General features: G+C 58.8%; 54 protein-coding genes and 1 riboswitch (2 of these 55 cut by a window edge). Of the genes, 24 read left to right on the plus strand and 30 right to left on the minus strand.

What is annotated here, in order from left to right:
- The 5 genes in view from RAC79_RS05885 to RAC79_RS05905 are tightly spaced (at most 2 nt apart) and all read right to left on the minus strand, a layout consistent with a single transcriptional unit that may run on beyond the window.
- On the minus strand, positions 1–531 hold the 5' portion of the coding sequence (locus RAC79_RS05885; RefSeq protein ID WP_142779903.1) for a precorrin-8X methylmutase. It extends 102 nt beyond the left edge of the window; the window shows 531 of its 633 coding nt (coding positions 1–531); it begins with the start codon at positions 529–531; its stop codon lies off the left edge, out of view.
- Entirely contained in the window at positions 528–1,883 is a 1,356-nt protein-coding gene (gene cobG, locus RAC79_RS05890; protein WP_374996946.1) for a precorrin-3B synthase, read from the minus strand. The genes RAC79_RS05885 and cobG overlap by 4 nt, the downstream gene beginning before the upstream one ends.
- Positions 1,883–5,233 (minus strand): cobaltochelatase subunit CobN, encoded by a 3,351-nt coding sequence (gene cobN / locus RAC79_RS05895; RefSeq protein ID WP_374996947.1) that lies wholly within the window; start codon positions 5,231–5,233, stop codon positions 1,883–1,885. The genes cobG and cobN overlap by 1 nt, the downstream gene beginning before the upstream one ends.
- Before the next feature lie 2 nt (positions 5,234–5,235).
- On the minus strand, positions 5,236–6,273 hold the full coding sequence (gene cobW, locus RAC79_RS05900; RefSeq protein ID WP_142844442.1) for a cobalamin biosynthesis protein CobW: 1,038 nt from the start codon (positions 6,271–6,273) through the stop codon (positions 5,236–5,238).
- Entirely contained in the window at positions 6,270–6,695 is a 426-nt protein-coding gene (locus RAC79_RS05905; protein WP_142844443.1) for a DUF1636 family protein, read from the minus strand. Before RAC79_RS05905 ends, cobW begins: the two co-directional genes overlap by 4 nt.
- Before the next feature lie 119 nt (positions 6,696–6,814).
- Positions 6,815–7,030: riboswitch (cobalamin riboswitch) on the minus strand.
- Positions 7,031–7,164: 134 nt separating this feature from the next.
- On the opposite strand from RAC79_RS05905, the gene cobO reads away from it, so the two are divergent.
- Together cobO and RAC79_RS05915 are read left to right on the plus strand one after the other, a co-directional pair.
- The gene (gene cobO / locus RAC79_RS05910; RefSeq protein ID WP_059760031.1) at positions 7,165–7,782 is read left to right on the plus strand and encodes a cob(I)yrinic acid a,c-diamide adenosyltransferase; all 618 of its coding nucleotides are present in this window, start codon (positions 7,165–7,167) and stop codon (positions 7,780–7,782) included.
- A gap of 1 nt (position 7,783) precedes the next feature.
- Complete coding sequence (locus RAC79_RS05915; protein ID WP_142844444.1) at positions 7,784–9,241, plus strand: cobyric acid synthase; 1,458 nt, start codon at positions 7,784–7,786, stop codon at positions 9,239–9,241.
- On the opposite strand, the gene cbiB is transcribed toward RAC79_RS05915, so the two are convergent.
- Positions 9,228–10,193, minus strand: coding sequence for an adenosylcobinamide-phosphate synthase CbiB (cbiB, locus tag RAC79_RS05920; RefSeq protein ID WP_142844445.1), 966 nt, complete (start codon positions 10,191–10,193; stop codon positions 9,228–9,230). The genes RAC79_RS05915 and cbiB overlap by 14 nt on opposite strands.
- Between cbiB and cobD the strand changes: the two genes are divergently transcribed.
- Positions 10,192–11,238: a threonine-phosphate decarboxylase CobD gene (gene cobD, locus RAC79_RS05925; protein ID WP_174039752.1), complete on the plus strand. Its 1,047-nt coding sequence runs from the start codon at positions 10,192–10,194 to the stop codon at positions 11,236–11,238. The two genes, cbiB and cobD, sit on opposite strands and share 2 nt — an antisense overlap.
- Here cobD and RAC79_RS05930 read toward each other — a convergent pair.
- From RAC79_RS05930 to RAC79_RS05970, 9 genes are all read right to left on the minus strand, one after another.
- Positions 11,220–12,497 carry an L-fuconate dehydratase gene (locus RAC79_RS05930; protein ID WP_174039753.1) on the minus strand — a complete coding sequence of 426 codons (1,278 nt, stop codon included), beginning with the start codon at positions 12,495–12,497 and terminating at the stop codon, positions 11,220–11,222. The two genes, cobD and RAC79_RS05930, sit on opposite strands and share 19 nt — an antisense overlap.
- Positions 12,498–12,533: 36 nt before the next feature.
- A complete protein-coding gene (locus RAC79_RS05935) occupies positions 12,534–12,863 on the minus strand; it encodes an L-rhamnose mutarotase (RefSeq protein WP_080856896.1) in 330 nt (109 codons plus the stop codon).
- 11 nt (positions 12,864–12,874) lie between these two features.
- Entirely contained in the window at positions 12,875–14,008 is a 1,134-nt protein-coding gene (locus tag RAC79_RS05940; RefSeq protein ID WP_174036624.1) for a mannitol dehydrogenase family protein, read from the minus strand.
- Entirely contained in the window at positions 14,005–15,015 is a 1,011-nt protein-coding gene (locus tag RAC79_RS05945) for a zinc-binding alcohol dehydrogenase family protein (protein ID WP_174036625.1), read from the minus strand. The genes RAC79_RS05940 and RAC79_RS05945 overlap by 4 nt, the downstream gene beginning before the upstream one ends.
- 3 nt (positions 15,016–15,018) lie before the next feature.
- Complete coding sequence (locus RAC79_RS05950; RefSeq protein ID WP_174039754.1) at positions 15,019–15,840, minus strand: amidohydrolase; 822 nt, start codon at positions 15,838–15,840, stop codon at positions 15,019–15,021.
- 4 nt (positions 15,841–15,844) lie between these two features.
- Complete coding sequence (locus RAC79_RS05955) at positions 15,845–16,858, minus strand: aldo/keto reductase (protein ID WP_174036627.1); 1,014 nt, start codon at positions 16,856–16,858, stop codon at positions 15,845–15,847.
- 65 nt (positions 16,859–16,923) lie between these two features.
- Positions 16,924–17,865, minus strand: coding sequence for an ABC transporter substrate-binding protein (locus RAC79_RS05960; RefSeq protein ID WP_003520222.1), 942 nt, complete (start codon positions 17,863–17,865; stop codon positions 16,924–16,926).
- A 76-nt stretch (positions 17,866–17,941) separates the two neighbouring features.
- Positions 17,942–18,964: an ABC transporter permease gene (locus RAC79_RS05965; protein WP_065656837.1), complete on the minus strand. Its 1,023-nt coding sequence runs from the start codon at positions 18,962–18,964 to the stop codon at positions 17,942–17,944.
- An 8-nt stretch (positions 18,965–18,972) separates the two neighbouring features.
- On the minus strand, positions 18,973–20,538 hold the full coding sequence (locus RAC79_RS05970) for a sugar ABC transporter ATP-binding protein (protein WP_161987780.1): 1,566 nt from the start codon (positions 20,536–20,538) through the stop codon (positions 18,973–18,975).
- Between the two features lie 254 nt (positions 20,539–20,792).
- Here RAC79_RS05970 and RAC79_RS05975 point away from each other — a divergent pair, with 254 nt between their 5' ends.
- Positions 20,793–21,485 (plus strand): FadR/GntR family transcriptional regulator, encoded by a 693-nt coding sequence (locus RAC79_RS05975; RefSeq protein WP_174039755.1) that lies wholly within the window; start codon positions 20,793–20,795, stop codon positions 21,483–21,485.
- A gap of 42 nt (positions 21,486–21,527) precedes the next feature.
- Complete coding sequence (locus RAC79_RS05980; RefSeq protein ID WP_065656835.1) at positions 21,528–23,060, plus strand: UxaA family hydrolase; 1,533 nt, start codon at positions 21,528–21,530, stop codon at positions 23,058–23,060.
- 83 nt (positions 23,061–23,143) lie between these two features.
- Here the strand turns inward: RAC79_RS05980 and purH are convergent, their stop codons facing one another.
- From purH to htpX, 4 genes are all read right to left on the minus strand, one after another.
- Entirely contained in the window at positions 23,144–24,760 is a 1,617-nt protein-coding gene (purH, locus tag RAC79_RS05985) for a bifunctional phosphoribosylaminoimidazolecarboxamide formyltransferase/IMP cyclohydrolase (RefSeq protein WP_078052276.1), read from the minus strand.
- 152 nt (positions 24,761–24,912) lie between these two features.
- Positions 24,913–26,580, minus strand: a complete 1,668-nt coding sequence (locus tag RAC79_RS05990; protein ID WP_198939124.1) for a heparinase II/III family protein — start codon at positions 26,578–26,580, stop codon at positions 24,913–24,915.
- Between the two features lie 125 nt (positions 26,581–26,705).
- Positions 26,706–28,091: an RsmB/NOP family class I SAM-dependent RNA methyltransferase gene (locus tag RAC79_RS05995; protein WP_078052275.1), complete on the minus strand. Its 1,386-nt coding sequence runs from the start codon at positions 28,089–28,091 to the stop codon at positions 26,706–26,708.
- Positions 28,088–29,053 carry a zinc metalloprotease HtpX gene (gene htpX, locus RAC79_RS06000; protein WP_078052274.1) on the minus strand — a complete coding sequence of 322 codons (966 nt, stop codon included), beginning with the start codon at positions 29,051–29,053 and terminating at the stop codon, positions 28,088–28,090. The genes RAC79_RS05995 and htpX overlap by 4 nt, the downstream gene beginning before the upstream one ends.
- A 116-nt stretch (positions 29,054–29,169) precedes the next feature.
- Between htpX and RAC79_RS06005 the strand changes: the two genes are divergently transcribed.
- Complete coding sequence (locus RAC79_RS06005) at positions 29,170–29,382, plus strand: DUF1674 domain-containing protein (RefSeq protein WP_003520210.1); 213 nt, start codon at positions 29,170–29,172, stop codon at positions 29,380–29,382.
- A gap of 61 nt (positions 29,383–29,443) precedes the next feature.
- On the opposite strand, the gene RAC79_RS06010 is transcribed toward RAC79_RS06005, so the two are convergent.
- From RAC79_RS06010 to hemE, 8 genes are all read right to left on the minus strand, one after another.
- Positions 29,444–30,325 (minus strand): ParB/RepB/Spo0J family partition protein, encoded by an 882-nt coding sequence (locus tag RAC79_RS06010; RefSeq protein WP_078052273.1) that lies wholly within the window; start codon positions 30,323–30,325, stop codon positions 29,444–29,446.
- Positions 30,326–30,355: 30 nt separating this feature from the next.
- On the minus strand, positions 30,356–31,150 hold the full coding sequence (locus RAC79_RS06015; protein WP_003521142.1) for a ParA family protein: 795 nt from the start codon (positions 31,148–31,150) through the stop codon (positions 30,356–30,358).
- 19 nt (positions 31,151–31,169) lie between these two features.
- Positions 31,170–31,787 carry a 16S rRNA (guanine(527)-N(7))-methyltransferase RsmG gene (gene rsmG, locus RAC79_RS06020; protein ID WP_374996948.1) on the minus strand — a complete coding sequence of 206 codons (618 nt, stop codon included), beginning with the start codon at positions 31,785–31,787 and terminating at the stop codon, positions 31,170–31,172.
- Between the two features lie 11 nt (positions 31,788–31,798).
- On the minus strand, positions 31,799–33,682 hold the full coding sequence (gene mnmG / locus RAC79_RS06025) for a tRNA uridine-5-carboxymethylaminomethyl(34) synthesis enzyme MnmG (RefSeq protein ID WP_080856907.1): 1,884 nt from the start codon (positions 33,680–33,682) through the stop codon (positions 31,799–31,801).
- A 62-nt stretch (positions 33,683–33,744) separates the two neighbouring features.
- Positions 33,745–35,076 carry a tRNA uridine-5-carboxymethylaminomethyl(34) synthesis GTPase MnmE gene (gene mnmE, locus RAC79_RS06030; protein WP_174039760.1) on the minus strand — a complete coding sequence of 444 codons (1,332 nt, stop codon included), beginning with the start codon at positions 35,074–35,076 and terminating at the stop codon, positions 33,745–33,747.
- Between the two features lie 86 nt (positions 35,077–35,162).
- A complete protein-coding gene (gene rho, locus RAC79_RS06035) occupies positions 35,163–36,428 on the minus strand; it encodes a transcription termination factor Rho (RefSeq protein WP_004444236.1) in 1,266 nt (421 codons plus the stop codon).
- Positions 36,429–36,614: 186 nt separating this feature from the next.
- Complete coding sequence (gene hemJ / locus RAC79_RS06040; RefSeq protein ID WP_161987784.1) at positions 36,615–37,160, minus strand: protoporphyrinogen oxidase HemJ; 546 nt, start codon at positions 37,158–37,160, stop codon at positions 36,615–36,617.
- Complete coding sequence (gene hemE / locus RAC79_RS06045) at positions 37,157–38,191, minus strand: uroporphyrinogen decarboxylase (protein WP_078052270.1); 1,035 nt, start codon at positions 38,189–38,191, stop codon at positions 37,157–37,159. Before hemE ends, hemJ begins: the two co-directional genes overlap by 4 nt.
- 408 nt (positions 38,192–38,599) lie before the next feature.
- On the opposite strand from hemE, the gene RAC79_RS06050 reads away from it, so the two are divergent.
- From RAC79_RS06050 to dnaQ, 5 genes are read left to right on the plus strand one after another with little or no spacing between them, the layout of a single operon-like run.
- Positions 38,600–39,421, plus strand: a complete 822-nt coding sequence (locus tag RAC79_RS06050; protein WP_003521149.1) for a pyruvate, water dikinase regulatory protein — start codon at positions 38,600–38,602, stop codon at positions 39,419–39,421.
- Positions 39,422–39,452: 31 nt separating this feature from the next.
- Positions 39,453–40,052 carry a Maf-like protein gene (locus RAC79_RS06055; protein WP_078052269.1) on the plus strand — a complete coding sequence of 200 codons (600 nt, stop codon included), beginning with the start codon at positions 39,453–39,455 and terminating at the stop codon, positions 40,050–40,052.
- Positions 40,045–40,905 (plus strand): shikimate dehydrogenase, encoded by an 861-nt coding sequence (locus RAC79_RS06060; protein WP_078052268.1) that lies wholly within the window; start codon positions 40,045–40,047, stop codon positions 40,903–40,905. Before RAC79_RS06055 ends, RAC79_RS06060 begins: the two co-directional genes overlap by 8 nt.
- Positions 40,905–41,513, plus strand: coding sequence for a dephospho-CoA kinase (gene coaE, locus RAC79_RS06065; protein WP_078052267.1), 609 nt, complete (start codon positions 40,905–40,907; stop codon positions 41,511–41,513). Before RAC79_RS06060 ends, coaE begins: the two co-directional genes overlap by 1 nt.
- Positions 41,506–42,204, plus strand: coding sequence for a DNA polymerase III subunit epsilon (dnaQ, locus tag RAC79_RS06070; protein ID WP_065656821.1), 699 nt, complete (start codon positions 41,506–41,508; stop codon positions 42,202–42,204). The genes coaE and dnaQ overlap by 8 nt, the downstream gene beginning before the upstream one ends.
- Positions 42,205–42,306: 102 nt before the next feature.
- On the opposite strand, the gene secB is transcribed toward dnaQ, so the two are convergent.
- Positions 42,307–42,789: a protein-export chaperone SecB gene (gene secB / locus RAC79_RS06075; protein ID WP_003521154.1), complete on the minus strand. Its 483-nt coding sequence runs from the start codon at positions 42,787–42,789 to the stop codon at positions 42,307–42,309.
- Between the two features lie 102 nt (positions 42,790–42,891).
- Positions 42,892–43,440 (minus strand): FxsA family protein, encoded by a 549-nt coding sequence (locus RAC79_RS06080; protein WP_065656820.1) that lies wholly within the window; start codon positions 43,438–43,440, stop codon positions 42,892–42,894.
- Positions 43,441–43,580: 140 nt separating this feature from the next.
- Here RAC79_RS06080 and RAC79_RS06085 point away from each other — a divergent pair, with 140 nt between their 5' ends.
- From RAC79_RS06085 to gyrB, 5 genes are all read left to right on the plus strand, one after another.
- Positions 43,581–44,279 (plus strand): Tim44/TimA family putative adaptor protein, encoded by a 699-nt coding sequence (locus RAC79_RS06085; protein WP_174039761.1) that lies wholly within the window; start codon positions 43,581–43,583, stop codon positions 44,277–44,279.
- On the plus strand, positions 44,276–45,388 hold the full coding sequence (locus RAC79_RS06090) for a murein transglycosylase A (RefSeq protein WP_174039762.1): 1,113 nt from the start codon (positions 44,276–44,278) through the stop codon (positions 45,386–45,388). Before RAC79_RS06085 ends, RAC79_RS06090 begins: the two co-directional genes overlap by 4 nt.
- The gene (locus RAC79_RS06095; RefSeq protein WP_080856908.1) at positions 45,385–45,954 is read left to right on the plus strand and encodes a Smr/MutS family protein; all 570 of its coding nucleotides are present in this window, start codon (positions 45,385–45,387) and stop codon (positions 45,952–45,954) included. The genes RAC79_RS06090 and RAC79_RS06095 overlap by 4 nt, the downstream gene beginning before the upstream one ends.
- Positions 45,951–46,316: a helix-turn-helix domain-containing protein gene (locus tag RAC79_RS06100; RefSeq protein WP_003521160.1), complete on the plus strand. Its 366-nt coding sequence runs from the start codon at positions 45,951–45,953 to the stop codon at positions 46,314–46,316. Before RAC79_RS06095 ends, RAC79_RS06100 begins: the two co-directional genes overlap by 4 nt.
- A 157-nt stretch (positions 46,317–46,473) precedes the next feature.
- Positions 46,474–48,909, plus strand: a complete 2,436-nt coding sequence (gyrB, locus tag RAC79_RS06105) for a DNA topoisomerase (ATP-hydrolyzing) subunit B (RefSeq protein ID WP_174039763.1) — start codon at positions 46,474–46,476, stop codon at positions 48,907–48,909.
- 98 nt (positions 48,910–49,007) lie between these two features.
- Here gyrB and RAC79_RS06110 read toward each other — a convergent pair whose 3' ends face one another.
- Entirely contained in the window at positions 49,008–49,610 is a 603-nt protein-coding gene (locus RAC79_RS06110) for a nitroreductase family protein (RefSeq protein WP_142844464.1), read from the minus strand.
- Between the two features lie 128 nt (positions 49,611–49,738).
- Between RAC79_RS06110 and RAC79_RS06115 the strand changes: the two genes are divergently transcribed.
- The 8 genes from RAC79_RS06115 to RAC79_RS06150 form a co-directional block, all read left to right on the plus strand.
- Positions 49,739–50,581, plus strand: coding sequence for a fumarylacetoacetate hydrolase family protein (locus RAC79_RS06115; RefSeq protein WP_003521165.1), 843 nt, complete (start codon positions 49,739–49,741; stop codon positions 50,579–50,581).
- Positions 50,582–50,706: 125 nt separating this feature from the next.
- Complete coding sequence (locus RAC79_RS06120) at positions 50,707–51,939, plus strand: polyhydroxyalkanoate depolymerase (protein ID WP_142844465.1); 1,233 nt, start codon at positions 50,707–50,709, stop codon at positions 51,937–51,939.
- Between the two features lie 69 nt (positions 51,940–52,008).
- Complete coding sequence (locus RAC79_RS06125; protein ID WP_142844466.1) at positions 52,009–52,776, plus strand: M48 family metallopeptidase; 768 nt, start codon at positions 52,009–52,011, stop codon at positions 52,774–52,776.
- 102 nt (positions 52,777–52,878) lie between these two features.
- Positions 52,879–53,541, plus strand: a complete 663-nt coding sequence (locus RAC79_RS06130) for a phosphoribosylanthranilate isomerase (protein WP_065656811.1) — start codon at positions 52,879–52,881, stop codon at positions 53,539–53,541.
- A 1-nt stretch (position 53,542) separates the two neighbouring features.
- Positions 53,543–54,763, plus strand: a complete 1,221-nt coding sequence (gene trpB, locus RAC79_RS06135; RefSeq protein WP_065656810.1) for a tryptophan synthase subunit beta — start codon at positions 53,543–53,545, stop codon at positions 54,761–54,763.
- A gap of 4 nt (positions 54,764–54,767) precedes the next feature.
- A complete protein-coding gene (trpA, locus tag RAC79_RS06140) occupies positions 54,768–55,607 on the plus strand; it encodes a tryptophan synthase subunit alpha (RefSeq protein WP_080853285.1) in 840 nt (279 codons plus the stop codon).
- A 27-nt stretch (positions 55,608–55,634) separates the two neighbouring features.
- Positions 55,635–56,531 carry an acetyl-CoA carboxylase, carboxyltransferase subunit beta gene (gene accD / locus RAC79_RS06145; protein WP_142844467.1) on the plus strand — a complete coding sequence of 299 codons (897 nt, stop codon included), beginning with the start codon at positions 55,635–55,637 and terminating at the stop codon, positions 56,529–56,531.
- 86 nt (positions 56,532–56,617) lie between these two features.
- Positions 56,618–57,671 carry the 5' portion of a folylpolyglutamate synthase/dihydrofolate synthase family protein gene (locus RAC79_RS06150; RefSeq protein WP_174039765.1) on the plus strand. 326 nt of this gene lie beyond the right edge of the window, so only the first 1,054 of its 1,380 coding nucleotides appear in the window; the start codon lies at positions 56,618–56,620; its stop codon lies beyond the right edge, outside the window.

The raw sequence follows: 57,671 nt of genomic DNA on the forward strand, positions 1-57,671 counted from the left end.
CTCCAGCGCGTCTTTCGATTCTGCCGCACCGACAAAGCCGACCGGCATGCCGATGATGGCGGCCGGGCGCGGGGCGCCTTTTTCCAGCATCTCGAGCAGATAGAACAGTGCAGTCGGCGCATTGCCAATGGCAACGAGAGCGCCGTCCAGCTTCTCTGCCCAAAGATCAAGCGCGGCGGCGGAGCGGGTGTTGCCGATCTTTTTCGCCAGTTCCGGCGTGCGGGGATCGCGAAGGGTGCAGACCACATCATTGTCAGCCGGAAGGCGCGCGCGCGTCACGCCATGGGCAACCATTTCCGCATCGCAGAGAACAGGCTTGCCGGCTCGTAGAGCACCACGTGCCGCGGCAACAAAATCCGGCGAAAAGCGGAAATGGCTGGCTGCCTCCACCTGCCCGCAGGCGTGGATCATGCGAATCGCGATATCCGCCTGCTCTTCGGTAAAGGCGGATAAGTCCGCTTCCTCACGAATGATGGCGAAGGAGCGCTCATAGATCGCATTGCCGTCGCGAATATAGTCATAGTCGGTCATCGGTCATCCTGTCGAAGCGCCGCACCGATCGCCTGTTTGCCCAGCCGGGCAAACAGGGTGGCGGCGTTTTCACCGGGCTTATGTTCTTTTTCGTAAAGACGGGCAAGCCGCGAAAGCGCCGTCCTCTGATGCTGAAAAGGTAAAATGCCATCCGGCAGGTCACCGGCGCGGCCCGAAATCGAAAAGGCCAGACCATCGGCGGTGCCGGAAAAAGTGAGAAGCGACGGCGCGGGGTGCGCGCAACCTTTGCCGCAGCCGGAAATATGCAGCGTGAAGGAGCCATCCAGCAACGAGGCGCATTCCTCAGACGCAAAGGCGGCCAACTCATGGGTGGGAAGAAAAGCCGAAGCGCAGCCCGGCGCGCCGGGACAGGCGGCAATGGAAGAGCGCGCGTCACCTGCCGTCGTGATGAAACCGGCCGCCCTTGCAATCTCAAGCAATCCGCCGCAGGCAGATGACGATCCAAAGAATAGCAGGCTATGGTTTGGCGCTGGCCGCAGGGCCTTGATGCCGAGGGTACCGGCCGCTTCGCAGAGATGCGACAAATCGCAGCCCCGGATTTGCCCGAAAGCAGGCGCGACGGCAATTGCGAAGCGATCCTTTCCCGTCATCATCAGCCCCAGAGGCGCAGAAGCCGCTCTGGCGTTATCAACAATCACCCGATCCAGCAGGCGATCACCGCAGATTTCTTTTATCGTCGAATGGTCCAGATCGCGGCCACGGGCAAACGGCCCTTCGCCGGCCAGATAGACGAGCAGCGACAGGACGACACCCGCCGCTATGTCCGTCTCGACCAAGCCGGCATTCAGCGCCCTGCTTTCCGCTCCACCCACGAGCAATCGCCATACGGCCCGCCCATCAAGCGACACGGCTTTCAGGCGAATATCGGCCAGCAAATCTTCCATGGAGAGGCGCCCGCCGCCATCAATGACGACAGACATTTTAGCGGCAAGCTTTTCATGGAGAGCGAGCCTGTCGGCCTCTTTTCGAATTTCCTTGGCGAGAGGACCACCATCGGCAATCTCCGCGTCATCCCGACCGGCGAGAGGCGACGTCTCGACCGCGAGCCCCGCACGCAGCGGCAAATCCAGTGCCAGCACATCTTTTTCCAGAGCGCAGGCGCTTTCCGGTGTCAGGCCGCGAAATTGCAGGCTGCCGCGGGCGGTAATGTCGATCAATCCTTTGCCATGCCGCTCGGCAAGCTGACAAAGCACCACCATGTCGCGCGGGTCGATATCCGCCTCGAAAGCGATCCGCGACAAAAAACCGTCGCCGGTGCGCATGGGAGCGGACAGGGCCGGGCAGAGGCCACGGCGGCCGAATGGCTGAATGGGATCGGCAGCGGCCATCATCACGCCTCCGCCCTTTGGGGGCGCGGAAGGACCAGCATTTCAAGTTCCGTATCCACCGCGTTGCGGCGGCTGTGCCACAGTCCGCGACGACGGGCGGATAAAAAGCGTTTGGCCATCACCTGCGCCGCCTTCGGGTTTTCCCGCAGAATGAAATCGCGCACCTCCTCATTGCCGAAATAGGCATCGTAAAGCGCCTCGATCAACGAGGAGGACACCGCATGGGTGGTTTCGGCAAAGCCGATCAACCGGTCCACCGTCTCGAGGAATTCCGCCGCCCCGCGCGGACCGTGCCGCATCTGACCGGCAATGAAACGGGGATTGATGGCACGCGCGCGCACCACCCGCGTCAGCGCCTGCGTCATCGACCTTGCACGCGGGCGTGCCGGATCTGTCGTATCCAGCGCAACAATATCGGCGACGCCGCCAAGCACAGCCTTCGCGGCGGAAAAACCGCCGATGAAGGCGACATCCGAAGAACCGTCCAGAAGATCACGGCCCGGATCGTCCCCGGTATGAACCAGAAGATCGGCGCGCCTGACCAGCTCCACAAAACCGGTATCTTCGAAAATCTCCAGCCCGTCCGCACCGCCGAAAGCGTGGCTCGCCGCATCGAGATAGGCCTGCCCCAACTCCTCGCGTTCGTCCCATTTCCCGCTGGCCAGCTTTTCTTCGATACCGGCACCATAGGTGCCGGGCGCGGAGCCGAAAATGCGCGCCGGAATATGCCCGAGCGTGGCGGCCTCTTCCGCAAGCGGATTGTCGCCGGGCGCTTCCTCCCGCCGCGCGACGGCCTTGGCGGCGGCGTCGAGAAGCGCGATCAGCGCAGGGAACATGTCGCGGAACAGGCCGGAAATGCGAAAGGTGACGTCGACACGCGGCCGCCCCAGGCTCGCCGGCGGCAGCACCTCGATGCCGGTGACCCGGCCGGTGGCGGGGTCGTGGATCGGTCTCGCCCCCATCAGATGCAGCGCCTGCGCCACATCCTCACCGCCATTGCGCAGGCTGGCGCTGCCCCACAGATCGAAAACCAGATGTTTCGGCCAGTCGCCATGGGACTGAAGATGATGGCGCAGCACCTCTTCGCCCGCCATGCGACCCAGCTCGAACGCCGTTGGCGTCGGCATGGTGCGCGGATCGGCGGCATAGAGATTGCGGCCCGTGGGCAGCACATCGAGCCGCCCGCGCGCAGGTGCGCCGGAAGGGCCGGGGACGATATGTCGGCCATCGAGCGCGGCCAGCAGCGCAGCTTTTTCCGATTTGGCGCTTTCAAGCCTCAGAAGGTCGGCATCCCCCTCGGCACTGCGGCCAAAAACATGCTGGCCGTCCTTGATGGCGAAATCCTTGAGGTCGCAGAGAAAGGCGTCGATGCGTGAGAGGGCCGCATCGGCATCATCCTTCGCAGCCACGCCCGCTTCCGCCGCGAGCCCGGTCTCCAGCGCCTTTTCGACGATCAGTTTCGCCAGCCGGTCACGCCGGCGACGATCCAGACCATCCGCCTGCGCATATTCATCGACCAGCTGCTCCAGCGCCGACTGTTCAGGCGAAAGACCGGCATTGACCAGCACCGGCGGGACATGGCCGATGGTCACGGCCGCGATCCGCCGCTTGGCGACCGCCGCCTCGCCCGGATTGGAAACGATAAACGGATAGACCACCGGCAGCGAGCCGGTGACGATTTCGGGAAAACAATTGCGGGAAAGCGCCACCGTCTTGCCCGGCAGCCATTCCAGCGTGCCGTGCGCGCCAACATGCACGATGGCATGCGCACCCGCAATGCGCTGCATCCATGCACCGAAGGCAACAAGCGCGTGGCGCGGCGGCAGGGTAGGGTCGTGGTAGTCCACCCGGCGATCCTCATTGCGGCCCCTGTCCGGCGCAAGCGTCACGAACACTTCGCCGAAACGGGCGGCGCGGAACCGGAATGCGCCGTCAATGAGTGCATCGTCATCGGTTGCCACGCCCCATGTCGCGTTTACGGATGCGGTGGATGCCGGCGGCAGGGCGGAGAAAAAAGCCTCGTAGGTGGAAAGATCAATTGCCGCTTCCTGCTGTTCGACACAGTCGAGCAGCGCCCGCGCGGTCTTAGGAATATCCTTGACCGTATAACCGGCCCCGGCAAGATCGTGCAGCATTTCGAGAACGCTTTGCGGCACATCGAGACCGACGGCATAACCGGTTCGCCCGGGTGCCGCACCGGGATAATCGGGCATCAGAATGACGATGCGGCGATCCCGTGGAAGGGCATTCCTCAGCCGCAGGAAAGCGGCGATGCGATTTGCCACCTGCTCGACGCGATCAGCCTCGGGTACATTGAGCAAACTCGCGCCGCCATCCACGCGCGCCTGTTTGAAAGAAATCGCACCGGCGAGAATCCGGCCATCCAGTTCCGGCAGGACGACATGCATGGCAAGATCGGAAGGATTGAGACCCCGCGCGTTTTCCGCCCATCCGTCCCGCCGCGTCGTCGCCATCACCACCTGAAACACCGGCACGCCGAGACGGTCGAACAGCGTTGTGTCATTGTCATCCGTCTGGCTGGCGAAGGCGGTGGCGGCAATGATGGCGGCGGGCTTCAGATCGGGAAGAACCGTTTCGAGAAAACGGATCGCCTCGCCATCCTTCAGACCACTGACAAAAATCGGCAAGGGTGCAAAACCGCGCTGCGAGAGCGCCTCGAAAAGCGCATCCACCGGTGCTGCATCTGCCGCCAGAAGCATGGAACGATAAAACAGAATGGGCAGAACGGGCGCACCGTCGGGAAAACCCGGGCACGCTAGCGCCCTATCCACAACGCCCCTGCCGGGCCGGTAAAAACCGGCTTTCGGCAGCGGTTCGGCTTCAATATCCGGCCATGCCTCGCCCCTTGCAAGAGCGGCGAGACCAAGGGCAAGCCGATCCATATTCTCCTGCCCGCCCTCACGGAAGAAGGAGAGGACCGAGGCCAAAATCCGCCGATCGACGGTCGAGGCCGCTTCCAGTTTCTCGTCCCTTTCGCTGCACTCACCCGGCAAAAGCAGAAGCTTGATGCCGCGCCTGCGCGCAAGAATGGAAAGCTGATCGACACCGTAACGCCAGCGTTCCGCACCACCGAGAATCCGGATAAGAATAACCCTGGCATGTTCTGCCGTCTTTTCGATCCAGAGATCGACCGACATGGGATGTCGAAGCTCGGAGAGGTTGGCGGCTGACACGGAGGGGAGCGCAACCTGTGTTCGCCGCCAGGCCTGTTCCAAGCCGGCCAGATCGCTTGCCGAAAAAGACAGCACCACCACATCCGACCGGGGCTGGTTGAGATCAACCGGCTCGATCAGGTCGTCCAGAGACGAGGATGTGGTGGCGAGGATGTGCATCGTCAGGCGGCCAGCATCTGTTCGATCTTTTCGCGGTTGATGCCCTTTTCCCCGATGACGACGAGGCGGCTGCGGCGTTCCTCACCCGCGGCCCAGGGCCGGTCGTAATAATGGTTGACGCGGCTGCCGACAGCTTGCACCTGCAGGCGCATCGGCTTTGCGGAAACCTCGATGAAGCCCTTGATGCGCAGGACATTTTCCGCAGCCGCCGTCTCGGCGATACGGGCTGCCAGCGCGTCCGGATCGGTCACGGCCGGCAGATCGATGACGAAGCTGTCGAAATCGTCATGCTCGTGGTCGAGTTCACCGTCATGGTGGGTACGGCGGTTTTCGATGTCCTCTTCTACCGCAAGGCCAAGGCCGATCAGCACGGCGGGTTCGATGGCGCCATTGGAGGCCACGACGATCTTTGCCGCCTTCGGCAGATGTTCGAGAACATGCGCCTTGGCCTTGTTGAGGCCGGCATCGTCAAGAAGGTCGGCCTTTGTCAGCACGATAAGATCGGCGCAGGCGACCTGATCTTCGAAAACCTCTTCGACCGGGTCATCGTGATCGAGCGCCTCGTCATTGGCCCGTTGGGCGGCAAGAGCTTCCATGTCGTGCGCCACCTGCCCTTCAGCAAGGGCGGCGCCATCCACCACGGCCACGACGGCATCCACCGTCACGCGGCTCTTGATCGCCGGCCATTGGAAGGCCTGCACCAGCGGCTTCGGCAGGGCGAGACCCGAGGTTTCGATGAGGATATGCTCCACCTTCGGCTGGCGGCTCAGAATCTGTTCGATGGCGGGCTGGAAATCATCCGCCACCGTGCAGCAGATGCAGCCATTGGCCAGTTCGACGATGTTTTCTTCCGGGCAGCTTTCAATACCGCAACCTTTGAGAATCTCGCCATCGATGCCGATATCGCCGAACTCGTTGACGATGATCGCCAGCCGCTTGCCGTCCAGCTTTTCGAGAAGGCCGCGCAGCAGCGTGGTCTTGCCAGCCCCCAGAAAGCCGGTGACGATGGTGCAGGGAACGCGGTCCAGAAGGGTGCTCATGATCTCTCCTCGGTAAAATCGAATGGGGGAATGCGCGCCACCATGCCGCGCTTTAAGGGTTCGGGGCGGCCGCGCCAGGGCATCAGGCCGTCGGGGGCGGCAGCCAGCAGCCGTGCGCCGGTCAGCAAATCTTCCGCGTCACCGGTCGTCAGCCCGCCGAAGACATAGGACCAGCCATTGGCGCTGCGCAGCACGGCACTAAGCCCGCGCTTGCAATTGGCGAGGCAGTTGACGGAACGAACGGTGACGCCCGTTTCCTCCGCCTTTGCGAGGACGGCATCGGCGAAACGCGAACCGGGGCGCGGTTCGGCATTGGGATCGGCTTCATCGCGACAGCTTCTGCAAACGAAGACGGTCACCCCGGACGCCGTTTCGTCCTGCGTGTTTCCGCCTGCACATGAACATGTTGCTGAAATATCCAAACCGTATCGCTTCCCACGCCTTGCAAAAAATCTCGGGGGTGCGGATGTCGAATACGGTATGCGGACAGGCGCAAACCGGATGTTCGATCTAACCGACTGACCGGAGCACCCCGCCCGGCAGACGTTTTTCCTGAAACGGCAGGTCTCCTGGCTCGCGGCTTTACACCCTGACACCGCCTTCCCGAACCCGTTGAGGTGTCCAGTGGCTTTACGGTGCGGGCTTACCGCTTACAGTTGCGGGGGCAGCCACGGAATGACCCGGTAGTCGGGCTGGAACCGTGTTCCCTCTTAGCTTTTCCCGTTGCCGGGAAAAGACCGTCAGTTCGTTACCCTTAGGCTGAACGGGCGTGGGGGTCAATGCCGCGGCCCTGTGGCCCGCACATTGCCGGGTGCGGCAAATTGGGTATAGTCGCCGCTCCAAATGGCGGGGGCACCGGGTCCCGCGCCGCTGGATGAAAAGGAAAACGCGATGACACGCGACATCAGCGACAGCGAAGCCGAACGTCACCGGCAGAAAATGGTCAATCGCAAGACGGTGCAGGACGCGGAGGTTGCGGAAAAGACCATCGAAAAAGGTCTGCTGATGATCAATACCGGTCCCGGCAAGGGCAAATCCACCGCCGCTTTCGGCCTTGCCCTGCGCATGCTCGGCACCGGGCGGCGGGTTGGCGTCGTTCAATTCATCAAGGGCGCATGGTCGACGGGAGAACAGCAGGCGCTGACTTTGTTCGGCGACAGGGTCGTGTGGCGCACCATGGGCGAGGGGTTCACCTGGGACACGCAGGATTTGAAACGCGATGTCGCAGCGGCGGCAAAGGCTTGGGAAGAAGCCAAGGTCCTGATGGCCGACGAGACCATCGGCCTGCTGATCCTCGATGAGCTGAACATCGCACTCCGTTACGATTACCTGCCGCTGGAGGAGGTGGTCGAAACGCTTTCCAGCCGCAGGCCCGATCTGCATGTCATCGTCACCGGCCGCAATGCCAAGCAACCGCTCATCGACGCGGCCGATATGGTGACGGAAATGACCCTCGTGAAACATCACTTCAAGGCGGGCGTAAAGGCGCAGGCAGGGATAGAATTCTGATATGGCTGCACGCGTGCTGATGTTTCAGGGAACCGGCTCGGATGTCGGCAAATCGCTGATGGTGGCCGGCCTTGCCCGCGCCTTCGTCAGGCGCGGCCTGTCCGTCATGCCGTTCAAACCGCAGAACATGTCGAACAATGCGGCGGTCACCGCCGATGGCGGCGAGATTGGCCGCGCGCAGGCGCTGCAGGCTCGCGCAGCGGGCGTGCCGCTTTCCGTGCATATGAACCCGGTGCTCCTGAAGCCACAGAGCGAGACCGGCGCCCAGGTGGTGGTGCAGGGCAAGATTGCCGGCAATGCCAAAGCGGCCGATTATCAGCACATGAAGGCCGGGCTGATGCCGCGTGTGCTGGAAAGCTTCGAGCGCCTGAAACAACAGGCCGATCTGGTGTTGGTGGAAGGCGCGGGCAGCGCATCCGAAATCAACCTGCGTGCCAATGACATCGCCAATATGGGTTTTGCGAGAGCTGCGGACGCGCCTGTGATACTGATCGGCGATATCGACCGGGGCGGCGTCATCGCCAGCCTCGTCGGCACCAAAGCCGTACTCGAAGCTGAAGACGCGGCGATGATCGAAGGTTTTATCGTCAATCGCTTTCGCGGCGATCCGGCCCTGTTTTCAGACGGCATGCGAATAATTGCGGAAAAAACCGGCTGGGCCTCTATCGGGCTCCTGCCGCATTTTTCCGATGCCGCGAAGCTGCCGGCTGAAGATGCTCTCGGGCTTTCCGGCCCGGCTGAACGAAAACCTGGCGCGAAGATCCGCATCGCCGTACCGATCCTGCCGCATATTTCCAATTTCGATGATCTCGATCCGCTGGACATGGAACCGGATGTCGAACTGATCCGCGTGCGGCCGGGCGAAACCATTCCCGCCGATTGCCGGCTGGTGCTGCTTTGCGGCTCGAAAGCCACCATCGCCGATCTTGCCGTGCTGAAAAATACGGGGCTCGACATTGATATCAAGGCGCATGTGAGACGCGGCGGCCATGTTCTGGGCCTCTGCGGCGGCTACCAGATGCTTGGGAAAACCGTTGCCGATCCCGAAGGCATCGAAGGACCGCCGGCAACAGTCGACGGGCTCGGCCTGCTGGATGTCGACACTGTTCTGACGGGGGACAAAAGGCTTGTTTCCGTTACAGGGAAAAGTTTCGACGGAATTGATTTATCCGGCTATGAAATGCATGTCGGTGAAACCACGAGCGGAACCGACAGCCTGCCGTTTTCGAAAATTGATGGGCATGAAGACGGCGCTGTGTCGCCTGACGGCCGCATCTTCGGCACTTATATTCACGGCCTGTTTTCAGATGACCGCCAACGCGGCGCGTGGCTTGAGCGGCTTGGCGGACAGAACACGGAACTGAACTACGATGCGCAGGTGGACGCCGTTCTTGATCGCCTCGCAGCGCATATGGAACAGCACCTCGATCTCGACCGTCTGCTTGCTATAGCGCGATAAGGATCGCCAGAAGTCCCAGCAGGCCGATCAACAACAGGTCGGCAACCCGCGCAAGCCGCAGCGCCGCGCGAATATCGCCGGCGACAAGTGCGGCCCTGCCGCCTTCGCCCATGAAACGCGCCTCGATCATCTGCCCGCCATAGGAGCGCGGCCCTGCGAGCGCAAAGCCGAGAGCGCCGGCCAGCGCCGCCTCCGGCCAGCCGGCATTGGGGGAACGGTGATGATGGGCATCGCGACGTATCGCGGCAATGGCCCCGCCGGGTGATGCACCCTTAACAAAAAACGCGGCAACTACGAAAAGACCGCCGCTCAGCCGTGAGGCCGGCAGATTGACCAGATCGTCCAGCCGGGCGGAGGCCCAGCCGAAGGCCTCATGGCGGGGCGAGCGATGGCCGATCATGCTGTCGGCCGTATTGATCGCCTTGTAGGCCGCGCCGCCCGGCAGGCCCAGGAGACCGAGCCAGAAGGCGGGCGCGACGATGCCGTCGGAAAAATTCTCAGCCAGACTTTCGATCGCCGCCCGGCAAATTGCCGCCTCGTCCAGCTTTTGCGGATCGCGCCCGACGATCATCGATACCGCCTTGCGGCCGCCTTCCACACCCTCGCGTTCCAGCGCAGTGGCGACAGCCTCCACATGCTGCTCGAGACTTTTCTGCGCCGGAAGCGAAGCGCCAAGCACAGCGACCGGCAAAAGGCCGAAAGGCAGGAAGAGGAGAACGGATTGCACTAACCATGCACCAAGCAGCGTCAGCCCGACGAAAACAACGAGCGCCGCCACGCCTGCCCCCTTGCGCTGTGAAAATGACGCGCTCTCCCGGTTCCATTTTTTGTCCAGCAGCGCGATAAGCGAACCGATCCAGGTGACGGGATGGCCGATGCGTTTGAACAGCCAGTCCGGATAGCCGGTCAGGCGTTCGATGACGAGCGACAGGAAAGCGAGAGCAAAGAACATGGGCGAGACAGTACCAGAAAAGGCGAAAGCTGCGATCCGTCACGGCGGCAATCTCGGTAGGGCGCGTCTTATGTTTCCTGAAGCGCCGGAACCATGGATCGACCTTTCGACCGGGATCAATCCGCACTCCTATCCGCATTCGCCGATCCTTGCCAGCGCATTCGCGCGCCTGCCGGAACCGGACGCCGCCGAAGAATTGAAACATCTGGCCGCAACCCATTTCGGTGCGCCCTCCGCCCGGCTTGTGGCGCTTTCTCCCGGCACCCAGATGCTGATGCCATTGCTGGCCCAGATCGCTATCACCCGCGGAGCCAAGAGCGGCGCAGTACTTTCACCCGCCTACGCGGAACATGCCCGGACCGCACGCATGGCCGGGCTGGCTGTGACTGAGGTGGAAAACATTGACGCGATGTCGGCTCACGACTATGCCGTGGTGGTCAATCCCAATAATCCCGATGGTCGCATCACGGATCGCGCCACATTGTTGTCGCTGGCCGACGCCATGCGCCGCAAGGGCGGACTGCTCGTCGTGGACGAAGCCTTCATAGAGACGGGACTTGCCGAAAGCCTCGCAGATGCCGCCGGTCAGGAGGCGCTGGTGGTCCTGCGCTCCTTCGGCAAATTTTACGGCATGGCGGGTGTTCGGCTGGGTTTCGCGATTGCGCAGCCCGATATCGCTGCCGACCTGGAGGCAAGGCTCGGCCCCTGGGCGGTTTCGGGCCCGGCGCTGCATATCGCGATGCAGGCTCTGGCGGATGGGAAATGGCAATCATCCATGCGTCTGCACCTTGCCGAAGACGCCCGGCGCATGAACGCCATGCTGGAGAAAGCGGGGCTGGCAATTGCCGGTGGCACCTCGCTGTTTACTCTGGTGCGGGATACCCGCACCGCAGACCTGTTCAGCCATCTTGGCCGACACGGCATTCTGGTCCGCATTTTTGATGAAAGGCCGAACGACATGCGTTTCGGCCTTCCCGGTAGCGAAACGGAGTGGCAGCGGCTCGAGGAGGCGCTGTCATCCTTTGACTATTCCTCGAAGGTGTAGGTCTCAATCGACTCCGGCTTCATTTCGATGGAGAAGCCCGGCAATTTCGGCGGCATGTAAGCGGCGTTTCTGATATCGCAGGGTTCGATGAAGTGCTCGTGCAGGTGGTCGACATATTCGATCACGCGGCCTTCCTTCGTGCCTGATACGACCAGATAGTCGATCATCGACAGATGCTGCACATATTCGCAAAGGCCGACGCCGCCGGCATGCGGCCACACCGGCAGGCCGTATTTCGCGGCGATCAGCAGCACCGCCAGCACCTCGTTCAGCCCACCCATGCGGCAGCTGTCGATCTGCACCACATCGATGGCGCCCTCGGCGATGAACTGCTTGAACATGATGCGGTTCTGGCACATTTCACCGGTCGCCACCTTAACGGACCCGATGGCCGCACGGATCTTGCGATGACCGGCAATGTCGTCCGGGCTGGTCGGCTCCTCGATGAAGAATGGCTTGGCGAAGGCGAGCTTCTTCACCCAGTCGATTGCCTGATCCACTTCCCATACCTGGTTGGCGTCGATCATCAGGTAACGGTCAGGACCGATCACCTCGCGGGCAATCGTGAGACGGCGAATGTCGTCTTCCAGATCGCGGCCGACCTTCATCTTTACATGGTTGAATCCGGCGTCGATGGCTTCCTGGCAAAGGCGGCGCAGCTTGGCGTCGTCATAACCGAGCCAGCCGGCAGAGGTCGTGTAGCAGGCGTAACCTTCGCTCTTCAGCGTCTCGATACGTTCCTTCTTGCCGCTTTCGGCTTTTTTGAGGATCGCAAGCGCCTCGTCACGGGTCAGCACATCGGTCAGATAACGATAGTCGACGATATCGGCGATTTCTTCCGGGCTCATATCGGCAACGAGCTGCCAGACCGGCTTGCCCGCCTTCTTGGCCAACAAATCCCATACGGCATTGACGACGGCGCCGGTGGCGAGATGCATCGCACCCTTGTCCGGCCCGATCCAGCGCAGCTGGCTGTCGCTTGTCAGATGCCGCCAATATTTGCCGGGGTTCTCGGTGACGGTGGCAAGATCGGTGCCAACGACCAGATGACGCATCGCTTCGATGGCCATGCAGCAAATGTCGTTACCGCGGCCGATGGTGAAGGTCAGCCCGTGGCCTTTGAGACCAGGCTCATCGGTATCGAGAATGACATAAGCCGCCGAGTAATCCGGGTCGGGGTTCATCGCATCCGAACCGTCGAGGCTCTGGGAGGTCGGAAAACGCAGGTCGAAAACACGCAGATCAGTAATTTGGGTCATGGCCGTTCACTCGCGGTCAGTGTCAAAGGAAATCGTTCAATCGTGGTGGAAGGTTTCTTCCATCATTGCCCACCACTCGCCTTCCTTCCGGCTTTCGAGCGGTTGCTGGCAGGGAATGGTGAAAGACCACCATTCCTGGTTCTTGGGGCTCGCGGCCATCTTCGCCATGTCGGCGCTGATATCGCTGCCGTGATATTCCCAGTAGCCGAAGAGCAGATTTTCCGGCTCGCGCAGGAAGATCGTGTAGTTGCGGATATTGCAGTCGCTGATAAGCGCCAGAATTTCAGGCCACACAGCCGCATGCAGCCTTTTATACTCCGCGATCATCTCCGGTTTGACGCCTATGACCATGCCCATGCGCTGCATGAAAAACTCCGTTATTGCTTGATGGTGGCGAGCGCAGCGCGCAGCTTCGACTGTGGCAGGCTCAATCCCAGCCGTTCCGCTGCGGCAATGATCGGGGCGAAGCGGCGACGCTTCTTTTCATCGTGGTTGCCGGCGATATCGGAGAGCCGATGCGCCAGAAAGGGGTTGCGCAAACGCTCCCGCAGCACGCCAATATAGGCCTGCGCATCATCTCCCATGCCTTCAGCGGCAAAGACCGGCAAAACCTCGTCCCGCCAAAGCGTCTCCAGACCCGCAACGAGAGCATCGTCGGCCATTGCCTGACGCACCGTCTCGTCCTTCGCACGCGCATCCTGCAACCAGCGTTCCGCCAGATAGGAATGGCCGAGATTGAGCAGGAAAAGCTTCAGCTTTTCATAGTGATCGAGATCGTCCGTCAGCACCACGGCAGGGTGCGTGCAGGGAAGGACAAGCCCGTCCTGCTTCTCGATTGCCCATAGCGCATAGGGTTCCGCCACCGCACCCACCGGGTCGATAGGCTCGGAGACGATGCGATCCACCAGACTATTGGCAAAACGGCACTTCTCATTCAGATAAAAGGCAAAACCCGCCGGCAATTGCCACTCATCGGCAAGCCGGCGAATGACCTGTTTCAGCTTTTCGCCATTGCGCGGCACGAGTTCGCAGGGGAAGACGGACACAGGTGCTTCCGGATTGCGCTGAAAACGCTCCAGCAGCAACATGCAGAGTTTCGCCGGAAAGCTTTTCGGTACGACCGTGAAATCGCCAGCAAGCCCGGCATTATCCGCCGAATCCAGCTCATAACCGCGATCGCCCGTATTGGACAGAATGACCGCGGCCTCGCAGGCAAGGCGGCGCACCTCGGCCCAGTCGGTCGCAGCCGTCAGCGCCCGCGCGACAGCCCCGCCCTGAATTTCCTCATCCACTTCCTGCCCACCGCGGATGCCGCGAATACGCACGGGGTAGGGTGCCCCGCCGTTCAGCGCCGCAACTCGCTTCAGGCTCTCCGCATTGCCGGTTGTCTGGACAATCGCGATACGCCCGAGAGCCTCGCCCTTGTCCAGCGCCTGCGACACAAAGAAATCCGCATGCGCCAGAAGAAAGCGGCTGGTGCCGAATTGCAGGATGGGCGTATCGAGCGTCATGCGACCTCCACCATGCCCTTGATAACTCCGGCCTTCGGATCGGTCAGGCCGGCGAATCTGGAGGGCACATCGGCAAGCGTCATGCGATGGGTGATCAGCGCTTCCGGTACCTTGCCTTCGCGCAAAGCCTGCAGGACGCGCTCGAAATCCTGAGGCGTGGCATTGCGGCTGCCGAGCAGCGTCGTCTCCCGCTTGTGGAACTCCGGATCGTTGAAGCTGATATCGCTGGCAACGATAGAGACCAGCACATAGGAGCCGCCATGGCCGACAAAGGAAAAGCCGCGCTCCATGGCTTTCGGATTGCCGGTCGCATCGAAGACCGCATCGAAAAAATCGCCGCCGGTGATGTCGGAAAGGCGATCCCTGTCGCCCTCGCCGAGCGCCACCGTATGGGCGACGCCGAGATGCTCCTTACAGAACTCCAGCCGGTCGGTGCGTCCGTCGATCATCGTTACTTCGCCGCCATCGAGAACCGCGAAAACCGCAACAGCCATACCAATCGGGCCGGCGCCGACGATCAGAACCTTCTGCCCCTTCTCGACTGCGCCACGGCGCACCGCATGCGCACCGATAGCCAGAAATTCGGTCATCGCCGCCTGATCGAGACTCAACCCCTCCGCTTTCAGCACGAATTGTTGCGGCACGCTCAGATATTCAACCATGCCGCCATCGCGATGAACGCCCAGCACACCGATATTGCGGCAGCAATTGCTCTTGCCCTTCAGGCAGGCGCTACATTCGCCGCACGAGATATAGGGAATGACGGTGACCACATCGCCGGCGGACAGATGGCTGCCTTGCGGCGCTTCTTCCACCGTGCCGGAAAGCTCATGGCCCATGATACGGGGATAGGAAAGATAAGGCTGGTTGCCGGTGAAGATGTGCAGGTCCGTGCCGCAAACCCCGATGCGGCGAATACGCACCAGCACTTCACCTTCGCCACGCACTGGTTTCGGCAGTTCCTTGGAGACGAGTTGACCTGGGGTTTCGCAGAAAATCGCCAGCATGCATCACCTGTGGGAAAGGGAATAAAAACGGATGGCGTTACCGCCGAAAACTGCTGCATGGTCTTCTGCCGGCACGATATCGTGGCAGAAATCCAGCCATGCCTGATAATCGCCCGCCAGCCGCAACACCGGCCAGTCACTGCCGAAAATCACGCGGTTGCCGCCAAAGAGTTCCAGAATGGTCTCGGCATAAGGCCGTACCGCTTCCGGCCGCTGCTCACCGCGCTCGGTCAGCAGACCGGAAAGTTTGCAATGGACATTCGGGAGAGCCGCCAGAGCGGCCATATCCTTGCGCCAGTTGCTGTAGTGACCGGTAGCAATCAGGGGCTTCGCGCCATGGTCGATGACGACAGGCAATTGCGGATGGCGGCGGGCAAAGGCGAGAAGATGCGGCAGATTGGGCGGCAGGACCAGCGCATCGAACGTCAGACCATGTTTTACCAGCGCCGCCACGGCGGGATCGAGTGCCGGATCATCGATCCAGGCGACATCCTCCATGCCCTGCAACATCGGGCGGACACCCTTGAACGCCGGATGTTTTGCCCGACGGGCGATTTCACTCGCTGCATCGGCGGATTTCATGTCCACCCAGCCGACCACACCCTTGATGAAATCGGTCTTTTCCGCCAGTTCCAGCATGAAATCCGTGTCAGCCGCCGTCTCCATCGTCTGGACCAGCACGGTGCCGGAAACGCCGGCAGCGGCCAGCAAAGGCGAGAGGTCGGCGGGGAGAAAATCCCGGTAGATGGCGGCGAGCGACGGCGGCGGCCATTGCCCGGCGCGATCTTTCATCAGCCAGAAATGCTGGTGGGCATCGATGAGCATTGCCTCAGGCCTTCCCACCGGGCACCGGCGCGCCTTCAGCAATCAGGCCGCGCCTGTGCAGTTCGGACCAGAATTCATCCGGGATAGACTGCTCGAACCACTCGATATTGGAGGCGAGCTGCTGCGCATTGCGCGCACCCGAAACGACCGTGACCGACGCCGGATGGGCAAGCGGAAATTGCAGCGCGGCCGCCTGCAGCGATACGCCGAGTTCCTCGCAAACACCTTGCAGCGCATCGACACGCGTGAGAATATCGGCAGGCGCGTCGGCATAATTGAATTTGCGGTTGCCGGCCAGAATGCCGGAATTGAATGCACCGGCGACAACGAGGGCGACACCGCTTTCGGCGCAACGGTTCATGAAAGCAAGGCTCTGCTGCTCCAGCAGCGTATAGCGGCCGGCGAGCATGGCGACGTCGATATCGAAGACATCCATGGCGTCGCTGACGATTTCCCACTCATTGACGCCGAGGCCGACGGCACCCGTCGATCCTTCCTCGCGCAGCTTGCCAAGCGCCCGGAAGCCACCGCCGGTGGTCAGCTGCTCCCAGTAATGCTGGTGCTTTTCGCCATGGGTGAAGGAGCCGATATCATGCACATAAAGAATATCCGGCTTCAGAACGCCGAGCCGTTGCTGGCTTGCTTCGAAGGAACGCAGGATACCGTCATAGGAGTAATCATAGACCGGGCGGAACGGCAGGGGCGCTATATAGGCATCCTCCTCCGGACCCACGGTCTCGTCAGGCACCATCACACGGCCGACCTTGGTGCTGAGCGTATATTCGCTCCGGTCATGCTCCGTCACCATTGTGCCGATGCGACGCTCCGACCGCGTATAGCCATAAAACGGCGCGGTATCGAAATAACGCATGCCGCTTTCCCATGCCTTGTCGAACGCACCCTTGGACTCTTCATAGGGCGTGACGCGGTAGAGATTGCCCATCTGGGCGCAACCGAGGCCCATGACGGTGACGTCGACGGCGCGGCGCGGCAATTTACGTGTATCGGAGACTTTCATCGCAGGGACTTTCCAGCTTGTCTGTGGAAAGACGCGCCGCCGCAAAGCGGCGCGTCATCACGCAATCAATAAAGAACGTTCTTGGCTTCCGGCTTTTCGATATTGTCCTTGGTGACAACAACGACGCCAGTGTCGACGAACTTCTCGACCTTTTCCTTGCCGATGAGCTTGGAAATGGTCTCTACGCCCTTTTCACCCATCTGATAGGAACCCTGAACCACGATACCGGCCAGCGTGCCATCCTTGACGAAGCCCTGAAGGTCCTGGTTGCCGTCGAAGCCGATGGCGACAACCTTGCCGGCCTTGCCGCTCTGCGCGAGCGCGCGACCGACGCCGATTGCCGTCGGCTCATTGGCGCCAAAAATGCCCTTAAGGTCGGAATTGGCGGCCAGAACGTCGGTCGTTTGGTTCAGCGCGGTCGCCATCTGCGACTGCGAATAGAACGGGCCGACGATCTTCAGGTTGGAGTTCATCTGGATGTAATCGGTGAAACCGCCGACACGGCCGATTTCCGAACCGGCACCGGCGACATAGGACATGACGGCGATCTTGCCTTCCTTGCCCACCTTGTCGATCAGCGCCTGCGCTGCCAGTTCGCCGGCTTTCTTGTTATCGGTCGCCAGAAACGACTGGTAATATTGCTCCGAGCCCTTTGCGAGCTGCGAGTCGATCAGAACCACCGGAATACGGGCTTCCCAGGCCTTCTTGACGGCAGGCACCAGCGCGTCCGGGTCGGAAGGCGCCAGAACAATGCCCGCGACCTTACGGTTGATGGCGTTTTCGACCATGTTGACCTGGTCGGCAATGGCAGACTCGGCAGCCGGACCCTGGAAGGTCATGGTGTTGCCGGAAGAGTTCTTCATCGCCGCATCAGCGCCCTTCTGGACGTTCTGCCAGAAGGTGGAGTTGACGGTTTTGACGATGACGGCGATTTCACCGGCCTGCACGGTGGAAACGCTCCACAGCGCAATTGCGGATGTCAGAAGGGCAGTCGCAATTTTCTTCATTTCTTCCTCCGTGATGTCGGCATACCGGGCCTCCCCTTGCCGATCTTTTTTGCGGAAAGGGTCCGCAGGCCCTTGATCAGCGGCGGTTGCGCAACTGGTCGATCCAGACGGTGACCAGAATGACGAGGCCGATGATGATCTGTTGTGTGAAGGCGGAGACGCCATTCATGTTGAGACCGTTGCGCAGGATGCCGATGACGAAAGCGCCGATGGCCGTACCGGAAATCGTTCCCACGCCGCCGATCAGCGATGTGCCGCCGATAACGGCGCTGGCAATGGCGTCCAGCTCATACATAACACCCTCGTTCGGCTGGGCGGTGACGAGGCGAGACATCAGCACGCAGCCCGTCAGCCCGGCGAGCGTGCCGGACAGGATGTAGGTGAAATTTGTGACGCGGGCGACATTGACGCCGGAAAGACGCGCGGCTTCGGCGTTGGAACCGACAGCGTAAATGTGACGGCCGAGGATCGAGCGGTTGAGCATGAAGGAAACGGCAAGCGCAATCACCACCATCAGGATGACGGGGTAGGGGATGCCGGGAAACACCACATTCGGAAAGCCGTCGTCACCGATAGTGACGATGCGGAAGAGGGCGCCATTGCCGAGTTCGCCGAAAGATTCGCCGAGGCCGGAGACGGCGCGCGCACCGGTGATCTGCAGCGCTACGCCACGAGCGATCAACATCATGCCGAGGGTGGCGATGAAGGGCGGCAGCTTGAAACGGGTGACCAGAAGACCGTTGATGAGACCGCAGAGTGACCCCGTCAGAATGCCGAGCAACATGCCGACCGGCACCGGCATACCGAGTTCCTTCACCGCAAGGGCGGCGACGACACCGGCAAGCGCAAGCACCGAACCGACGGAAAGATCGATGCCACCGGTGATGATGACACAGGTAGCCCCGATGCCGAGCAACGCGATGGACGTGACCTGCAACGCAATCGTCATGCCGTTATTGACGGTGAAGAAGGCGCTGCTGGTGGCGGAAAAGACCGCGACAAGCGCAAAGAGGCTGCCAAGTGCGGCAAACTTCTGGATAATATCCTTCTGGCGGTCGCTGACTGCGAAGCTCTTCTTGGGTTCTGCAATATTGGCCATGTCGTTCCTCACTGCGCGGTCCGGCCGTAACCGGACGCATACCGCATGATTTCTTCCTGATTGGTCTTGGCGGTTTCGAGCACGCCCGTAATCCGGCCCTGGTGGAAAACGGCGATACGATCCGTCAGCCCAAGAATTTCCGGCAGTTCCGAACTGATGAGAATGACGCCGATGCCCTGCGCGGCGAGCTCGTCCATGATCTTGTAGATCGCGAATTTCGCGCCGACATCGATGCCGCGTGTCGGCTCGTCGAAAAACAGCACGCGAGATTGCCGGAACAACCATTTGCCGATGATGATTTTCTGCTGATTGCCGCCGGAAAGCAGCCGCACCGTCTGCCCGATCGAGGGAGTACGGATATTCAGGAGATCGACGTAGCGCTTTGCCACATCGTCATGTTTCTTGAAATCGATCAGCCCGAAACGGTTGGAAACCTCGCCGAGATTGGCAAGCGTCGTATTGGCCGCCACCGACATCTTGATGGCGAGGCCATCGCTTTTGCGGTCTTCCGAGAGATAGGCGATGCCCTCCTCGATGGCGTCCTGCGGCGAGCTGATCGAAAGCTCCCGCCCGTTGAAAACGATCCTGCCAGCATCAAGCGGATCTGCGCCGAAGATGGCCCGGGCGACTTCGGTGCGGCCAGCACCCATCAGCCCGGCAAAGCCAAGGATTTCGCCACGTCGCAGCGAAAAACCGACGTCGTGGAACACGCCGCTGCGTGTTAGGCCCTCGACGGAAAAAATAACATCTTCCGTGGGGCGCGATGTACGCTCGGGGAATTTGTCTTCCAGCGAACGCCCGACCATGCGCGTGACGATGTCGTCAACGGTGATCGAAGCGAAATCGTCGGTCGAAATATAACGTCCATCGCGCAGAACCGTCACACGGTCGACGATTTCTGCCATTTCATCGAGACGGTGGGAAATATAAACGATTCCGACACCGGATGCCTTGAGATCGCGAATGACCTTGAACAGGAGCCGGGTTTCCTGCTCGGTCAGCGAAGACGTCGGCTCATCCATGATGAGCACTTCAGCGTCAAGAGAAAGCGCCTTGGCGATTTCCACCATCTGACATTGGGCAACTGAAAGACCGCGGACGATCTGGTCGGGGTCGATGTCGACACCCAACCGGTCGAGACAGCGCTTGGCATCGAGGCGCAGCTTCTTGCGGTCGACGAGGAAACCGCGACGCGGTTCGCGCGCAAGATAGATGTTTTCGGCGACGGAAAGATGCGGAACGAGGTTGAGTTCCTGATGAATGATGGCGATGCCGGCAGCTTCGGACTCCAGCGGCGATGCATATTGCACCTTCACGCCTTTATGAAGGATGGTGCCGTCGCTCGGCTGATAGACGCCGCTGACGATCTTCATCAGAGTCGATTTTCCCGCACCATTCTCACCGCAGACGGCATGCACCTCGCCGGCGCGCAGATCGAAATGCACGTTCGACAGTGCTTTGACGCCGGGAAATTCCTTGCTGATATTATCCAGGCGCAGAAGCACCGCGCGCTGTCCATGCGCCATCTGTTCAGGCGAAAAATCGCCCCGAATTGTCGATGCGCCCTGCGACATCTGGAAACCTCCCACCCGTATCCCCGCTCCACCGGGGCCATGAACAGGCCAAATGGTTAGGCCGGTTTTTCAGAATGGTCAAGCCAATTAGGCCAAAATTTGCGAAGCCATATCCAAAGCGGAAGCGACACATGAAACAATAACCAATAATAAATGAGTTATTTCATATGCTTAAGTAATTCCTTGCGTATTGAGACGCTTGGCGTTACGGTAAGGCCAAATACGGATTGCAGACAGGACTCGTCGAAAAACACATGAGTGGTCAGGCCAAAATAGCGGAACCGCGCAGGCTTTATCAGCAGATTGCGGACCAGATACGCGAACTCATCGATATGGGTGAATTCCTGCCCGGCACGCGGCTTCCCGCCGAACGCGAACTTGCACAGAAGCTCGGCGTATCGAGGCCTTCCTTGCGCGAGGCGCTGATTGCGCTTGAAATCGACAACACCGTCGAAATTCGCATGGGTTCCGGGGTTTATGTGTCGGCGGAAGCGTTGCAGACGACCCACCATACCAAATCGCTCGGTGACAGCCCCTCCGAACTGATGCAGGCGCGCGCTGCGCTGGAGGGTGCCACCATCGTGCTGGCGGCAAGCCGGATGACCGATGAGACAATCGCGGCCCTCCGGCAAATACTCAATACCATGCAGCGGGAAATCGAGGCCGGTCGCAAGCCTCTGGATCAGGATCGGCTGTTTCACGTCACCATCGCCGAGCAATCCGGTAACAGCGTTTTGGCCCGAATGGTGGCCAACCTCTTCGATGAGCGCCACAGCCCCATTTCGGCCCAGCTTCGCGTGAAATTCGAAGACCGCGACACTTGGACCCATGCGCTTCAGGAACACGAGGCCATTCTGGCAGCGCTTGAACTGAAAGACCCGCTACTGGCGCAGGCCGCCATGCATACCCATCTGGAAGGTTCGAAGAGACGCTGGGTCGAAAACTGATCTGGAAACATAACAGGCAATATACCGGGAGGAGGAAAACCCGTGAGTGAGAATTCCGAGGCAACCATTTTGCTGAACGCCAACGACAATGTTGCGGTGGCACGTCGGTCCATTCCGGCCGGCGGCGCGACGGGCAGGGGCGATCTGGCGGCGCTCGAGCTGATCGGGCGCGGGCACAAGGTGGCCCTCAAATTCATCAAATCGGGCGATGAGGTGCTGAAATACGGACAGGTCATCGGTATCGCAACCCAGGATATCGAGCCCGGCCGCCACGTGCACCTGCACAATCTCGCCATGGTGCCTTCCGAACACGCGCATCAGTTCAGCGTTGATATCGAAGAAAAGGGCATGGTCCCGGAAGCCGAACGCCGAACGTTCAAGGGTTATGACCGTGGCCTCGGTGGCGTCGGAACACGAAACTATATCGGCGTCATCGCTTCGGTGAACTGTTCCGCCACGGTCTCGCGTTACATCGCGGATTATTTCAACAAGCAGGGCGGCCTTGATGGTTTCGACAATGTCGATGGCGTCGTGGCGCTGACCCATGGCGGCGGCTGTGCGCTGAATACGAAATCGGAAGGTTACCGCCTGCTGATCCGAACTATTCAGGGCTATGCCCGCCACCCGAATTTCGGCGGCATTCTGCTGATCGGCCTCGGTTGTGAAACCAACCAGATCGCGCCCATTCTCGAACATTACAAGATGGAAGAGGGTGAGCGGCTGCGCACCATGACGATCCAGCAGCATGGCGGCACCCGCAAGACGATCGATGCGGCGATTGCCGAGATCAAGGCCATGCTACCGATGGTCAATGCCGCCCGCCGAACGGAGCAACCGCTTTCCAAGCTGAAGGTGGCACTGGAATGCGGCGGCTCGGATGGTTATTCCGGCATTTCCGCCAACCCGGCTCTGGGTTATGCCTCCGACCTGATCGTCCGCAACGGTGGAACCACGGTCCTCTCCGAGACGCCGGAGATTTACGGCGCTGAACACCTCCTGACGAAGCGCGCCGTCACCCCTGCCGTCGCCGAAAAGCTGCTACAGCGTATCGACTGGTGGCGTGATTATACCGCCCGCAATGGCGACGAACTGAATAACAACCCCTCCCACGGCAATAAGCTTGGCGGCCTCACCACCATTCTGGAAAAATCGCTGGGCGCGGTCGCCAAGGGCGGCTCCATGCCGCTGAAGGCGGTTTATGAATTCGCCGAAACCGTAACGGAGCAGGGTTTCGTCTTCATGGATACGCCCGGCTATGACCCTGTTGCCGTCACCGGCCAGGTCGCCGGCGGCTGCAACGTCATCTGTTTCACCACTGGCCGCGGCTCGGTTTCGGGCTTCAAGCCGTCACCCTGCATCAAGATCGCCACCAATTCCGAAATGTATGAACACATGAAGGAAGACATGGATATCAATTGCGGTGAGATCGTCACCGGCGCTGAAACCATCGAAGAATCCGGCAAACGAATTTTCGAGCATATTCTGGCGGTGGCCTCCGGCGAAAAGACCGTCAGCGAGATATACGACTACGGCGACAATGAATTTGTACCGTGGCAGGTCGGCGCAGTGACCTGACCGAAAATTAAAACTGTCCCACGTGAAACAAAAGGCCCGGAAAGTGATTTCCGGGCCTTTGTTATTTCAGGTTGTTTCCGCGTTTAGTGGCGGAAGTGGCGCATGCCGGTAAAGACCATCGCCACATTATGCTCATTCGCGGCGTCAATCACTTCCTGATCGCGCATGGAGCCGCCCGGCTGGATGACGGCGGTGGCACCTGCGGCAATCGCAGCGAGCAAACCGTCGGCAAAGGGATAAAATGCTTCCGAAGCGACGGCGGAGCCGCGCGTCAACGGTTCGGCAAGGCCAAGAGCCTTGGCGGCATCTTCCGCCTTCTGGGCAGCGATACGAGCCGAATCCACACGGCTCATCTGGCCCGCGCCGATGCCAGCCGTCTGCCCGTCCTTTGCGTAAATGACGGCATTGGACTTCACATGCTTGGCGATCTTGAAGGCAAATTTCATGTCTTCAAGTTCCTGCGGCGTCGGCGCACGCTTGGTGACGACCTTGAGGTCCAGATCCTCGACCATGCCATTGTCGCGGCTCTGCACCAACAGGCCGCCCGAGACGGTCTTCGCGGTAATGCCCGCCGCGCGGGGATCAGGCAGGCCACCAGCGGCCAGCAGGCGCAGGTTCGGCTTGCGGGCAATGATGGACTTGGCTTCTTCGGTAACATCAGGCGCGATGATGACTTCAGTGAAGAGTTTGACGATTTCTTCCGCCGTTTCCGCATCGAGCGTGCGGTTCAGGGCGATGACGCCGCCAAAGGCCGACACGGAATCGCATGCCAGCGCCCGCCGGTAAGCTTCGGCAAGTGTCGGACCCGTCGCCACGCCGCAGGGATTGGCGTGCTTGATGATGGCGACTGCCGGCGCATTTTCCGGCAGGAATTCCGCCACGAGCTCGTAAGCTGCATCGGTGTCATTGATGTTGTTATAGGAAAGCTGCTTGCCCTGAAGAAGCGTGGCCGTTGCAACGCCCGGACGCTTTTCGCCGGTGAGGTAAAAACCAGCGCTCTGATGCGGGTTTTCGCCATACCGCATCTTTTCCTTCAGCGCGCCGCCGATGGCGCGGTAATCCGGTGTTTCGATCGCAAGCGCCTCGGCAAACCAGTTGGAAATCACCGCATCATAGGCGGCGGTGCGGGCATAGGCCTTGGCGGCAAAACGCTGGCGCAGCGCATAGGATGTCTGGCCGTCATCGGCCTGCAGGGCTTCAACCAGATCGGGATAGTCAGACGGATCGGTAACCACCGTGACATAGGCATGGTTCTTGGCGGAAGCGCGGATCATCGCCGGGCCGCCAATATCGATGTTCTCCACCGTCGTCGGATAATCGCCGCCCTTGGCGCGAACTTCCTCGAAGGGATAGAGATTGATGACCGAGAGATCGATTGCCTCGATGCCGTGCGCCTTCATCGCCTCGACATGCTCTGCATCGTCCCGGATGGCCAGAAGCCCGCCATGGACATTGGGATGCAGCGTCTTGACGCGACCGTCCATGATCTCGGGAAAATTCGTTACGTCGGAGACATCCGTCACCGGCAAGCCTGCTTCGGCAATGGCCTTCGCCGTTCCACCGGTCGACAGAAGCTTGACGCCAAGCTTCGACAGAACCGTCGCCAGCTCGATAATGTCAGTCTTGTCGGACACGGAAAGAAGCGCCGTGCGGATTTTGACCTTATCGGGGGCGGGGATTTTTTTGGACACGACGGCCATCAGGCATACTCCGTTTAACGGGGAGGACAGGCTGGAATGGGATTGATCCAGCAACTGCCGCCGCGTTAACACAGCTTACCGGATTAATAAACAGCGGGGATGCCGAACGGTGAAAACTATGGTGGTTTTTGACCGGCACCGCCGGAAATTGTCTAAGCCTGGCGTTCGATGAGCCAGCGGATTTCCCGCGTATTTGCGAGATTGAAGGGGAGTTCGATCTGCTGCGACGGGCGCATACCGGACGCATCGGCCATGAAGACATCCTCGGTGACGAAAAGCTCCAGCCCCGGTGCGGAAAACAGCCAGACGGTTCCATCCGCTGCCTCCAGATAGGCGGACTCCTCATCCCGCTGGTGTATCTGAATGTGGGGATGAATATGGAAACGTGAAACCGCCGTGACCGACTGCAATTGCGTTTTTACCGCACTCGCATCGGCCCGAAGCAGATCGCGACCCTTTATCTTGGTGCCGGCCGCATTCAATTCTATTTCCCGCTCATGGTGGCAGCCGAAATTCTGCAAATAGCCGTCATGAGACGCCCACAGGATGTCATTGCCGTTCGCATCCGTTCCACGCCGGCTGTCGACGTGGCTGACGCCTGATACCATGATCGGACCAAGCAGCCGCGAGCGCGACAGTCTGCACGATGATGTATCCGCAAGCGTGACGGTGGAATGCGCCGCCGTGGAACGGCTGGCCCGCTGATATTCCGGCGCGGCGTTGCGTGGAAAGCCGGAATTGACGATGAAGCGGTTCTTGCCACAGGACATTTCGAAAGACAGGCAACCCGAATGGGCATTGCGTGAAAGCTCCGCCGAGCCGGGATAGCCCGTATCCACGATGATGACCGTATCGTCCGTCGCAAGCCGGTGGTAATTCACGTCCGGCAGAACCTTGGAGGGCCGGCCGGCCGTTTCATCATAGCGCAGCACCGAAACAAGCTCATTGGCGAGCGTCGCCGTAGCGCCGTTGAACAGCGCGAGATCGCCGCCCTGATGCCGGAAGAACCGGATCGCCGGGAACATGCGGTCTATCGCCGGCACCAGGCCGGAGGGCAGATCGTGGCCGAGATTGATATAACTTTGCCGAAGCGGCAGGAGATCGAGCAGCAGGTCCAGCATGACGCGTGGATTGCGGGAAACATGCCCGCCATCGGGCAGAATCTGGCGTTCCATTTCCTGAGCCAGCTTCATTCCATTCCGCGTGATCCGCGAAAGGCGCGTTGGCATGGCGATGGAAGCCATGGCCAAGGCAATCCTGATCCTCAGCCGCGCTTCGCCATCCGGCGCATGTCGGACGATTCTTTCGAGATAACGCACATGAAATGCGAGGCTTTTCAGGAACCGGCGATAAAAACCGGCATCGGCCTCGTATAAAACCACGGGAGAGTGCGAAAGCCAGGCAATCAGCCTTTGTGCGGCGATTTCCGGCGACCAGGCAGTGCCTGCAAGCCGTTTGCCATGAAGCACCATCCATTCCGCAACAATACGACGCGCCCGTTTGCAGGCCTCGCTCGATTTATCGGAGCGAATATGCCGTAGCCAACTGAATGCATGCAGCCGTTCTTCAAAGACCGCCGATGGATATTCCACCTGAAATGGCGAAGCTCCGCCGGTTTCGACGACACGCCCGGCCAGCGCGATGCGGCCCCGCAACAGTTCCTCGGCGAAATAGGGATCGATGGCTCTGAGATCGGTCGGCGCCGCCACCAGACCGTCTGGTGCACGGGTGGCAAATCGCGACATATGCAGGCGCAAAGGGGTGAGGCCGACACACAGATGACGATACGCCATCCGCGACAGAAGACCGGCGGCATTCATGCTGCCTGCAAAGGACCCTAACAAGCTGTGTTTCCCGTTTCACATGTTTTGTTTTTATCAGTGAACCGCGACGACCGGAACGTTTTCGATAAATATCTAATGATTCGCGAAAGCTTGGCTTTTTTCTACTTCTTACGCAAGACACTGCTAAAAAACCCATCGACGCCGCCGAACATGTCCGGTGTCGTACGAAGATCGCCATTGGGGCTGATAGCCGCTTCCATTCCAGGCCAATCCTCGCGGCGGACGGCAACACGCTCCACACCCGGATATTCCGCCAGAACCTCGGCAATCATCGCTTCTCCTTCGGAAGGATCGAGCGAGCAATTGGAGAAGACCACAAGGCCGCCGGGGCCAACAAGCGTCAGCGCATGCCGCAGCATCTGTCCCTGAAGGGCAGCGAGTTTGGCAATGTCGTTCTCATCCTTGGTCCAGCAGACATCGGGATGTTTGCGAAGTGTCCCGGTGGAAGAACAGGGCGCATCGAGGAGGACCGCGTCAAAAAGCTGTTCCGGCTGGTACTTCAGCATATTGGCTTCCACCGTTTCGGCGCGGAGGCCAAGCCGGTCGAGATTTTCCCTGAGGCGACGAAGACGGTTACCGGACTGATCCAGCGCCGTCACATTGGCGCCCGCCAGTGCAAGCTGCGCGGTCTTGCCGCCCGGAGCAGCACAGAGATCTGCGACACGTTTACCCGCGATGTCGCCCATAAGGCGAACCGGCATGCTGGCGGCGAGATCCTGCACCCACCACGCACCTTCAGCGAAGCCTTCAAGCGATGGGATCTGCCCCTCGAATTCACCCAGGCGCACGCTGCCATTCGGCATGAGCGTACCGCCCAGTTTTTCCGCCCAAAGAGCAGGATCAGCCTTGATCGTCAGATCAATTGAGGAGGGTGTCAGCTGCGCCTCCGAAATCCTTTGCGCAACCTCATTGCCGTAAGCGGAAACAAGCCGCGCATGGAACCAGTCCGGCAGTACCGGAACGCCGGCGACAGCCTTCTCGATATCCGCTTTTTCACGACCGAGCCGTCGAAGAACGGCGTTCACCAGTTTGACGAAACGCCGGTTGCGCGGATCGCGGTGAGCTTGCTCCACGGCGAGATCGACAGCGGAATGATCCGGCACATCGAGGTAAAGCATCTGCGCCGCACCGACGACGAGAACGTGATGCAGCGAACGCGCGCCCTGCGGCAGCGGCCCATCCAGCAGCATCGACAATGCCGTTTCAATCCGCGGGAGGTGGCGAAGCGCGCTGTTGACGATGGCTCTCACCAGCGCCCGGTCCGCAAGCGACAGGGCTCGATAGACGGGATTGCCGTTTTCGCTATCGAGCATCCCATCCAGCGAGGTCTTCTTTTCCAGAACGGCCGCCAGAATGCGGGTCGCGGCGATGCGCGCGGCGAGACCCGGCTTGTCCTGGAAAGACGAAGGGCCGTCTTCACGGCCCCTCCCATTTGCTGGTCTCGGTTTTCTGGACCGCGCCGGCTTATTCTGAATATCGGATGTCAAGACCACGGCCCCTTGCGCTCGTTTTCATTGCCGCGTCCCCAGCCTGTTTTGGGAACGGAGCCTAATTTGCGCAGAGGTCTATCACCCGATGGCGGCGGCGTCGATCCTCGCGGGGAAAACTCCTGTGCCATGGCATGCAGCGCGGCCACGCGGTTTTCCGTATTCGGATGGGTGGAGAAGAGATTGTCCATGCGCTCGCCGGAAAGCGGATTGATGATGAACATATGTGCCGTTGCCGGGTTACGCTCGGCATCGTCATTGTGGATGCGCTGCGCCATGCCCGAAATCTTCTGCAAGGCGGAAGCAAGCCACAGAGGGTTGCCGCAGATTTCCGCGCCGCGCCGGTCAGCGGAATATTCCCGCGTGCGGCTGATCGCCATCTGCACCAGCATCGCTGCCAGCGGCGCCACGATCATCGCGACCAGCACGCCGATAAATCCGAGCGGATTATTGTTGTTCTCCCGGTTGCCGCCGAAGAAGAAGGCAAAATTGCCGAGCATGGAGATGGCGCCGGCCAGCGTGGCGGTAATTGTCATGGTCAGCGTGTCCCGGTTCTGCACATGCGCAAGCTCATGCGCCATGACACCGGCCACTTCCTCGGGCGTGAGACGCTCCAGCAGTCCTGTCGAAGCGGCAACAGCGGCATTCTGCGGATTCCGCCCGGTCGCGAAGGCATTGGGTTGCGGGCTATCGTAAATATAAACCTTCGGCATCGGCAGACCGGCATTCTGCGACAGGTCGCGGATCATGTGAAAAAATTCGGGCGCATTCGCCTCGTCGATCTCCCGCGCATGATAGGCGGAGAGAACCATCTTGTCAGAGTTCCAGTAGGAAAAAATATTCATACCGGCCGCGATGACCAGGGCAATCATCATGCCGCCCTTGCCGCCAATCAGAAAACCGACACCCATGAACAATGCGGTCATGAAGGCCAGAAGCATTGCCGTGCGCATCATGTTCATCCGTTAAACTCTCCTTGTCACTCACCGGGAATATTCCGGGGTTTATAAAGCCCCTCGGATTATATAATCTGGTAAGCGGCAAACGTATTTCAATATCCCGTCATAGGGAGGATTTCATGCAGAATGCGGATAATGACAACGCCACAGACAGTGGCGCGGAAAGTGTAAAGCGACTTTCGCCGGCGGCGCAGCGAGCGTTGAAAGAAGCGGAAGAACGGCGCAAGCAACAGGCCGATCTCCAGTTGCCGCCGGAAACCGGCGGCCGCGGCGGCGCGGAACCCGTGCGTTTCGGCGATTACGAAATAAAAGGCCGGGCCATCGACTTTTGAACGCCGTAAATAAAAATACCCGCCAAAGGCGGGTATTTTATATTTTAAAACAAATAGTTACTTATTTCTGCTCCAGAAGCCGGCATACCGCTTCAAGCTGTTCCAATGTCCGATAACCGATACGGATTTGCCCCGATCCGCCCTTGTGGCTGATCTTCACATCCAGCCCGAGAGCATCGGACAGGCTGCGTTCGAGCGCGATCGTATCGGAATCCTTTTCCGCCGCAGGTCGCTTCTCCGCAACATCGCCCTGCGATTTGATATCGTTCTGCGCCAGGCGCTCGGCATCACGGACCGAAAGTCCCTTGGATACGATTGTTTTCGCGAGCGTCGCCGGATCGGAAGTGGAAACAAGCGCGCGGGCATGACCTGCAGAGAGCGAACCATCCGCCAGCATATCCCGTACCGGATCGGGAAGCTTCAAAAGCCGCAGGCTGTTGGCAACGTGGCTTCGGCTCTTGCCGATGATTTCGCCGAGATCATTCTGCGTATAGCCATGTTCGGCGATCAGCTGCTCATACCCCATCGCTTCTTCAAGCGGATTGAGGTCGGAACGCTGTACGTTTTCGACAATTGCCAGTTCCAGCGCCGTGCGATCATCCACATCGCGAACGATGACGGGAACATCGGTAAAGCCCGCCAGCTGCGCCGCACGCCAGCGCCTCTCGCCCGCAATAATCTCGTATCGGTTGACTTCAACCGTTCTTACGACCACAGGCTGAACAATTCCATGCTGACGAATGGAGGCAGCAAGATCCTGCAGCTCGTTCTCGTCGAAATGACGCCGCGGGTTCCTCTGGCTGCGAGCGATGAATTCGATGGGAATGGTACGATCGGCGTTAACAGCGCGCTGAGGCTCACCCACAGGCACAGGCTGGTCCATTTCTCCAATCAATGCGGCAAGACCGCGCCCCAGCCGACGCTTGGAAAGATCATCACTCATAAGATATTACTCCATACATTCCGGCAAACGTCAGGCGGCTTTACGCAGACGCTCTCTCTGAATCACTTCGGACGCCAGTTGCAGATAGGCCTGGCTGCCGGCACATTTCAGATCATAGAGAATTGCCGGCTTACCATAGGACGGCGCTTCGGAAACACGCACATTGCGTGGAATGAGCGTGTGGTAGACCTTTTCGCCCAGATGCGTGCGCACATCCGAAACAACCTGTTGTGCAAGATTATTTCGCGCATCGAACATCGTAAGAACGATGCCCTGTATATCGAGCTGCGGGTTCACCGATCCACGAATCTGACTGACCGTATCCAGCAACTGGCTAAGGCCCTCCAGTGCAAAGAACTCGCATTGCAGCGGCACGAGCACGGAATGTGCGGCCGTCATGGCATTCATGGTCAAAAGATTGAAAGAAGGAGGGCAGTCGACGAGAATGTAGGAGTAGCCTCTGGCTTCCTGTGTCTCCATGGCCGCACGCAGCAGGAAAACGCGGTTGGAAACATTCGCAACCTGCATTTCGAAACCGAGCAAATCCATCGTGGAGGGTACGATGTCGAGATTGGGAACGGCGGTGGGAACAGCAACTTCCGCTACCCCATGATCTCCGACCAGAAGATCATATGACGAAAGCTTGCGCTCCTTGCGGTCGATTCCAAGCCCGGTACTCGCATTACCCTGCGGGTCCAGATCCACAATCAGCACGCGCTCACCAATAGCCGCCAGCGCGGTCGCCAGATTGATGGCGGTTGTCGTTTTACCAACGCCGCCTTTCTGGTTTGCAACTGCGATAATTCGGTTTTTTTCCAAAGTCATGCCGCACCTGGTCAGCTCATCAGCGCCTCAAAGCGAGGTTGCTGATTTCAAGAACAACAGAATCTGCCTCAATGGCACTCTGATGTTTTACCAGATCAAACTCCCAGCGACCATGTGCTTTCTGCACTTCAGAATCATAATCCCGGCCTTTATTAAAATAGGCCTTTAGATTTGGATTATTCTGCGCCCAGGGATGGATATAATCGAAAAGCAGATCCAGTTCGGCGAGCGCGCGCGCTGAAACAGCGTCGCAATTTTTGATGATTTCCGGTGCCGTCTCGATCCTGACAGGGTGGACTGCACCTCTTGCACCGGTTTCCTTCAGTGCAATTCGCAAGAATGCCGCCTTTTTATTGTTGCTTTCGACCAGATCAACCCAACCTTCGCCAAGCTCCGCCAGAAAAATCGCGGTGACGACCCCGGGAAATCCGCCGCCGCTTCCAAGATCAATCCACTTTTTTGGCTGAGGAGAGAGCTGGAATATCTGCGCGCTGTCGGCCACGTGCCGGTTCCAAAGCTCGGCCAGAGTGGAAGGCGCTACCAGATTTGTGGTTCTGTTCCACTTCTTAAAAAGCTCGACAAAATGCTCGAGCCTTTCCTGTGTTTCACGTGAAACACTCTGGCCGTTTATCTTCATAATCCGACTCGCTATTGGTGCATGCGTAATTTTTCACTTCGCGTTGCGGAATCCTTCCGCAGAAGTGCGAGCAGCAGCGATATCGCAGCCGGCGTCATGCCGTCAACACGAGCGGCCTGGGCAATATTCTCAGGACGGGCTTTTTCCAGCTTTTGTTTAAGCTCATTGGAGAGGCCGGACAAACTCTTAAAATCAAAATCATCCGGGATTTTTCTGTCTTCGTCCCGCTTGATATCGATGATATCGGCGCTCTGTCTCTGCATATAGACCGCATAACTCGCCTCGATCTGCAAAACCTCGGCAACTTTTCCGTCAATAGCGCCCAATTCCGGCCAATGTGCGGTAAGGACTTCGAGAGTCATATCCGGATAGGCCAGCAATTCATAAACAGACCGGCGTTGGCCGTCCTGATTAAGTTTCAACCCCTGCTTCGCCGCCTGGGACGGGCTGATGGAAATCGCCTTCATCAGCTCTCGACCGCGATCCAGATCGGAAATGAAGTTTGCAAAGCGTTCCTGCCGTTCACGGCCGATAATGCCAGCCATCTGACCGATTGGTGTAAGCCGCAGATCCGCATTGTCTACGCGCAGCGAAAGACGATACTCGGCTCGGGATGTAAACATGCGGTAGGGTTCGCTGACACCTTTCGACGTCAGGTCATCAATCATGACCCCGATATAAGACTCGGTTCGGCTAAAATAGATAGGATCGGCATTGCCCGCATAAAGCGATGCATTCAAGCCGGCAACGAGACCCTGAGCGCCCGCTTCTTCATAACCCGTCGTGCCATTAATCTGACCGGCCAGAAACAATCCCGGAATCTTGCGGCATTCCAGCGACGGCTTCAGCTCACGCGGATCGACGTAGTCATATTCGATCGCATAACCCGGCTGCAGGATCGTCACCTGTTCAAGGCCCGGTATCGTTCGGATAAATTGCTCCTGAACGGAAGCGGGAAGGGACGTCGATATACCGTTTGGGTAAATGGTGTGATCGTCCAGACCTTCCGGCTCGAGGAATATCTGGTGACCGTCCCGTTCACCGAACCGGGTGATCTTATCCTCAATCGACGGGCAATAACGCGGACCGACCCCTTCGATCTGTCCAGAATACATCGCCGACAGATGAATGTTGTCCTGAATGATCTTGTGGCTAGCCGGGGCGGTGCGAGTTACACCACATTCTATTTGCGGATTGAGAATACGATCCGTCATAAAGGAAAATGGGACAGGATCCTCATCGGCGGCCTGCCGATCCACCGCATTCCAGTCAATCGTGCGTCCGTCCAGTCGCGCAGGGGTGCCGGTTTTCAGGCGACCCATAACGAGACCCAGCCTCGAGAGCGTGTCCGAGAGGCCGACAGACGGCATTTCTCCCACACGTCCCGCCGGAATCTTTTCGGAACCGATATGAATGAGACCGCGCAGGAAGGTACCGCTCGTCAGCACAACCGCGCCACAAGGAATCCGGCTACCGTTCTTCATGATAACGGCTGCGACGCGATCATCGGCCATCTCAATATCGAAAGCATCGCCTTCAATAATGGTCAGGTTTTCAATCGCATCGATTTCGCGTTGCATGGCTTCGCGATAAAGCCGCCGGTCGGCCTGCGTGCGCGGACCACGGACGGCCGGTCCCTTTTTGCGATTGAGCATGCGGAATTGTATGCCCGCTGCATCGGCAACCCGACCCATCAAGCCATCCAGCGCGTCGATTTCCCGAACGAGGTGTCCCTTTCCCAGACCGCCAATGGCGGGGTTGCAGGACATGACGCCGATCGTCTCACGCTTGTGGGTAACAAGGGCGGTTTTTGCACCATGCCTCGCAGCAGCGGCCGCGGCTTCGCTGCCCGCGTGGCCACCGCCAATAACAACGACATCGAATGACTGGTGCATATCCCTGCGCCCTGTTCTCTCAGCATCGACATCGCCGCTCGGCCGCCGATGTTTCACGTGAATCATTTTCCTATGCAGAATTCCGAGAAGATCACGCCTAGCAAATCTTCCACATCAACGCGGCCGGTGATCCGTCCGAGCGATGTCGCCGCGAGTCTTAAATATTCCGACCTTATCGCAAGGTCCAGGGTCTCGGAATCGAGCGCATCACTAACATAGTTCAGCGTCTCTTCAAGTCGTTTTTTATGTCTCGCGCGCGCCGGAACCAAAGTCTGGCCGGCACCGACGCGTTTTTCTATCTCCTGCCTCAGCATCGAACGCAGTTCGCTCAGGCCTATTCCTTCCTTGGCTGAGATAGACAAATCAAATCCATCATCCAAGACAGGGGAATGAAGCGCTGTTTTCGTTCTAACTCGCAAGTAACTCTGGTTCTTGAATGATTCGAAATTTTGTTTCGGAAACGAATCCTTATCCTGCAGCAGCAGAATGAGGTCTGCTGTTTCCGCTGTCAGAACCGCGCGCCGGACACCTTCGAGCTCCACGACATCCTGTGTTTCCCGTATCCCTGCCGTATCGAATATCCGGACGAGATATCCTTCCAGATTGATGTCAACGCTCAAGACATCTCTCGTCGTGCCGGCAATATCGGTAACGATCGCAACATCGCGGCCGCTAAGAGCATTCAACAGAGTGGATTTGCCCGCATTCGGTTCACCGACGAGCGCGACCTTGAACCCATCGCGAATGATTTCTCCGCTTTCGCCACCCTGGAGATGATCGCCGATTTCCTTTTGGAGAAGCGCCATGGCTTCCCAAACCTGAGCCGCCACGGAATCCGGAACATCCTCCTCGTCGGCAAAATCCAGTTCCGCTTCGATGAGCGCGCGAGCGCGCGTCAGGCCGCTGGCCCAGCCATCATAGAGCGCAGACAATTTGCCAGTGCTCTGTTCCACCGCCAACCGCCGCTGCATTTCCGTTTCAGCCTGCAACAGATCGGCGAGACCTTCGACCTCAAGGAGATCCATCTTCCCATTCTCGAAGGCTCTACGGGAGAACTCACCGGCATCGGCAGGCCGAAGTCCTCCGAGATTTTCAAGCTCGGCAAAAATCGAAGCCATGACCGCGCGACTGCCATGGCTATGAATTTCAACACAATGCTCACCCGTGAAAGAATTTGGACCCGGAAAAACGATTACCAGCGCCTGGTCGATGATCTCATCGTTTCGATTCCGAATCGAGCAGAGCGTCGCCTTTCGTGGTGAAGGAAGTTCCCGGCCCGTCAACATCTCCAAGGCATCGAAAGCCTTGGAGCCGCTGATCCTGATAACAGCCACACCGGCCGGCAGAGCACCGCTGGAGAGCGCATAGATCGTATCGGCGGAAGCTGGCATCATTCACCTCGGTCTAAAACAGTCAAGCCGCATCCGAATAAACGGATACGGCTTTAAAGCTCTTATGATGAATCCGGCTAAAGTTCGGATCAGGTATTCATCGATTCGAAGAAATCTGAATTGTTCTTGGTCTGCTTCAGCTTGTCGATCAGGAATTCGATGGCGTCCATCGTACCCATCGGCGCGAGAATACGGCGAAGAACGAAAATCTTCTGCAGATCCTGACGCGGCACCAGCAGGTCTTCCTTACGCGTACCGGATTTCAGAATATCCAGTGCCGGGAAGATGCGCTTGTCGGCAACCTTGCGGTCGAGCACGATTTCCGAGTTACCGGTACCCTTGAATTCTTCGAAGATGACTTCATCCATACGGCTGCCGGTATCGATCAGCGCGGTCGCGATAATGGTCAGTGAACCGCCTTCTTCAATGTTACGAGCGGCGCCGAAGAAACGCTTCGGACGCTGCAGGGCGTTGGCATCCACACCACCCGTCAAAACCTTGCCGGAGGAGGGAACAACCGTGTTGTAGGCACGGCCAAGGCGCGTTATGGAATCGAGCAGGATGACGACGTCACGACCATGTTCGACCAGGCGCTTGGCCTTTTCGATGACCATCTCGGCGACCTGCACGTGACGAACGGCCGGTTCATCGAAGGTAGAGGACACAACCTCGCCCTTAACCGAACGCTGCATGTCGGTCACTTCTTCCGGACGCTCATCGATCAGGAGAACGATCAGGTAGCATTCCGGATGGTTTGCCGTGATGGAATGGGCGATGTTTTGAAGCAGAACGGTCTTACCGGTGCGCGGCGGCGCCACGATCAATCCGCGCTGACCCTTGCCGAGTGGTGCGACGAGATCGATCACACGCGACGACAGGTCCTTCGAGGTCGGAACATCCAGTTCCATCTTGAAGCGCTCATTCGGATAAAGCGGCGTCAGATTGTCGAAGTGAACCTTGTGGCGGATCTTTTCCGGATCATCGAAATTGATCGTATTGACCTTGAGGAGCGCGAAATAACGTTCGCCTTCCTTGGGGCCGCGGATCGGGCCTTCGACTGTATCGCCGGTCTTCAGCGAGAAGCGGCGGATCTGCGACGGCGAGATATAGATATCGTCCGGACCGGGCAGATAGTTTGCATTTGCGGATCGCAGGAACCCGAAACCGTCCTGCAGGACTTCAACGACGCCCTCGCCGATGATTTCGATGTCCTGGCTCGCGAGAACCTTAAGGATTGCGAACATGAGCTCCTGCTTGCGCATGGTGCTCGCATTTTCAACTTCCAGGGATTCGGCAAAAGTCAGCAAGTCGGTAGGCGATTTGCTCTTAAGTTCCTGAAGCTTCATTTCAGCCATGAAGAGAAGACCGTTTGATAATGTAATGTCGGGGGAGGGCGTGTTCGCGAATCAGATGCTGTGGGAGATACCGCAGATGACTGAATAATTCACATGCCACGAAGATGAGTGGCCCGAAAATAGCGATTGAACACGGTCGCTGCAAGAGGAAAGCACGAATTCCGCGAAATTTATCGTCGCACCGTCTTAACCGAAGGGTTTCACAACCACAAGTATGACGATGAGGATCATCAGCACCGTCGGAACCTCGTTCATCAACCGCCAGTGACGGGCAGGCCGCGTATTTTCATCCCGCGCGAAACGTTTTGCGCTGCGCGTGAAATAAACATGGGTCACAGTCAGAAGCACCACCAGCGCGATCTTTGCATGCAGCCAGCCACCGGAAAAACCATAAACCGACCAGGCGAGATAAAGTCCCAATAGCCAGGATATCATCATCGCCGGGTTCATGATCACCTTGATCAGCCGCTGCTCCATCACCTTGAAGGTTTCGGATTGCTGCGAACCGGCGGGTGCATCGGTGTGGTAGATGAAGAGCCGCGGCAGGTAAAAAATCGCCGCCATCCAGGAAATAACGGCGATAATATGCAGCGCCTTGATCCAGAGATAGAGATCGGCCGGATCGGCATAAAATAACAGGGCGACGAAGGCAGCAAAGACACCGAGCGCGATGCCGGCGCGCAAAGCCGCCCGGTTTCCGGAACGAGCGGAGGTCTGTTTTTCGCCGCTCATGCCCCGGCTCCGCCGGCACGCACCCTCTGCACCAGCCGGGTGACGTTTTCCGGGTCAGCCTGCGGGGTGATGCCATGGCCGAGATTGAATATCAGCGGACCCTGTGCAAGAGCCTGCAGCACGGCATCTATACCATCCTGTAACGCCTTCCCTCCTGCCACCATCAGCATGGGGTCGAGATTGCCCTGCACGGGCCCTTCCTTCTGCAAGTCCCTGGCAAAGCTCAGCGGCACCGACCAGTCGAGCCCGATTGCGTCGGCGCCCGTCTTGCGACGATAATCCTTGAGAAGATAACCAGCCCCCTTGGCGAAGGCGATGATTTTTGCCGAAGGCCGACGGGCGCGCACCGATGCGATAATGCGGGCAACGGGTTTTATCGCATAATCCTCAAATTCCTTCTCACCGAGCACGCCGGCCCAGGAATCGAAGATTTGAACCGCATCCGCGCCTGCATCGATCTGCGCGACCAGATAATCGGCGGAAACGTCGGCGAGGAAAGCCAGCAGCTTTTCCATGGCCACCGGCTCCTGATAACCGAATAGTCGCGCCGGGGCCTGATCCGGCGTTCCGTGTCCCGCGATCATATAAGTCGCAACCGTCCACGGCGCGCCGCAAAAACCGAGAAGCGTCGTTTCATTGGGCAAAGAGGTGCGCAGACGGGAAACGGTTTCGAAAACGGGAGAAAGATGCGCCATGACATTTGTGGCATCCAGCTTCTCGATACCGCTGACATCGATCGGGTCCATGGCCGGACCTTTTCCCTCGCTGAAAGACACGTTGCGGTGAAGCGCATCCGGTATCACCAGAATATCGGAAAAGAGAATGGCGGCATCCAGCCCGAACCGGCGAATGGGTTGGAGAGTAACCTCCGTCGCCAGTTCGGGATTATAACAGAGATCGAGGAAACTACCGGCGCTCTTACGCGTTTCCCTGTACTCGGGAAGATAACGCCCAGCCTGTCGCATCAGCCATATGGGCGGCGGTGTGACCGTCTGCCCGTTCAACACCGTCATAACCTTGCGTTCGCTCATGGCACCCAGCTTCTAAAAAATAAAATCAAAGAGATTTAAAAGATTTTCTATTTCTTAGAGTCTGTGGGTAGCAAGGATTAAAATCATTCCAGTCGAAATGCCGCAGTCACAAAGTTTCAAGCGCGCCTGTCGATGTTATCGATCCGCTTGCTTTGGAATAATCGGGAGAATAGAAATTTTATAAATAATTTCAGTTATTTATGACGAACCAGAAAAACAGGACAACTGTGGATAATCTGGGGAAAATTTTGAATGGTTTCACATTCTTCCAACAATTCACAAGCACGTCGGAGACGATTGAAGCTACTTGCGGATTGTGGAAAAACACCACCTTATTCACGTCGCGGTTCGACCCGCAGGACAATTCGGAGATTTGTCCCGGTTTATCAACAGCGGGAGAAAAACAGCGTGGAGAACAAAAAAAGCTTCTTCCATCTGCACCTGATTTCGGACTCAACGGGAGAGACTCTGATGTCGGCCGGTCGGGCCGTTTCGGCACAGTTCCACGCTTCCATGCCGGTGGAACATGTCTATCCGATGATTCGAAACCAGAAACAGCTCGCACAGGTCGTCGACCTCATCGACAAGGAACCGGGCATTGTTCTCTATACGATCGTCGACCAGCAGCTGGCAGAGTTTTTGGATCTGCGGTGCCATGCGATCGGGGTGCCCTGCGTAAATGTCCTTGAACCCATTATCGGCATCTTCCAGACCTATTTGGGTGCGCCGTCCAGGCGGCGCGTGGGCGCGCAACATGCCTTGAATGCAGATTATTTTGCCCGGATCGAGGCGCTCAATTTCGCCATGGATCACGACGATGGGCAAATGCCCGAAACCTATGACGAGGCTGATATCGTCATCATCGGCATCAGCCGCACCTCCAAAACACCGACCAGCATCTATCTCGCCAACAGGGGAATAAAGACCGCCAATATACCGGTCGTTCCCAATGTGCCTTTACCCGACAGCCTCTATGCCGCCACGCGACCGCTGATCGTCGGGCTGGTCGCGACATCCGACCGGATATCGCAGGTGCGTGAAAACCGGGAACTCGGCGCGACGGGTGGATTTGACAGCGGCCGCTACACGGACCGCGCCACCATTATGGAAGAGCTGAAATATGCGCGAGCGCTCTGCGCCCGCAACAATTGGCCGCTGATCGATGTCACGCGCCGCTCCATCGAGGAAACGGCGGCGGCGATCCTTGCCCTTCGTTCGAGGACACGATAATCCGAATCGCACCATTCGGAGCAGACAGTCGATGCAACAAGAATTGATTCTCGCCTCGTCCAGCGCATCCCGCCAGATGCTGATGCGCAATGCGGGGCTGACATTTTCGGCCATCCCCGCGGATATTGACGAACGTGCGCTCGATGAACAGCTGGAACGAGACGGCGCCAGTCCGGAAGAGGTTGCGCTGGAACTCGCCAGGGCCAAGGCTCTTGCGGTTGGCGCGCTTTATCCAGAAGCACTGGTTCTCGGCTGCGACCAGACCATGGCACTCGGCACCCGCGTTTATCACAAGCCGAAAACCATGGCGGAGGCCGAAGCGCATCTGCTGTCATTGTCCGGCAAGGTTCATCGCCTGAACAGCGCTGCCGTTCTCGTCCGACATGGTGAGGTGGTATGGCAGATCGTTTCCAGCGCCGAGTTGACCGTCCGGACCTTGAGCACCGAATTTGTCTCCCGCCACCTGCAACGGGTGGGAGAAAAGGCCCTGAGCAGCGTCGGCGCGTATCAGCTCGAAGGAGAGGGAATCCAGCTATTCACCTCGATTGAGGGCGATTATTTCACGATTCTGGGTCTGCCGCTTCTGCCGCTTTTATCGAAACTGCGCGACATGGATGTCATCGATGGCTGATTCACGTGAAACATTAACCATAAACGCCTTCGTTGTCGGCTATCCGATCAAGCATTCGCGATCGCCTATTATCCATTCCTACTGGCTGAAGAAATTCGGCATTGCCGGTTCGTATAAGGCCGTGGAAATTCCTCCGGACGATTTCGCGAATTTCATTGCAACGCTGAAGCAGGGCAAGCCGGGCACGGCCGTCGGCGGCAATGTCACCATTCCCCATAAGGAAGCGGCTTATCGGCTGGCAGACAGACCAGATGCTCTGGCGGAAGAACTCGGCGCCGCCAACACTGTCTGGATGGAGGAGGGTGAGCTTCACGCTACCAATACGGATGGTTATGGTTTCGTCTCCAATCTCGATGAGCGGCATCCGGGCTGGGACAGGACAGAGCGGGCAGTGGTTATGGGTGCCGGCGGCGCTAGTCGGGCGGTCATTCAGTCGCTGCGTGATCGCGGCATCGCCGAAATCCACGTCCTCAACCGTACCGTCGAACGGGCGCGCCAACTGGCCGACCGTTTTGGGTCGCGGGTTTTTGCCCATCCCCAGGCAGCGCTTCATGAGGTCATGCAGGGTGCCGGGATTTTCGTGAATACGACGTCGCTCGGCATGGATGGAACGGAAGCGCCACATATTGATTTTTCGCCGCTGGCAGATCAGGCCGTCGTAACCGATATCGTCTATGTGCCGTTGAAAACACCGATCCTGAGAATGGCGGAAGAGCAGGGCGTCGCAACCGTCGATGGGCTCGGCATGCTGCTTCATCAGGCTAAACCCGGTTTCAAGCGATGGTTCGGCAAAACGCCGGAAGTCGATGAGGCCCTGCGTTCGCTCATCATCGAGGATATGGAGAAACATTGATGATCGTCATCGGTCTCACCGGCTCGATTGGAATGGGAAAAACGACGACGGCGAAGCTGTTTGCCGGGGAAGGAGTTCCGGTTCTCGATTCGGATGAGGTCGTGCACGGGCTTTACCGGGCGGAAGCCGCCCCGCTGATCGAAGCGGCCTTTCCGGGCACCACCGTTTCCGGTGCGGTGGACAGGCAGAAACTCGGTGAGATCTTGCGGCAGAATCCGGCTAATTTCAGCAGACTGGAAGAGATCGTGCATCCGCTGGTGCGCGCAACGCAGGAGGCGTTTCTGGCGCAGGCGAGGACAGAGGATCGGCAATTCGCCCTCCTCGATATTCCGCTGCTGTTCGAAACCGGGGCGGAAAGCCGGGTCGATAAAGTCGTTGTCGTCAGTTGCGCGCCGGAGATTCAGCGAGAGCGGGTTTTATCCCGACCTGGAATGACGGAAGAGAAATTCGAAATGATCCTCGCCCGGCAGATGCCCGACGCCGAAAAGCGCCGGCGTGCCGATTTTATCGTCGATTCCGGAAATGGTGTCGAAGCGGCACGGGATCAGGTAAGACAGATTCTGCAGAAACTGGCCGCTCAGTCGCGCCCCGGAGAGATGAATGCGTGAGATCATTTTCGATACGGAAACCACGGGCCTTGAATCGAAGCTGGACCGCGTGATTGAAATCGGCGGCATCGAGCTGATCAATCACTTTCCCACCGGCCGCACGCTGCATCTCTACATCAGCCCGGAAGATCGCAAGGTTCACCCCGACGCACTTGCCGTTCACGGGATTACCGACGAGTTTCTGAAGGATAAACCCAAATTCGCCGAGGTCGTCGACCAGATTCGCGACTTCTTCGAGGGCGCGCGCTGGGTGGCGCATAACGCCACATTCGATATGGGCTTCATCAACGCGGAATTCGCCCGTCTCGGCATTGAGCCAGTTGCCGCCGATCTGGTGACGGATACGCTTTCGCTCGCCCGTCGCAAGCACCCCATGGGACCGAACTCGCTGGACGCACTTTGCCGTCGTTACGGTATCGACAATTCCCACCGTACCAAGCACGGCGCTCTTCTCGACTCCGAGCTGCTCGCCGAAGTTTATATTGAAATGATCGGCGGGCGCCAGACGGCGCTCGGTTTCGGTTCCGCCGCCAAGCAGGAAACCATCATCGTCGAGGAAGACGTTGCGCTTGAGCCACTGCAAAGGCCGCGGGCTTTGCCCTCGAGGCTGGATGCGGAAACGGTCGCGGCCCATGGCAAACTCGTTCTCGGCATGGGTGACAAGGCGATTTGGAACCGTTACCAGAATTGATGCCTGTCCAGGCACCGGAAACGTTGCATGCCGTCAAAGAAAAACCCGGGCATGAACCCGGGTTTTGTTTTGTCTGAATTCTGCAGCGCAGAGCCGCGTCACTTAGTTCGGTACGGCCTGAACCTTGGCCTTTGCCTGTTCCTCGGCAACGCGCTGGGCGAACATCTGCGCAAAATCGATCGGATCGATCATCAGCGGCGGGAAACCGCCATTGCGGGTAACGTCCGCAATGATCTGGCGCGCGAAGGGGAACAGCAGGCGCGGGCATTCGATGAACAGCACCGGCAGCATATGTTCCTGCGGGAAGCCGGCGATGCGGAACACGCCGCCATAAACCAGCTCGGCCGCGAACAGCACCTTGTCGCCATCCTTGGCTTCAGCATTCAGCGTCAGCACAACATCGAAATCCGAACCCGAGATCGGGTTTGCATTGACGTTGACATTGATGTTGATCGACGGCGCATTGTCACGGGCCTGAAGCGAGCGAGGAGCACCCGGATTTTCGAAGGAAAGATCCTTGATGTACTGGGCAAGAATGTTGAGGGAAGGACTTACTGCGCCCTGTGCACCATTTTCAGCGGTCATTACATTTCCTCACGGCGTGAATTCGTGGAAGGCGGTCTATCATTTCGACCCGGGGCTTACAACCCTTCGTGATCGGGTCATCGCGATCCATTCCGCCCGGGATCAGGGTTTGGGCAGATCGCGATCATCCGGGTTGCGCGACCATGGCGAACCCTTTGGCTCTTCGCGATGAAACTCCTCCTCGTCGAGATCCACCACCTTCGAATTGCGCGCATGTCCCGGATCATTCCGAAAGCCGGAAAAATCACCGGGCTGAGGACCGGATTGCTGGCCGGATTGCCGAAACGAACCCGCAACGACGACGCGCGGCCCGAAGGCTTTCCAGAAAAAGCGCCGTACGGTGGGCGAGAGAAGCAGAAGGCCGAGAATGTCGGTAATGAAACCGGGGATGAAGAGCAGGATCCCGGCAACGACGCGCATGGCGCCATTTACCAGCTCATCCGCCGGCTGCGCACCGGTACGCCCCGCATCCTGAAGATTTCTCACCATGCCGATGCCGCCGAGCCGCAGGATGAGCAACCCCAGAAACGAGGTGAACAGGACAAGCGCCAATGTCAGCCACAAACCGATTGCCTTGCCGACGATGATGAAACCGGCAATTTCGAGGATGGGCATCATCAGGATGACGATGGGGAGAAAGGAAAAACGCATCTTCTAGCCTTGCGTGTGCATCTCTGGCAGATTGCCGGTTCCCGGGACACCGATGATTGAATCTGCACATTTGAATGATGATAAGATGCAGACTATATGATGGTGAGGTTTTCGAATTTAAATGGCGGTTTTGGTAAAAGATGGGCTTCAGCGACTTTATCACATTGTTTTTTCTCGTTGCAGCGGTGCTGATCTTCTTTCAGCTGCGCAGTGTCCTCGGTCGCCGCACGGGCAATGAGAAGCCGCCATTCGACCCCTATAGCCCGCGAGATGTGGCGAAGGGTCCCGTTGCAGACGATAACAAGGTCGTGACCCTGCCGAGGCGCAGCGAGGGTGACGAAGAAAACCGTTTTGCCGAGGCGGATGCACTTGCCCCCGTCGATACGCCACTCAATGCGTCGCTGCGTGAGGTGATGACCAGGGACCCGTCCTTTGGGCCGAAGGAGTTCCTGAACGGCGCCCGCATGGCCTATGAAATGATTGTCATGGGCTTTGCCGATGGCGACCGCAAGACGCTCAAGAACCTTCTGTCGAAGGAGGTTTTCGACGGTTTCGAGGCTGCCATTTCCGAGAGGGAAGGTCGGGGCGAGGTGGTGAAGTCCACCTTCGTGGGTATCGAGAAGGCAGATATCACCCAGGCCAGTGTGCGTGATTCCGAAGTGCAGATCACGCTGAGGATCGTCAGCCAGCTGATTTCGGCGACCTATGACAGGGATGGCAAGCTGGTGGATGGCGATCCGGATGCGGTTGCGGAGGTGGATGACATCTGGACCTTCTCGCGCGATATCCGCTCGCGCGATCCGAACTGGAAGCTGATCGCTACCGAATCCGAGCAATGACCGCGCCCTTTTCGATCGAAGAAGTTTCTTTCAGCGACCTGCCCGGATGGCGGCAAGACGATCCGGGCAAGCTTTTTCCGGCGATGGCGACAATCCTGTCGCATCTTCAGAATGCGAAACCCTACAGGACCGGCGCGCTCGGGGTCACGGCGGCGGAACTGGTCTCGCTTCTGGAAAGCGCAGAGAAAAACCAGACAAGCGACCCGGAGCAGGCGCGACGGTTTTTCGAAACCAATTGCGTGCCTTTCAGGATTTCTCCAGCTCAGGGAAAAAGCGGTTTCGTGACCGCTTTTTACGAACCCGAACTGGAAGTGTCGTCTGAGCCCGACGACATCTGGCGTTATCCGATTTACCGCCGGCCGTCGGAGCTGGTGAATATCGACGACGCCAATCGTCCTGCCGGTTTCGATACGTCCTATGCTTTCGGCAGGGAGGATGAAAACGGTATTTCCTATTTTCCCGACCGTCGGGAGATCGATGAAGGGTATCTGGAGGGCAGGGGCCTTGAGATTGCCTGGGCAAGATCGAAGGTCGATCTGTTTTTCGTTCATGTGCAGGGTGCGGCGCGTCTGGTGTTTCCCGACGGCGCGGTAAAGCGTATCACCTATGCGGCCAAGGCCGGGCATGCTTTTTCGCCGATTGGCCGTCTGCTTCTCGAACGCGGCGAACTCGATCCGAAAACCGTGTCGATGCAGACGATCCGCAAATGGCTCGCTGACCATCCGGATGAGGTGGATGGGGTACTATGGCATAACCGTTCCTATATTTTTTTCAGGGAGGTGGATGTCGCCGATCAGGACATGGGGCCGGTTGCAGCTGCTAAAGTTCCGTTGATTGCGGGGCGAGCGCTTGCGGTGGACAGGCTCATCCACACTTTCGGGCTTCCCTTCTTCATCCATGCGCCGTCGCTTACCCATCTCGATGACGGAAAACCTTTCGCGCGGCTGATGCTGGCGCTCGATACCGGCTCGGCCATCGTTGGTCCGGCGCGTGGCGATATTTTCACCGGCTCCGGTTTCGAAGCGGGAGAGCTGGCCGGTACGGTGCGCAATGAGGCCGATTTTTATATACTGATACCGCAGGTGGCTGCGCAGAGGTATAGGCGATGAAGAGCAGTCGCAAGCTCGGCAAGGAAGAGCGCATTCTGTGGGGAAAGGTCGCAAAAACCACGCGGCCGATCTCCGGCAGACTGGAAGACCTGCTGGCTTTCGATGACATAGAGGAGCCTCCGGTGGAGCCCGATGTTCCGCAGGCCGGCAAAGGCGCTTTTCCGCGCATGCTTTTGGAGCCGGCCGAGTCGTCGCCACCGGCTCCGGACAAGAAGCCGAAGATTCATCAGCCGATGGAAAAACCGGTCAAACGCAAGCTCACCCGTGGCCGGCTGCCGCTGGAAGGGCGGATCGATCTGCACGGCATGTTCCAGAGCGAAGCCCATGCGGTGCTGCTTGATTTTCTGTTGCGCGCGCATGAACGCGGTCTGAGGCATGTCCTCGTCATAACGGGTAAGGGCCGCTCCATCGGCAGCGACGGCGCGTTGAAAAGAGCGGTGCCCATGTGGTTTTCCAAGCCGGAATATCGCCACCTGATTTCATCCTATGAGGATGCATCCGCCAATCACGGCGGCGACGGCGCGCTTTATGTGCGGTTGGCGCGTCGGCGGGGTGAAAAGTCATGACGCCCTTTGCGGAGGCCGTGCGGCAACTTCGCGAGCGCAAGGGCGTGACGCAGAAGGAAATGGCCGCCGCAATCGGCGTATCGCCGGCCTATCTCTCGGCGCTGGAGCATGGCAAGCGCGGCAAGCCGAGCTTCGATCTCCTCCAGCGCATCGCCGGATATTTCAACATCATCTGGGATGAGGCGGAGGAATTGTTCTTTCTGGCCGGTTCTTCCGACCCGAAAGTGGTGATCGACACCATCGGCCTGCCGCCGCAATATACGGCTTTCGCCAACCGGCTGGCACGGGATATTCGCAAGCTGCCGCCGAGTGTGGTAGAGGAACTGTCAGCCGTGCTGCAAAAAAGCCGTTCTTGCGATTGAAACCCCTCTATCCCCTGCTTTATGCAGCATCCTGAAGCATGCGGCCTTTGGGATTGGGTGTAGAATTTCTATAGTCGCATGTCGGATTTGAGTGATTCGCTGGCTTCAGGCCCCCTCACTGGAAACCTGGCCCGAGAAAACTTTGGAAAGAGTATTTATGACCGAAACATCGTCAAGCGAAGTCGGCGCGAACGCGGAATATGGAGCCGATTCGATCAAGGTCCTCAAGGGCCTTGATGCCGTGCGCAAACGGCCCGGCATGTATATCGGCGACACCGATGACGGTTCCGGCCTGCACCACATGGTCTATGAAGTCGTCGACAACGCCATCGACGAGGCGCTTGCCGGTCATGCCGATCTGGTGACGGTGACGCTGAACGCCGATGGCTCCGTGACGGTGACGGATAACGGACGCGGCATTCCGACCGACATCCATTCTTCCGAAGGCGTTTCTGCCGCCGAAGTCATCATGACGCAGCTGCATGCGGGCGGCAAATTCGACCAGAATTCCTATAAGGTCTCGGGCGGCCTGCATGGCGTGGGCGTGTCGGTGGTCAATGCGCTCTCCGTCTGGCTGAAGCTCAGAATCCGCCGCAACGGCAAGCTGCACGAAATCGGCTTCACCCATGGTGTCGCCGATGCGCCGCTTTCCGTCATTGGCGAATATGAAGGCCGCTCCGGCACGGAAGTGACCTTCCTTGCAAGCCCTGAAACCTTCACCATGACGGACTACGATTACGGAACGCTGGAGCATCGTCTGCGCGAACTCGCATTCCTGAATTCCGGCGTCCGCATCCTGCTCACCGACAAGCGCCATTCCGATATCAAGCAGGAAGAGCTGCTGTATGATGGCGGCCTTGAAGCCTTCGTTCGTTATCTCGATCGTGCCAAGAAGCCGCTGGTGGACAAGCCGGTCGCCATCAAGGGCGAAAAGGACGGTATCACTGTCGAGGTCGCGCTGTGGTGGAACGATAGCTACCATGAAAACGTGCTCTGCTTCACGAATAACATACCCCAGCGCGACGGCGGCACCCATATGGCCGGTTTCCGCGCGGCGCTGACCCGTCAGGTGACCTCCTATGCCGAAACCTCGGGCATTCTGAAAAAGGAAAAGGTGAGCCTGCAGGGTGAGGACTGCCGTGAAGGTCTGACGGCCATTCTTTCCGTCAAGGTTCCCGATCCCAAGTTTTCCTCGCAGACGAAAGACAAGCTCGTGTCGTCCGAGGTGCGTCCGGTCGTGGAAAGTCTTGTCAACGAAGCGCTCTCCACCTGGCTGGAAGAACATCCTGCCGACGCAAGAATCCTCGTGGGCAAGGTGGTGGAAGCGGCGGTCGCCCGCGAAGCTGCCCGCAAGGCCCGCGAATTGACGCGCCGCAAGGGTGCGCTCGATATCGCCTCTCTGCCGGGCAAGCTCGCTGACTGCTCCGAGCGCGATCCGGCGAAATCCGAACTCTTCCTCGTTGAGGGTGACTCCGCTGGCGGTTCGGCCAAGCAGGGCCGCTCGCGCGAAACCCAGGCGATCCTGCCGCTGCGTGGCAAAATCCTGAACGTCGAACGCGCCCGTTTCGACAAGATGTTGTCCAGCCAGGAAATCGGCACGCTGATTACGGCGCTCGGTACCTCCATCGGCAAGGACGAGTTCAACGCCGACAAGCTGCGTTACCACAAGATCATCATCATGACGGATGCTGACGTCGACGGCGCCCATATCCGTACCCTGCTCCTCACCTTCTTCTTCCGCCAGATGCCGGAACTGATCGAGCGCGGCCATCTCTATATCGCCCAGCCGCCGCTTTATAAGGTCACGCGTGGTAAATCCGTGCAGTACCTCAAGGATGAAAAGGCGCTGGAAGAATACCTGATCTCCATGGGTATCGAGGAAGCGTCGCTGACCCTCGGTTCTGGCGAAGTGCGTATCGGGGCGGATCTTCGCGAAGTCATTCTGGATGCGGTGCGCATGCGCTCGCTGATCGACGGTCTGCATTCTCGCTACAGCCGCTCGATCGTCGAACAGGCGGCAATAGCCGGCGCGCTGAACCCCGAGCTTTCGGCCGATGCTGCCCGCGCCGAGGAAACCGTTTCCGAAGTGGCGCGGCGTCTGGATATGATCGCGGAAGAAACCGAACGTGGCTGGTCCGGCACGGTGCTGCAGGATGGCGGCTTGCGCTTCGAGCGCATGGTGCGCGGCGTCAAGGAAGTCTCGACGCTGGATATGGGACTGCTCGGTTCGGCCGATGCCCGCCATATCGATCAGCTCGCAGCCCGCACGCGCGATATCTACGCTACGCCGCCGATCCTGCAACGCAAGGACGGCACCATGGAACTGGCCGGTCCACGCGCGCTTCTGGATGCGATTTTCGCCGCCGGCCGCAAGGGTCTTTCCATGCAGCGCTATAAGGGCCTCGGCGAAATGAATGCCGAGCAGCTGTGGGAAACCACGCTCGACGCCAATGTTCGCTCCCTGCTGCAGGTAAGGGTGAGTGACGCAACGGACGCCGACGGCCTGTTTGCCCGCCTGATGGGCGACGACGTGGAACCGCGCCGCGACTTCATTCAGGAAAATGCACTGAGCGTCGCCAACCTCGACATTTAATCCTGTGGGGTGTTTCGCGTAACGATTCACGTGAAACGAAAATTTAACAAAAGGCCCGGCGGTCACTTTCCGCCGGGCCTTTTGTCATTCGGAGAACATCAATCAACCTTGCCGGTGAAGCGCCCTTCGAAGGCCACATCCGAAAGGGGCAGACGCTTACTCGGCACTTCCCGCTCCGCCAGATCATCAGGGAGAACGGACTTGTCGGTCAGCCTGCCGATGGCGACCGCGGCCTCCACCTTGTAGCCTTCCGGGATGTTCAGTTTTTCAACGATCTTTTCCCTCAATATGCCAGCCATGCCATGGGCGTGGTAACCGAGCAGGTGAGCCTGCATGGCAAGCGAAAACCAGGCAGCGCCGGCATCGAAGGAATGGGTCGCGGATGGTTTTTTTTCACCGTCGCGCGAGATGTTATAGTCGCGGGAAATGACAAACAGCAGCACGGAGGCGTTTTTTGCCCAGCGCTGGTTTCCCTCCATCAGCAGTTCCACGAAGAGCGGCCAGTCTTCGCTATCCTTGTGCGCATAGACAAACCGCCATGGCTGATAGTTGGAAGCAGACGGCGCCCAGTGTGCCGCATCCAGAATGGTCATCAGATGCTGGGACGGCATGGCATGGCCATCGAAGGCGCGCGGAGACCAGCGATCGAGGAAGAGGGGATCGACGGGATATTCTGATTGCCGGGAATTGCTGTTCGTCACGGGCCATGTCCTTTTGATTGACGGGAAGGAAAAGGTATTTTTCGAAACTTGGCGCAGTCAAGGGGTGACAAGTATGAATGCATCGTTCATATATGCATCACCTTGTCAGACAACCGGGAGAGAGTTCCATGAAATTGATGCGTGTCGGCCAGCCCGGCCAGGAAAAACCTGCAATCCTTGATGCGGAAGGAAAAGTCCGCGATCTGTCCGCCCATGTCAAAGACATTGGCGGCGAAGCCATTTCTCCCGAGGGCCTGAAGAAGATCGCGGCGATCGACCTCGGCACACTTCCGGTGCTGAACGAAGAGCGCATCGGCGCCTGCGTTGCCGGAACCGGAAAATTCATCTGCATCGGCCTCAACTTTTCCGACCACGCCGCCGAAACGGGTGCCACCGTACCGCCGGAACCGGTCATTTTCATGAAGGCGACCTCGGCCATCGTCGGTCCGAATGACAACGTCACCATTCCGCGCGGTTCTGAAAAGACCGACTGGGAAGTCGAGCTCGGCGTCGTCATCGGCAAGACCGCCAAATACGTCTCGGAAGCCGATGCTCTCGATTACGTCGCGGGTTATTGCGTTTCGCATGATGTGTCCGAACGCGCCTTCCAGACGGAGCGTGCGGGGCAATGGACCAAGGGCAAGTCCTGCGACACCTTCGGTCCCATAGGCCCCTGGCTGGTGACGAAGGACGAAATCGCCGATCCGCAGAATCTCGGCATGTGGCTGAAGGTCAACGGCCAGACCATGCAGGACGGCTCCAGCAAGACCATGGTGTATGGCGTCGCGCACGTTGTCTCCTATCTCAGCCAGTTCATGTCGCTGCATCCCGGCGATGTCATTTCCACCGGCACCCCTCCCGGCGTTGGCATGGGCCTGAAGCCGCCGCGTTACCTGAAGGCTGGTGACGTCGTGGAACTCGGCATCGAGGGTCTCGGTTCCCAGAAGCAGACTTTCGTCGCCGACATCTGATCACCGGCAGGCATTCAACGAAAAGTGAGGCGCCGGCGGGAAACCGCCGGCGCCTTCGATTTTGTGCACCTGCGAAAAGCTGCTATGGTTGAAAAAAGAGCGTGATCGCGAGGGAGGCGTCATCAGTGTTCTACCATCTCTATGAAATGAACCATGCGGCCATGGCGCCGCTGCGCGCCGGCGCCGACATGATGCGTCAGGCTTGCAACAATCCGCTCAACCCGCTTTCCAGCACGGCTTTCGGAAGAAGCCTAGACGCCGGTTTTGAGGTCTTTGAGCGAATGACGCGCCGTTACGCAAAACCGGAATTCGCTCTTTGCAGTACGATTGTCGATGGCCAGACCGTCAATGTTGTCGAAGAGACCGTCTGGTCGCGCCCGTTCTGCAATTTGCTTCATTTCAAGAAAGAACTCGATCCAGCCCGCCAGCCCGATCCGAAGGTGCTGCTGGTGGCGCCGATGTCCGGCCACTACGCCACTTTGTTGCGCGGGACGGTGGAGGCCCTGCTGCCTTCGGCGGATATTTACATCACCGATTGGGCCGATGCCCGCACGGTGCTGGTGAGTGAGGGCACCTTCGATCTCGACGATTACATCAGCTACGTCATCGAGATGCTGCGCGCGATCGGACCGGGCGCGCATGTGGTCGCCGTCTGTCAGCCATCTGTGCCCGTGTTGGCTGCCGTTTCCCTGATGGAGGCTGATGGGGATAAATTCGCGCCGGCATCCATGACGCTGATGGGTGGTCCGATTGACACGCGCATCAATCCAACGGCTGTCAACGGTCTTGCCAAGGCGAAACCCATTGAATGGTTCCGCGACAATGTCGTCATGCAGGTGCCGTGGCCGCAGCCCGCTTTTGGCCGCAATGTCTATCCGGGCTTCCTGCAACTCTCCGGCTTCATGTCGATGAACCTCGACAAGCACATGACGGCGCATAAGGATTTTTACCTCAACCTCGTCAAGAATGACGGCGATTCCGCTGAAAAACACCGCGAATTTTACGACGAATATCTAGCCGTCATGGATTTGACGGCGGAGTTCTATCTGCAGACGGTGGAAACCGTCTTTATCGACCATGCGCTTCCGAAAGGGAACATGTTGCACCGGGGCAGGGCGGTCGATCCCGCAGCCATTCGCAATGTCGCATTGTTTACGGTGGAAGGTGAGAATGACGATATTTCCGGCGTCGGCCAGACGAAGGCGGCGCATGATCTCTGCCGGAATATCCCTGAAGACAAACGCGCCCATTACATGCAGCCGGATGTCGGGCACTACGGCGTCTTCAACGGTTCGCGCTTCCGCAAGGAAATCGTGCCGCGCATGCTGGATTTTATCCGCAAACATCAGACAGCTTAAGGACAAGACGGCCGGCCGTGCCGCGCATTTGCATGGCCAAGCGACGGACGAATCGGTTATGAAGAGTTCATGTTTTCGCTCCTCAGAAAATCCCTGAAGTCGCCGGCCCCAAAGAAGGTTGCGCCCAGCCAGCGCACCGTCGCAGTGGCGGGCAGGCAGGTGCCGATTACGGTCAGGGAAAATCCGCGTGCCACGCGCATTACGCTGCGCATCGAACCCGGCGGCCGGGCGCTGAAGCTGACGATACCCATGGGCCTGCATCACCGCCAGGTGGATGATTTTCTCGAGAGGCATCAGGGCTGGCTGGAAGGCAAGCTTGTGAAATTCAGCCCCGACGACGGTTTGCGTCCGGGTGCGACCATCGATATTCGCGGCATAGCCCACCGCATTGACCATACTGGCAGCCTGCGAGGGCTGACATATGTCACGAAAGACGCCGATGGGATGGCCGTTCTGAAGGTCAGCGGCGCGCCGGAACATCTGGGACGGCGGATAGCGACCTTCCTCAAGAAGGAAGCGAAGGCGGATCTGGAACGGCTTGTTGCTGTTCATGCACGCACCGCCGGCCGGCCGGTCCGCTCCATCAGCATGAAGGATACCCGCAGCCGGTGGGGTTCCTGTTCCCATGATGGAAATCTGAGCTTTTCCTGGCGCATCGTCATGGCCCCGGAAAAGGTCATCGACTATCTCGCCGCCCATGAGGTCGCGCATCTGAGGGAAATGAATCACGGCCCGAAATTTTGGGCATTGTGCGAAAAGCTCTGCCCGCACACGGAAGAAGCCAAGAGCTGGCTGAAACGCCATGGTTCCAAACTTCACGCCATCGATTTCGATTGAAACCGGCGGCGCGGATCGCCATCTGGATTCACGTGAAACATTCCATCGGGAATGGATGCGATTTGGCTCGACTCTTGTCGCATTTCATGTCAGGTCGCGGGTATGAAACCGGATATCAAGATTTGCGGATTGAAGACACCGGAAGCGCTGGAGCGCGCCGTCAGGCGTGGTGCGTCCCACGTCGGTTTTATTTTCTTTGAAAAAAGCCCGCGCAACATCGAGCCGGATCTTGCCGGCAGGCTGGCGGAAGGCGCTCGCGGTGCCGCCAAGGTGGTTGCCGTCACCGTCAATGCCGACAATGATTATCTCGATGAAATCGTCGATCTCGTCAAACCGGACATTCTGCAGCTTCATGGCAATGAAAGCCCGGAACGGCTGCTGAACATCAAGGCGCTGTATGGCCTGCCTGTCATGAAGGCGATTTCCATTCGCGATGCTGCTGATCTTGCCAAAATCGACCCTTATATTGGAATAGCCGACCGCTTTCTGCTGGATGCCAAGGCGCCTGCCGGTTCCGAGCTTCCGGGCGGCAACGGCGTCTCCTTCGACTGGACCATCCTGCGATCACTTGACGGAAGTGTGGATTACATGCTTTCCGGGGGATTGAACAAGGACAATGTCGCCGAGGCGCTGGCGGAGACCAGGGCAAGCGGACTAGATTTATCGTCCGGTGTGGAAAGTGCGCCGGGCGTCAAGGATTTGTCCATGATCGACGCATTTTTCGATGTGGTGAATGATTGGTCGAAAGGCCCAAAGGGAGCTTGAAGTGAACGACGCGCCAACACCCAATTCTTTTCGCGCTGGTCCCGATGAGGACGGCCGTTTCGGCATTTACGGAGGTCGCTTCGTTGCCGAAACGCTGATGCCGCTCATTCTGGATTTGCAGGCGGAATGGGACAAGGCCAAGACCGATCCCGCGTTTCAGGCGGAACTCAAGCATCTCGGCGCACACTATACCGGCCGCCCGAGCCCGCTTTATTTTGCGGAACGCCTGACGGCGGAACTTGGCGGCGCGAAGATTTATTTCAAGCGCGAAGAGCTGAACCACACTGGCTCGCACAAGATCAACAATTGCCTCGGCCAGATCCTGCTTGCCAAGCGCATGGGCAAGACCCGCATCATCGCTGAAACCGGTGCCGGCCAGCACGGCGTTGCCTCGGCCACCGTCGCTGCACGCTTCGGCCTGCCCTGCGTCGTTTATATGGGCGCGACGGATGTTGCCCGTCAGGCCCCGAATGTGTTCCGCATGAAGCTCCTCGGTGCCGAGGTGAAGCCGGTCACGGCTGGCCATGGCACCCTGAAGGACGCCATGAACGAGGCTCTGCGCGACTGGGTCACCAATGTCGAGGATACCTATTATCTGATCGGCACTGCCGCCGGCCCGCATCCCTATCCGGAAATGGTCCGCGATTTCCAGGCCGTTATCGGCGAGGAAGCCAAGGCGCAGATGCTGGAGGCCGAAGGTCGCCTGCCGGATCTGGTTGTCGCGGCTGTCGGCGGCGGTTCGAACGCCATCGGCATCTTCCATCCTTTCCTCGATGACAAGAATGTCCGCATTATCGGCGTCGAAGCCGGCGGCAAGGGTCTTTCGGGCGACGAGCATTGCGCTTCCATCACCGCCGGTTCGCCGGGTGTGCTGCATGGCAACCGCACCTATCTGCTGCAGGATGAGGACGGTCAGATCAAGGAAGGCCATTCCATCTCCGCCGGCCTCGATTATCCCGGTATCGGCCCTGAACATTCCTGGCTGAACGATATCGGCCGCGTGGAATACGTGCCGATCATGGACCATGAGGCGCTGGACGCCTTCCAGATGCTGACGCGCCTTGAAGGCATCATTCCGGCTCTTGAGCCGAGCCACGCCCTGGCCGAGGTCATCAAGCGCGCGCCGAAGATGGGCAAGGATGAAATCATCCTGATGAACCTCTCCGGTCGCGGCGACAAGGATGTCCACACCGTCAGCAAGTTCCTTGGAATGGATGTATAAGATCATGACTGCACGTATGGACAAGCGCTTTGCCGATCTGCGCGCTGAAAATCGCCCGGCCCTGATTACCTATTTCATGGGCGGCGACCCGGATTTTGAAACCTCGCTCGGCATCATGAAAGCGCTGCCGGAAGCCGGTGCCGACGTCATCGAACTCGGCATGCCCTTTTCCGACCCGATGGCGGATGGCCCGGCCATTCAGCTGGCCGGCCAGCGCGCGCTGAAAGGCGGCCAGACGCTGAAAACCACGCTCGATCTCGCTCGCGAGTTCCGCAAGGGAGATGACGCGACGCCGATCGTGATGATGGGCTATTACAATCCGATCTATATCTACGGCGTCGAAAAATTTCTGGACGACGCAATCGCGGCCGGCATCGATGGCCTGATCGTTGTCGATCTGCCGCCGGAAATGGACGATGAACTCTGCATCCCGGCACTCGCGCGCGGCATCAACTTCATCCGTCTGGCGACGCCGACGACGGATGGCAAGCGCCTGCCTGCCGTCCTTAAAAATACCTCAGGTTTCGTCTACTACGTCTCGATGAACGGTATCACCGGTTCAGCACTTCCCGATCCCTCGTTGATCTCGGGCGCTGTCGGTCGTATCAAGGCGCATACGGAACTGCCGGTCTGTGTCGGTTTCGGTGTTAAAACGGCGGATCATGCAAAAGCGATCGGTGCCGTTGCGGATGGCGTTGTGGTCGGTTCGGCCATCGTCAACCAGATTGCGGGCAGCCTGACCAAGGACGGGCAGGCGACCGCCGATACCGTACCGGCCGTTACGACGCTGGTAAAAGGACTTTCAACGGGCGTGCGTGCATCGCGCCTTGCCGCTGCGGAATAAGCGCGCGGCCCAGTCAGGAGTAGTCAGTTGAACTGGATCACCAATTACGTACGGCCCCGGATCAATTCCATGCTTGGCCGCCGCCCGGAGGTTCCGGAGAACCTGTGGATCAAGTGCCCGGAAACGGGCGAGATGGTCTTCCATAAGGATCTGGAAGACAACAAGTGGGTCATCCCGGCTTCCGGCTACCATATGAAGATGCCGGCCAAGGCACGTCTTGCCGATCTTTTCGATGGCGGTGTCTATGAAGCACTGCCGCAGCCGAAGGTGGCGCAGGACCCCTTGAAGTTCCGCGATTCCAAAAAATACACCGACCGCCTGCGCGACAGCCGCACGAAGACCGAGCAGGAAGACACAATCCTTGCCGGCGTTGGCCTCCTGAAAGGCCTGAAGATCGTCGCCGTCGTGCATGAATTCCAGTTCATGGGTGGTTCGCTTGGCATCGCGGCGGGCGAAGCCATCGTCAAGGCCTTCGAGCGCGCCATTTCCGAGCGTTGCCCGCTCGTGATGTTCCCGGCCTCGGGTGGCGCACGTATGCAGGAAGGCATTCTTTCGCTGATGCAGCTGCCACGTACCACGGTTGCGGTGAACATGCTGAAAGAAGCGGGAATGCCCTATGTCGTGGTTCTGACAAACCCGACGACCGGCGGCGTCACGGCCTCCTACGCCATGCTGGGCGATGTGCATATCGCCGAGCCGGGCGCCGAGATTTGCTTCGCAGGCAAGCGCGTGATCGAGCAGACCATTCGCGAAAAGCTTCCCGAAGGCTTCCAGACTTCGGAATACCTGCTGGAACACGGCATGGTGGATATGGTCATTGATCGCCGCGAAATCCCCGACATGCTGGCCAATCTGCTCAAGATCATGACCAAAGCGCCTGCTGGGAATGCAAATTCGGTCGTCCCGTTGGCCGCTTCGGCCTGAGGAAAAAAATATGTCGCCCGGAGGCATAAACTGCCTTCGGGATGATGCTATACGTTGCATGATTTCATCTTTGGTGCGGCGGACAAATGGCAAGCAAAACGCCTGAAAGGCGAACGGAAGACATGACGAAGCCCGCGATCGGTGAGGCCGAGAAGATCATTGAAGAGCTGATGCAGCTCCACCCCAAGGGGTTCGATCTTTCGCTCGATAGAATTTCCCGGCTCCTTGAGAAACTCGGCAATCCTCAAAATAGCATGCCGCCCGTCATCCATGTCGCCGGCACCAACGGCAAAGGCTCGGTCAGCGCCTTTTGTCGGGCCTTGCTGGAAGCAGCCGGACTTCCCGTGCACGTGCACACCAAGCCACATCTCGTCAATTGGCATGAACGCTATCGCATCGGTGTGGCCGGCGAGAGGGGGCGCTTTGTCGATGATGCTGTCTTCGCGGATGCTCTGCGCCGTATTGAAGTTGCCAACGAAGGCCAAAAGATTACCGTCTTCGAGATTCTGACTGCGGTTATGTTCCTTCTTTTTTCGGAACATCCGGCTGACGCAGCTATCGTTGAGGTGGGTCTTGGTGGGCGTTTCGATGCGACCAATGTGATCAACAACCCCGCTGTCTCTATCATTATGCCGATTTCGCTCGATCACGAGGCTTATCTCGGTGACCGCGTTGAGTTGATCGCGGCGGAAAAGGCGGGAATCATGAAAAAGGGTTCCCCCGTCGTCATAGGCCATCAGGAATATGATGCGGCGCTCGAAACGCTCGTCGCCACGGCGGAGCGGCTCGGTTGCCCGGTATCGGTCTATGGGCAGGATTTTTCCGCCCATGAAGAATTCGGCCGCATGGTCTATCAGGATGAGTTCGGCCTGGCCGATGCGCCGCTGCCGCGGCTTCCCGGCCGCCATCAGCTTGCCAATGCCGCCGCCGCGATCCGCGCCGTCAAGGCCGCCGGTTTCGAGGTGACGGAACGGATGATCGAAAAAGCCATGACCTCCGTGGAATGGCCCGGCCGTCTGCAGCGCATCCTGACCGGCAAAATCGCTGAAATGGCCCCGAAGGATTCGGAAATCTGGATCGATGGCGGTCATAACCCCGGCGCGGGCGAAGTCATTGCCGAAGCGATGGCCGGCTTTGAGG

The organism is Agrobacterium sp. LR_9, assembly GCF_041954855.1.
GTDB classification, from domain to species: domain Bacteria; phylum Pseudomonadota; class Alphaproteobacteria; order Rhizobiales; family Rhizobiaceae; genus Agrobacterium; species Agrobacterium leguminum.

Coding starts and splice junctions, on each gene's coding strand:
- cobG (WP_374996946.1), bottom strand. CDS start 1,883: ATGATGGCCGCTGCCGATCCCATTCAGCCATTCGGCCGCCGTGGCCTC.
- cobN (WP_374996947.1), bottom strand. CDS start 5,233: ATGCACATCCTCGCCACCACATCCTCGTCTCTGGACGACCTGATCGAG.
- cobW (WP_142844442.1), bottom strand. CDS start 6,273: ATGAGCACCCTTCTGGACCGCGTTCCCTGCACCATCGTCACCGGCTTT.
- cobO (WP_059760031.1), top strand. CDS start 7,165: ATGACACGCGACATCAGCGACAGCGAAGCCGAACGTCACCGGCAGAAA.
- RAC79_RS05915 (WP_142844444.1), top strand. CDS start 7,784: ATGGCTGCACGCGTGCTGATGTTTCAGGGAACCGGCTCGGATGTCGGC.
- cobD (WP_174039752.1), top strand. CDS start 10,192: ATGGGCGAGACAGTACCAGAAAAGGCGAAAGCTGCGATCCGTCACGGC.
- cbiB (WP_142844445.1), bottom strand. CDS start 10,193: ATGTTCTTTGCTCTCGCTTTCCTGTCGCTCGTCATCGAACGCCTGACC.
- RAC79_RS05930 (WP_174039753.1), bottom strand. CDS start 12,497: ATGACCCAAATTACTGATCTGCGTGTTTTCGACCTGCGTTTTCCGACC.
- RAC79_RS05935 (WP_080856896.1), bottom strand. CDS start 12,863: ATGCAGCGCATGGGCATGGTCATAGGCGTCAAACCGGAGATGATCGCG.
- RAC79_RS05940 (WP_174036624.1), bottom strand. CDS start 14,008: ATGACGCTCGATACGCCCATCCTGCAATTCGGCACCAGCCGCTTTCTT.
- RAC79_RS05945 (WP_174036625.1), bottom strand. CDS start 15,015: ATGCTGGCGATTTTCTGCGAAACCCCAGGTCAACTCGTCTCCAAGGAA.
- RAC79_RS05950 (WP_174039754.1), bottom strand. CDS start 15,840: ATGCTCATCGATGCCCACCAGCATTTCTGGCTGATGAAAGATCGCGCC.
- RAC79_RS05955 (WP_174036627.1), bottom strand. CDS start 16,858: ATGAAAGTCTCCGATACACGTAAATTGCCGCGCCGCGCCGTCGACGTC.
- RAC79_RS05960 (WP_003520222.1), bottom strand. CDS start 17,865: ATGAAGAAAATTGCGACTGCCCTTCTGACATCCGCAATTGCGCTGTGG.
- RAC79_RS05965 (WP_065656837.1), bottom strand. CDS start 18,964: ATGGCCAATATTGCAGAACCCAAGAAGAGCTTCGCAGTCAGCGACCGC.
- RAC79_RS05970 (WP_161987780.1), bottom strand. CDS start 20,538: ATGTCGCAGGGCGCATCGACAATTCGGGGCGATTTTTCGCCTGAACAG.
- RAC79_RS05975 (WP_174039755.1), top strand. CDS start 20,793: ATGAGTGGTCAGGCCAAAATAGCGGAACCGCGCAGGCTTTATCAGCAG.
- purH (WP_078052276.1), bottom strand. CDS start 24,760: ATGGCCGTCGTGTCCAAAAAAATCCCCGCCCCCGATAAGGTCAAAATC.
- RAC79_RS05990 (WP_198939124.1), bottom strand. CDS start 26,580: ATGAATGCCGCCGGTCTTCTGTCGCGGATGGCGTATCGTCATCTGTGT.
- htpX (WP_078052274.1), bottom strand. CDS start 29,053: ATGAACATGATGCGCACGGCAATGCTTCTGGCCTTCATGACCGCATTG.
- RAC79_RS06005 (WP_003520210.1), top strand. CDS start 29,170: ATGCAGAATGCGGATAATGACAACGCCACAGACAGTGGCGCGGAAAGT.
- RAC79_RS06010 (WP_078052273.1), bottom strand. CDS start 30,325: ATGAGTGATGATCTTTCCAAGCGTCGGCTGGGGCGCGGTCTTGCCGCA.
- RAC79_RS06015 (WP_003521142.1), bottom strand. CDS start 31,150: ATGACTTTGGAAAAAAACCGAATTATCGCAGTTGCAAACCAGAAAGGC.
- rsmG (WP_374996948.1), bottom strand. CDS start 31,787: ATGAAGATAAACGGCCAGAGTGTTTCACGTGAAACACAGGAAAGGCTC.
- mnmG (WP_080856907.1), bottom strand. CDS start 33,682: ATGCACCAGTCATTCGATGTCGTTGTTATTGGCGGTGGCCACGCGGGC.
- mnmE (WP_174039760.1), bottom strand. CDS start 35,076: ATGATGCCAGCTTCCGCCGATACGATCTATGCGCTCTCCAGCGGTGCT.
- rho (WP_004444236.1), bottom strand. CDS start 36,428: ATGGCTGAAATGAAGCTTCAGGAACTTAAGAGCAAATCGCCTACCGAC.
- hemJ (WP_161987784.1), bottom strand. CDS start 37,160: ATGAGCGGCGAAAAACAGACCTCCGCTCGTTCCGGAAACCGGGCGGCT.
- hemE (WP_078052270.1), bottom strand. CDS start 38,191: ATGAGCGAACGCAAGGTTATGACGGTGTTGAACGGGCAGACGGTCACA.
- RAC79_RS06055 (WP_078052269.1), top strand. CDS start 39,453: ATGCAACAAGAATTGATTCTCGCCTCGTCCAGCGCATCCCGCCAGATG.
- RAC79_RS06060 (WP_078052268.1), top strand. CDS start 40,045: ATGGCTGATTCACGTGAAACATTAACCATAAACGCCTTCGTTGTCGGC.
- coaE (WP_078052267.1), top strand. CDS start 40,905: ATGATCGTCATCGGTCTCACCGGCTCGATTGGAATGGGAAAAACGACG.
- dnaQ (WP_065656821.1), top strand. CDS start 41,506: ATGCGTGAGATCATTTTCGATACGGAAACCACGGGCCTTGAATCGAAG.
- secB (WP_003521154.1), bottom strand. CDS start 42,789: ATGACCGCTGAAAATGGTGCACAGGGCGCAGTAAGTCCTTCCCTCAAC.
- RAC79_RS06080 (WP_065656820.1), bottom strand. CDS start 43,440: ATGCGTTTTTCCTTTCTCCCCATCGTCATCCTGATGATGCCCATCCTC.
- RAC79_RS06085 (WP_174039761.1), top strand. CDS start 43,581: ATGGGCTTCAGCGACTTTATCACATTGTTTTTTCTCGTTGCAGCGGTG.
- RAC79_RS06090 (WP_174039762.1), top strand. CDS start 44,276: ATGACCGCGCCCTTTTCGATCGAAGAAGTTTCTTTCAGCGACCTGCCC.
- RAC79_RS06095 (WP_080856908.1), top strand. CDS start 45,385: ATGAAGAGCAGTCGCAAGCTCGGCAAGGAAGAGCGCATTCTGTGGGGA.
- RAC79_RS06100 (WP_003521160.1), top strand. CDS start 45,951: ATGACGCCCTTTGCGGAGGCCGTGCGGCAACTTCGCGAGCGCAAGGGC.
- gyrB (WP_174039763.1), top strand. CDS start 46,474: ATGACCGAAACATCGTCAAGCGAAGTCGGCGCGAACGCGGAATATGGA.
- RAC79_RS06115 (WP_003521165.1), top strand. CDS start 49,739: ATGAAATTGATGCGTGTCGGCCAGCCCGGCCAGGAAAAACCTGCAATC.
- RAC79_RS06125 (WP_142844466.1), top strand. CDS start 52,009: ATGTTTTCGCTCCTCAGAAAATCCCTGAAGTCGCCGGCCCCAAAGAAG.
- RAC79_RS06130 (WP_065656811.1), top strand. CDS start 52,879: ATGAAACCGGATATCAAGATTTGCGGATTGAAGACACCGGAAGCGCTG.
- trpA (WP_080853285.1), top strand. CDS start 54,768: ATGACTGCACGTATGGACAAGCGCTTTGCCGATCTGCGCGCTGAAAAT.